57 protein-coding genes and 4 pseudogenes (1 of these 61 running past the window's edge) are annotated in these 57,525 nt (G+C 35.6%); 23 read left to right on the forward strand and 38 right to left on the reverse strand.

Going from position 1 to position 57,525, the window contains the following annotated elements; all coding sequences use genetic code 11:
• Positions 1-119 carry the beginning of an HK97 family phage prohead protease gene (locus AAGD50_RS03975; protein ID WP_264724170.1) on the reverse strand. It extends 421 nt beyond the left edge of the window, so the window shows 119 of its 540 coding nt (coding positions 1-119); its start codon is at positions 117-119; its stop codon lies off the left edge, out of view.
• Between the two features lie 108 nt (positions 120-227).
• Positions 228-356 (reverse strand): hypothetical protein, encoded by a 129-nt coding sequence (locus tag AAGD50_RS03980; RefSeq protein ID WP_264724169.1) that lies wholly within the window; start codon positions 354-356, stop codon positions 228-230.
• Between the two features lie 682 nt (positions 357-1,038).
• On the opposite strand from AAGD50_RS03980, the gene AAGD50_RS03990 reads away from it, so the two are divergent.
• Both AAGD50_RS03990 and tatC read left to right on the forward strand, forming a co-directional pair.
• Entirely contained in the window at positions 1,039-2,136 is a 1,098-nt protein-coding gene (locus AAGD50_RS03990) for a type I glyceraldehyde-3-phosphate dehydrogenase (RefSeq protein ID WP_264724168.1), read from the forward strand.
• The gene (gene tatC, locus AAGD50_RS03995; RefSeq protein ID WP_010962605.1) at positions 2,133-2,894 is read left to right on the forward strand and encodes a twin-arginine translocase subunit TatC; all 762 of its coding nucleotides are present in this window, start codon (positions 2,133-2,135) and stop codon (positions 2,892-2,894) included. Before AAGD50_RS03990 ends, tatC begins: the two co-directional genes overlap by 4 nt.
• A 53-nt stretch (positions 2,895-2,947) precedes the next feature.
• Here the strand turns inward: tatC and AAGD50_RS04000 are convergent, their stop codons facing one another.
• Positions 2,948-3,394: an arginine repressor gene (locus AAGD50_RS04000; RefSeq protein ID WP_264724167.1), complete on the reverse strand. Its 447-nt coding sequence runs from the start codon at positions 3,392-3,394 to the stop codon at positions 2,948-2,950.
• A gap of 125 nt (positions 3,395-3,519) precedes the next feature.
• Here AAGD50_RS04000 and AAGD50_RS04005 point away from each other — a divergent pair, with 125 nt between their 5' ends.
• Genes AAGD50_RS04005 through AAGD50_RS04015 form a run of 3 tightly spaced genes read left to right on the forward strand, consistent with a single transcriptional unit; the run spans position 3,520 to position 5,526 of the window.
• Positions 3,520-4,254 (forward strand): substrate-binding periplasmic protein, encoded by a 735-nt coding sequence (locus AAGD50_RS04005; RefSeq protein ID WP_155968424.1) that lies wholly within the window; start codon positions 3,520-3,522, stop codon positions 4,252-4,254.
• On the forward strand, positions 4,254-4,901 hold the full coding sequence (locus tag AAGD50_RS04010; protein WP_265041169.1) for an amino acid ABC transporter permease: 648 nt from the start codon (positions 4,254-4,256) through the stop codon (positions 4,899-4,901). Before AAGD50_RS04005 ends, AAGD50_RS04010 begins: the two co-directional genes overlap by 1 nt.
• Entirely contained in the window at positions 4,885-5,526 is a 642-nt protein-coding gene (locus AAGD50_RS04015; protein ID WP_264724166.1) for an amino acid ABC transporter ATP-binding protein, read from the forward strand. The genes AAGD50_RS04010 and AAGD50_RS04015 overlap by 17 nt, the downstream gene beginning before the upstream one ends.
• A 390-nt stretch (positions 5,527-5,916) precedes the next feature.
• Here AAGD50_RS04015 and AAGD50_RS04020 read toward each other — a convergent pair whose 3' ends face one another.
• Positions 5,917-7,116 carry a phage major capsid protein gene (locus tag AAGD50_RS04020; RefSeq protein WP_265024347.1) on the reverse strand — a complete coding sequence of 400 codons (1,200 nt, stop codon included), beginning with the start codon at positions 7,114-7,116 and terminating at the stop codon, positions 5,917-5,919.
• Positions 7,117-7,164: 48 nt separating this feature from the next.
• Here AAGD50_RS04020 and AAGD50_RS04025 point away from each other — a divergent pair, with 48 nt between their 5' ends.
• On the forward strand, positions 7,165-7,521 hold the full coding sequence (locus AAGD50_RS04025) for a hypothetical protein (protein ID WP_341810002.1): 357 nt from the start codon (positions 7,165-7,167) through the stop codon (positions 7,519-7,521).
• Positions 7,522-7,661: 140 nt separating this feature from the next.
• Here AAGD50_RS04025 and AAGD50_RS04030 read toward each other — a convergent pair whose 3' ends face one another.
• From AAGD50_RS04030 to AAGD50_RS04075, 10 genes and pseudogenes are all read right to left on the reverse strand, one after another.
• Positions 7,662-8,084 (reverse strand): hypothetical protein, encoded by a 423-nt coding sequence (locus AAGD50_RS04030; protein ID WP_264724163.1) that lies wholly within the window; start codon positions 8,082-8,084, stop codon positions 7,662-7,664.
• A pseudogene (locus tag AAGD50_RS04035) lies at positions 8,085-8,847 on the reverse strand (IS5 family transposase).
• Positions 8,837-9,298, reverse strand: a complete 462-nt coding sequence (locus AAGD50_RS04040; RefSeq protein WP_341810003.1) for a hypothetical protein — start codon at positions 9,296-9,298, stop codon at positions 8,837-8,839. Before AAGD50_RS04040 ends, AAGD50_RS04035 begins: the two are co-directional and overlap by 11 nt.
• A gap of 49 nt (positions 9,299-9,347) precedes the next feature.
• On the reverse strand, positions 9,348-10,022 hold the full coding sequence (gene pyrF / locus AAGD50_RS04045) for an orotidine-5'-phosphate decarboxylase (RefSeq protein ID WP_174515794.1): 675 nt from the start codon (positions 10,020-10,022) through the stop codon (positions 9,348-9,350).
• A 29-nt stretch (positions 10,023-10,051) separates the two neighbouring features.
• Positions 10,052-11,419 carry a hypothetical protein gene (locus AAGD50_RS04050; RefSeq protein WP_341810004.1) on the reverse strand — a complete coding sequence of 456 codons (1,368 nt, stop codon included), beginning with the start codon at positions 11,417-11,419 and terminating at the stop codon, positions 10,052-10,054.
• Between the two features lie 173 nt (positions 11,420-11,592).
• On the reverse strand, positions 11,593-12,711 hold the full coding sequence (locus AAGD50_RS04055) for a hypothetical protein (protein WP_264724160.1): 1,119 nt from the start codon (positions 12,709-12,711) through the stop codon (positions 11,593-11,595).
• Between the two features lie 171 nt (positions 12,712-12,882).
• On the reverse strand, positions 12,883-13,818 hold the full coding sequence (locus AAGD50_RS04060; RefSeq protein ID WP_264724159.1) for an AAA family ATPase: 936 nt from the start codon (positions 13,816-13,818) through the stop codon (positions 12,883-12,885).
• A pseudogene (locus tag AAGD50_RS04065) lies at positions 13,819-14,581 on the reverse strand (IS5 family transposase).
• The gene (locus AAGD50_RS04070; protein ID WP_341810005.1) at positions 14,571-15,368 is read right to left on the reverse strand and encodes a DUF677 domain-containing protein; all 798 of its coding nucleotides are present in this window, start codon (positions 15,366-15,368) and stop codon (positions 14,571-14,573) included. Before AAGD50_RS04070 ends, AAGD50_RS04065 begins: the two are co-directional and overlap by 11 nt.
• Before the next feature lie 122 nt (positions 15,369-15,490).
• The gene (locus tag AAGD50_RS04075) at positions 15,491-17,953 is read right to left on the reverse strand and encodes a valine--tRNA ligase (protein ID WP_264724156.1); all 2,463 of its coding nucleotides are present in this window, start codon (positions 17,951-17,953) and stop codon (positions 15,491-15,493) included.
• A gap of 259 nt (positions 17,954-18,212) precedes the next feature.
• Between AAGD50_RS04075 and AAGD50_RS04080 the strand changes: the two genes are divergently transcribed.
• Positions 18,213-19,436: a hypothetical protein gene (locus AAGD50_RS04080; protein WP_265041175.1), complete on the forward strand. Its 1,224-nt coding sequence runs from the start codon at positions 18,213-18,215 to the stop codon at positions 19,434-19,436.
• Positions 19,437-19,478: 42 nt separating this feature from the next.
• On the opposite strand, the gene AAGD50_RS04085 is transcribed toward AAGD50_RS04080, so the two are convergent.
• Entirely contained in the window at positions 19,479-19,994 is a 516-nt protein-coding gene (locus tag AAGD50_RS04085) for a gamma carbonic anhydrase family protein (protein WP_264724152.1), read from the reverse strand.
• 144 nt (positions 19,995-20,138) lie between these two features.
• Between AAGD50_RS04085 and secG the strand changes: the two genes are divergently transcribed.
• The 3 genes from secG to AAGD50_RS04100 are packed head-to-tail and all read left to right on the forward strand — an operon-like array spanning position 20,139 to position 22,515.
• Complete coding sequence (secG, locus tag AAGD50_RS04090; protein ID WP_007548880.1) at positions 20,139-20,459, forward strand: preprotein translocase subunit SecG; 321 nt, start codon at positions 20,139-20,141, stop codon at positions 20,457-20,459.
• Positions 20,459-22,063 carry a CTP synthase gene (locus AAGD50_RS04095; RefSeq protein ID WP_264724151.1) on the forward strand — a complete coding sequence of 535 codons (1,605 nt, stop codon included), beginning with the start codon at positions 20,459-20,461 and terminating at the stop codon, positions 22,061-22,063. Before secG ends, AAGD50_RS04095 begins: the two co-directional genes overlap by 1 nt.
• Positions 22,064-22,104: 41 nt before the next feature.
• Positions 22,105-22,515 (forward strand): nucleoside deaminase, encoded by a 411-nt coding sequence (locus AAGD50_RS04100; protein ID WP_264724247.1) that lies wholly within the window; start codon positions 22,105-22,107, stop codon positions 22,513-22,515.
• A gap of 106 nt (positions 22,516-22,621) precedes the next feature.
• Here the strand turns inward: AAGD50_RS04100 and AAGD50_RS06820 are convergent, their stop codons facing one another.
• Positions 22,622-22,789 carry a hypothetical protein gene (locus AAGD50_RS06820; RefSeq protein WP_410541663.1) on the reverse strand — a complete coding sequence of 56 codons (168 nt, stop codon included), beginning with the start codon at positions 22,787-22,789 and terminating at the stop codon, positions 22,622-22,624.
• 197 nt (positions 22,790-22,986) lie between these two features.
• A complete protein-coding gene (locus AAGD50_RS04105; RefSeq protein WP_406719862.1) occupies positions 22,987-24,192 on the reverse strand; it encodes an MFS transporter in 1,206 nt (401 codons plus the stop codon).
• A 148-nt stretch (positions 24,193-24,340) separates the two neighbouring features.
• Here AAGD50_RS04105 and AAGD50_RS04110 point away from each other — a divergent pair, with 148 nt between their 5' ends.
• From AAGD50_RS04110 to AAGD50_RS04120, 3 genes are all read left to right on the forward strand, one after another.
• Positions 24,341-24,736, forward strand: coding sequence for a hypothetical protein (locus AAGD50_RS04110; protein WP_341810006.1), 396 nt, complete (start codon positions 24,341-24,343; stop codon positions 24,734-24,736).
• A gap of 649 nt (positions 24,737-25,385) precedes the next feature.
• The gene (locus AAGD50_RS04115) at positions 25,386-26,483 is read left to right on the forward strand and encodes an ATP-binding protein (protein ID WP_264724149.1); all 1,098 of its coding nucleotides are present in this window, start codon (positions 25,386-25,388) and stop codon (positions 26,481-26,483) included.
• 240 nt (positions 26,484-26,723) lie between these two features.
• Entirely contained in the window at positions 26,724-27,722 is a 999-nt protein-coding gene (locus AAGD50_RS04120; RefSeq protein WP_012673123.1) for a pyruvate dehydrogenase complex E1 component subunit beta, read from the forward strand.
• Here AAGD50_RS04120 and AAGD50_RS04125 read toward each other — a convergent pair.
• From AAGD50_RS04125 to AAGD50_RS04145, 5 genes and pseudogenes are all read right to left on the reverse strand, one after another.
• Positions 27,698-28,072, reverse strand: a complete 375-nt coding sequence (locus AAGD50_RS04125) for a TrbC/VirB2 family protein (RefSeq protein WP_006279664.1) — start codon at positions 28,070-28,072, stop codon at positions 27,698-27,700. The genes AAGD50_RS04120 and AAGD50_RS04125 overlap by 25 nt on opposite strands.
• Positions 28,073-28,132: 60 nt before the next feature.
• Positions 28,133-28,345, reverse strand: a complete 213-nt coding sequence (locus AAGD50_RS04130; protein ID WP_167513691.1) for a hypothetical protein — start codon at positions 28,343-28,345, stop codon at positions 28,133-28,135.
• A gap of 581 nt (positions 28,346-28,926) precedes the next feature.
• A complete protein-coding gene (lepA, locus tag AAGD50_RS04135) occupies positions 28,927-30,723 on the reverse strand; it encodes a translation elongation factor 4 (protein WP_264724148.1) in 1,797 nt (598 codons plus the stop codon).
• A gap of 75 nt (positions 30,724-30,798) precedes the next feature.
• Positions 30,799-32,202, reverse strand: coding sequence for a malonyl-CoA decarboxylase (locus tag AAGD50_RS04140; RefSeq protein WP_264339419.1), 1,404 nt, complete (start codon positions 32,200-32,202; stop codon positions 30,799-30,801).
• A gap of 749 nt (positions 32,203-32,951) precedes the next feature.
• Positions 32,952-33,714 (reverse strand): annotated as a pseudogene (locus AAGD50_RS04145) (IS5 family transposase).
• A gap of 240 nt (positions 33,715-33,954) precedes the next feature.
• On the opposite strand from AAGD50_RS04145, the gene secA reads away from it, so the two are divergent.
• Positions 33,955-36,615 carry a preprotein translocase subunit SecA gene (gene secA, locus AAGD50_RS04150; RefSeq protein WP_155968456.1) on the forward strand — a complete coding sequence of 887 codons (2,661 nt, stop codon included), beginning with the start codon at positions 33,955-33,957 and terminating at the stop codon, positions 36,613-36,615.
• A 3-nt stretch (positions 36,616-36,618) separates the two neighbouring features.
• Here the strand turns inward: secA and AAGD50_RS04155 are convergent, their stop codons facing one another.
• A complete protein-coding gene (locus AAGD50_RS04155; protein ID WP_174516903.1) occupies positions 36,619-37,548 on the reverse strand; it encodes an ankyrin repeat domain-containing protein in 930 nt (309 codons plus the stop codon).
• A 336-nt stretch (positions 37,549-37,884) separates the two neighbouring features.
• Positions 37,885-38,526 carry a fructose-6-phosphate aldolase gene (gene fsa / locus AAGD50_RS04160; protein WP_007552982.1) on the reverse strand — a complete coding sequence of 214 codons (642 nt, stop codon included), beginning with the start codon at positions 38,524-38,526 and terminating at the stop codon, positions 37,885-37,887.
• A gap of 651 nt (positions 38,527-39,177) precedes the next feature.
• On the opposite strand from fsa, the gene AAGD50_RS04165 reads away from it, so the two are divergent.
• From AAGD50_RS04165 to AAGD50_RS04175, 4 genes are all read left to right on the forward strand, one after another.
• A complete protein-coding gene (locus AAGD50_RS04165) occupies positions 39,178-39,480 on the forward strand; it encodes a transposase (protein WP_151807816.1) in 303 nt (100 codons plus the stop codon).
• A 122-nt stretch (positions 39,481-39,602) separates the two neighbouring features.
• Positions 39,603-39,818, forward strand: a complete 216-nt coding sequence (locus AAGD50_RS06825; RefSeq protein ID WP_353286574.1) for an IS3 family transposase — start codon at positions 39,603-39,605, stop codon at positions 39,816-39,818.
• A gap of 76 nt (positions 39,819-39,894) precedes the next feature.
• The gene (locus AAGD50_RS04170; RefSeq protein ID WP_010082071.1) at positions 39,895-40,056 is read left to right on the forward strand and encodes a DDE-type integrase/transposase/recombinase; all 162 of its coding nucleotides are present in this window, start codon (positions 39,895-39,897) and stop codon (positions 40,054-40,056) included.
• Entirely contained in the window at positions 40,049-40,213 is a 165-nt protein-coding gene (locus AAGD50_RS04175; RefSeq protein WP_141456809.1) for an IS3 family transposase, read from the forward strand. Before AAGD50_RS04170 ends, AAGD50_RS04175 begins: the two co-directional genes overlap by 8 nt.
• A gap of 523 nt (positions 40,214-40,736) precedes the next feature.
• On the opposite strand, the gene folD is transcribed toward AAGD50_RS04175, so the two are convergent.
• From folD to AAGD50_RS04200, 5 genes are all read right to left on the reverse strand, one after another.
• Complete coding sequence (gene folD / locus AAGD50_RS04180) at positions 40,737-41,615, reverse strand: bifunctional methylenetetrahydrofolate dehydrogenase/methenyltetrahydrofolate cyclohydrolase FolD (protein ID WP_264723676.1); 879 nt, start codon at positions 41,613-41,615, stop codon at positions 40,737-40,739.
• On the reverse strand, positions 41,599-42,174 hold the full coding sequence (locus AAGD50_RS04185; RefSeq protein ID WP_006280027.1) for a UbiX family flavin prenyltransferase: 576 nt from the start codon (positions 42,172-42,174) through the stop codon (positions 41,599-41,601). The genes folD and AAGD50_RS04185 overlap by 17 nt, the downstream gene beginning before the upstream one ends.
• Positions 42,167-42,433, reverse strand: a complete 267-nt coding sequence (locus AAGD50_RS04190) for a DUF2312 domain-containing protein (protein WP_010082293.1) — start codon at positions 42,431-42,433, stop codon at positions 42,167-42,169. Before AAGD50_RS04190 ends, AAGD50_RS04185 begins: the two co-directional genes overlap by 8 nt.
• 13 nt (positions 42,434-42,446) lie before the next feature.
• Positions 42,447-43,730, reverse strand: coding sequence for an HlyC/CorC family transporter (locus tag AAGD50_RS04195; protein WP_007549013.1), 1,284 nt, complete (start codon positions 43,728-43,730; stop codon positions 42,447-42,449).
• Positions 43,731-43,818: 88 nt separating this feature from the next.
• Positions 43,819-44,997, reverse strand: coding sequence for an aspartate aminotransferase family protein (locus AAGD50_RS04200; RefSeq protein ID WP_155968466.1), 1,179 nt, complete (start codon positions 44,995-44,997; stop codon positions 43,819-43,821).
• Between the two features lie 275 nt (positions 44,998-45,272).
• Between AAGD50_RS04200 and AAGD50_RS04205 the strand changes: the two genes are divergently transcribed.
• Positions 45,273-46,445 (forward strand): NADH-quinone oxidoreductase subunit D, encoded by a 1,173-nt coding sequence (locus tag AAGD50_RS04205; protein WP_264339441.1) that lies wholly within the window; start codon positions 45,273-45,275, stop codon positions 46,443-46,445.
• A 27-nt stretch (positions 46,446-46,472) separates the two neighbouring features.
• On the opposite strand, the gene AAGD50_RS04210 is transcribed toward AAGD50_RS04205, so the two are convergent.
• Both AAGD50_RS04210 and AAGD50_RS04215 read right to left on the reverse strand, forming a co-directional pair.
• Positions 46,473-46,616: a hypothetical protein gene (locus AAGD50_RS04210; RefSeq protein ID WP_153296793.1), complete on the reverse strand. Its 144-nt coding sequence runs from the start codon at positions 46,614-46,616 to the stop codon at positions 46,473-46,475.
• Positions 46,617-47,205: 589 nt separating this feature from the next.
• Positions 47,206-47,400: pseudogene (locus AAGD50_RS04215) on the reverse strand (IS256 family transposase); the annotation flags it as partial.
• A 167-nt stretch (positions 47,401-47,567) separates the two neighbouring features.
• Between AAGD50_RS04215 and AAGD50_RS04220 the strand changes: the two are divergent.
• Positions 47,568-48,896: an IS4-like element ISWosp9 family transposase gene (locus AAGD50_RS04220; protein WP_155969615.1), complete on the forward strand. Its 1,329-nt coding sequence runs from the start codon at positions 47,568-47,570 to the stop codon at positions 48,894-48,896.
• Positions 48,897-48,932: 36 nt separating this feature from the next.
• On the opposite strand, the gene rmuC is transcribed toward AAGD50_RS04220, so the two are convergent.
• The 6 genes from rmuC to AAGD50_RS04245 form a co-directional block, all read right to left on the reverse strand.
• Positions 48,933-50,264, reverse strand: a complete 1,332-nt coding sequence (rmuC, locus tag AAGD50_RS04225; protein ID WP_151807714.1) for a DNA recombination protein RmuC — start codon at positions 50,262-50,264, stop codon at positions 48,933-48,935.
• A 256-nt stretch (positions 50,265-50,520) separates the two neighbouring features.
• On the reverse strand, positions 50,521-50,691 hold the full coding sequence (locus tag AAGD50_RS06830) for a DDE-type integrase/transposase/recombinase (protein WP_080717647.1): 171 nt from the start codon (positions 50,689-50,691) through the stop codon (positions 50,521-50,523).
• A 255-nt stretch (positions 50,692-50,946) separates the two neighbouring features.
• Complete coding sequence (locus AAGD50_RS04230) at positions 50,947-51,093, reverse strand: IS3 family transposase (protein ID WP_080717648.1); 147 nt, start codon at positions 51,091-51,093, stop codon at positions 50,947-50,949.
• A 59-nt stretch (positions 51,094-51,152) separates the two neighbouring features.
• A complete protein-coding gene (locus tag AAGD50_RS04235; protein WP_007548509.1) occupies positions 51,153-51,287 on the reverse strand; it encodes a hypothetical protein in 135 nt (44 codons plus the stop codon).
• Positions 51,284-51,418, reverse strand: a complete 135-nt coding sequence (locus AAGD50_RS04240) for an IS3 family transposase (protein WP_007548354.1) — start codon at positions 51,416-51,418, stop codon at positions 51,284-51,286. The genes AAGD50_RS04235 and AAGD50_RS04240 overlap by 4 nt, the downstream gene beginning before the upstream one ends.
• 209 nt (positions 51,419-51,627) lie before the next feature.
• Complete coding sequence (locus AAGD50_RS04245) at positions 51,628-52,557, reverse strand: AEC family transporter (protein ID WP_006279391.1); 930 nt, start codon at positions 52,555-52,557, stop codon at positions 51,628-51,630.
• Positions 52,558-53,021: 464 nt separating this feature from the next.
• Here AAGD50_RS04245 and AAGD50_RS04250 point away from each other — a divergent pair, with 464 nt between their 5' ends.
• Positions 53,022-54,185, forward strand: coding sequence for a multidrug effflux MFS transporter (locus tag AAGD50_RS04250; RefSeq protein WP_265024598.1), 1,164 nt, complete (start codon positions 53,022-53,024; stop codon positions 54,183-54,185).
• Positions 54,186-54,212: 27 nt separating this feature from the next.
• On the opposite strand, the gene prfA is transcribed toward AAGD50_RS04250, so the two are convergent.
• Complete coding sequence (prfA, locus tag AAGD50_RS04255; protein ID WP_007548640.1) at positions 54,213-55,292, reverse strand: peptide chain release factor 1; 1,080 nt, start codon at positions 55,290-55,292, stop codon at positions 54,213-54,215.
• Positions 55,293-55,390: 98 nt separating this feature from the next.
• Here prfA and yihA point away from each other — a divergent pair, with 98 nt between their 5' ends.
• A complete protein-coding gene (gene yihA / locus AAGD50_RS04260; RefSeq protein ID WP_151807719.1) occupies positions 55,391-55,984 on the forward strand; it encodes a ribosome biogenesis GTP-binding protein YihA/YsxC in 594 nt (197 codons plus the stop codon).
• 4 nt (positions 55,985-55,988) lie between these two features.
• Positions 55,989-56,900: an acetylglutamate kinase gene (gene argB, locus AAGD50_RS04265; RefSeq protein ID WP_319803555.1), complete on the forward strand. Its 912-nt coding sequence runs from the start codon at positions 55,989-55,991 to the stop codon at positions 56,898-56,900.
• Positions 56,901-57,525: the final 625 nt, after the last annotated feature.

Here is a 57,525-nt window from a genome sequence, read left to right on the forward strand (position 1 = left end):
GGCAATATCAGATCATTTTGTTTATCAACTATATTAAAAACGCTAGCATAACCAGAAAATACACCGTTTTCTCCTATGCTTTTTATTGACAATGGTGAATAGAGAAATTTCTTATTCATAAAGCCTCCTGTAGTATTGGGAATTTTGTTTCGCAATGCACTGCGATATAATTCTATTATATGCAGTGCTCTAAAAGGGGGAAGCACTTTTCTTAGTTACTAAAAACGCTAAATTGTAATATGGTACAATGTTACAACGATGTCATGAAAGTAGCTGAAACTGGTTCCTTTATGACGGCAGTACCTTCTCCTGTCATCCGAGTAGCCTCCTTTTTTTGTCATCCCAGTGCTTGACACTGGGATCCAGAAGACTTAATTTCAACCAAGTGGCTGCATAATAAAGGCTGGATTCCAGTGTCAAGCACTGGAATGACATCACAGGGGCATTGACCTCTCTTGGGCTCTTTTAGCTATAAACATTAAGAAATTTACCAAATGAAAAAAAAGGCAAAAGAAGCCCTGGGGTTATTATCTGCTTTAAAATATTGGCGTTTTTTATGTTTTAAACGCTTGACAAGCGAGATTCAGCCGCTTTTAATTGCAACTAACTTACGCTGCAAATGTTTAAGAAATTTACTAAGCAGAAAAAAAGACAAAGAATCCCCGAGTTAGCTAGTCTTTTACTATCTCTGTCGAGTATTGGCATTTTTTGATGTCTTGTAACGCTTTATAAGCGCGTTCAGCTTATTTAGATAAAAATCTAGATGTAGATGAAGTTTTGTAAAGACATACAGTATCTATATACTGCAAAAAATTGAACATAAGACGCCGATACATTAAGTAATCCTTACCTTTTAATCTGCAGATTGGCGAAAGCAAATACAATAGCTTCAGTTTCATGATAAGGGGGCTGGCGGAGTTTGTCAAGCAAGTTTTTAGCCCTGTCTCCTTGCTATAATGTTCATATCGATAGAAAAGCAAAAGAATAGAATGAAATATCAAGTGATATCCTCTATAATTAAATTTTTTGAATGAAGAGATGACGATTCGTGTAGGAATTAATGGTCTGGGTAGAATAGGCAGAGGCGTATTGCGTGCTATTTATGAAATAGAAAAGTATAGTGAGCAAATAGAAGTTGTAGCTGTAAATGGATCGCTCAGTGCAAAGCAGCATGCACATTTGATTAAATATGATTCTATTCATGGCAAATTCAGTGGTAATATTGATTTTAATGAGTCTCAAAATTGGATTTCTATAAATGGCAAAGAGTTTTCTTTATATAGAGAACGGAGCCCTGAAAATATTCCTTGGAATGTTGATGTAATACTTGAATGTACTGGTGCATTCAACAAACGTGAAGAAGCAATAAGGCACAATGCAGAGAAAGTGATTGTCTCTGCTCCAGTTTCGGATGCTGATGTCACTATAGTTTATGGTGTGAATAACGATATGCTCGAAAAAGAGCATAAAGTGATATCAGCAGGTTCTTGCACTACAAATTGCCTTGCTCCGATTGTGAAAGTCCTACATTCTGGTTTAGGCATAAAAAGCGGTTTTATGACTACTATACATGCCTACACGAATGATCAAAATGTTCTTGATGGTAATCATAAAGATTTGCGTAGAGCAAGGGCTTGCGGATTATCTATGGTGCCAACTACAACCGGGGCAGCAAAAACAATTGGTTCTGTCATTCCTGAATTAAAAGGAAAGCTAGATGGCACTGCCGTCAGAGTTCCGGTTAGCAATGTTTCTATGGTTGATTTTACATTTACGACTGATAAGAAAGCGACCGTTAAAGAAATCAATGAAATGTTTAAGGATGCAGCTCTCTCCTCTACGTCATTCCAGCGCGTGACGCTGGAATCTAATTTCTGGATCCCAGTGTCAGCTACTCGGATGACATCAGAGGGTACTAGGATGGCAGAGGGTTATCCAATGTCAAATGTACTTTCTATATGCGAGGAACCTTTAGTCTCAATAGATTTTGTGCATAACCCTTATAGTGCAATTGTGGATTTAACTGGTACATATGTTACAGGTGATATATGCAGGGTTGCAGCGTGGTATGACAATGAGTGGGCTTTTTCGCTGAGAATGTTAGACATAGCATTATTGAGCTATAGTAAAGTATGAACTGGAACTCAAGCAAATACGCCTCATTTTATGAGCACTTTGCGGAACTCAGAAAAAGAGTTATCTTTTGCTTTCTATTTTTTTGCGTTGCTTTTGGTTTTTGTTATTACTTTAAGGAAAATATATACCGTTTTTTACTCGCACCTTTAATAGAAGCAACAAAAGGTAGCGAAGGTTTTTCTTTAATTTACACAGACTTAACAGAGGCATTTTTTGTGTATCTCCAAGTTGCAATAATGAGCGCACTTTTGTTTTCTTTTCCTGTGTTTGCATGGCAATTTTATATGTTCTTAGCACCTGGGTTATATAAAAGTGAAAGGGCAGTGTTGTTGCCATACTTGATTGCAACACCGGTTTTATTTGTAACGGGAGCTACTGTAGTCTATTACTATATATTTCCTTTAGCCTGGAAGTTTTTCATCACTTTTGAACATAGTGGGAAATCTTTCGGTATACCAATAGAGTTTATGCCATCAGTTAGCGAATATTTAGACCTCGTTCTCCAATTTATGTTTGCTTTTGGCACTGCATTTCAAATTCCAGTAATACTCACATTAATGGTGAGAGTAGGGTTACTCACTACACAAAGTTTGTCAAATAAACGCAGAATCGCGATAGTGGTAATTTTTATTATCGCTGCAATCTTAACTCCACCTGATGTATTAAGCCAAGTAGGGCTTGCAATACCTATGCTGATTCTATATGAATTGTCCATTCTGATATGTAGGTATATTGAAAAAAAGAAGACAAAGATTTAAACAAAGGAATCCCTCTTATCTCCTTTATATCACATTTTTAACTTACAACATTCTTATTCAGGACTTAAATATGGAAATGTTTCATAAATTGATTGTAATACTTTGTTAAGTTCAGCCTTACTTTTGATGATCAATAATACTGTATCATCACCTGCTATAGTTCCTATAATTCCTATGTTGTTGCTACTATTTAGCACATACTTCTTATCTAAAAAGTAAGCTAGACTGCTAGCTTGTCCTGGTTGGGTATGTAGTACTATTAAACCAAAATCCGAAATTTGCATATTAAGTATCAATGGTAATTGATACTGGTTGATATCGATTACTTTATATACACCAGCAACTTTGGCAATTTTAAGTTTTTTTAATTTCCTTGATAAAGTAGCCTGAGGAATGCTGTGCCCTCTTTCTTTAAGCAAGGTCTGTAAATCGCTCTGCTCTAAAATTTCATGATTTTGAATAATATTTAAAATATGTTCACCTAGTGTGTTGTCATGCATTATGCATTTTCCTCATATTGAATATGTAATAAGTATATTTGAAATTATATTCATTATTTCTTGACTATTCAATTTTTAATGTCTATATTCATAAGATGAATAAAATATGAATATAAATTAGTAATATGAAAAAATATATTTTAAATGCTATTATAGTGATAAGTATTCTATTAACAGGATGCAAGGAAGATAAACACGATAATATCATTAGATTTGCAATTTCTGCAGATTATCCACCTTTTGAATATTATGAAAATGGTAAATTTACTGGCTTTGACATTGAGCTTGCTCAATTAGTAGCAAAAGAGTTAGGTAAAGAAGCAATGTTTAAAGATATGCAGTTTAGTGCTATATTTGCAGCATTACAAAGTAATTCTGTAGATGCTGCTATATCTACTATTGGTAGTACAGAAGAGCGTGAAAAAAATTTTGATTTTTCAAATAGTTATTATACAGGGGAATTTGGTATTCTATATCACAAAAATAAACCCATAGCCGGTATAAACAATTTAACTCACAAGAAGATAGCCGTTCAACTAGGAACTGTCATGGAAATTTGGCTAAAAGAGCATGTTCCTACAACAGCTCAAATTATTGCTATAGACAATAATAATCAAGCTGTAGAAGCATTGAAGTCTGGTCATGTTGATGGCGTCCTAATTGATGAATTCCAAGGTAAAGTATTTAGCAAAAAAAATCCTGGTCTATCATGGTCAGCCATCGCTAAGTCAGATAATGGTTATTCTATTGCTGTGAATAAAGGATCTGATTTAAAGGATAAAATAAACGAGGCGTTAAAAAGTTTAGAAAGTAAAGGTGTAATACAAAAGATAGCAGAAAAATGGCTAGGAGATAACTGATGCAAGAATTAATTTCTAATTTGTTGTTTGTTGGAACAGGCCTTGCCTTTACTTTAAAATTATTGATTGGAGGACTGCTTTTAGGTATGAGTCTAGGAGGGTTATTTTCAGTACTCAGATATAATAAGATCTGTATTCCATTAATTAATGGAATTATATCTGTAATACGTGGCACCCCCCTTATATTACAGTTAAGTGTTGTTTATTTTATGACTCCAACCATTGCAGGAATTAAATTAAACATATTTAGTGCTGGCATTATAGCATTTGGTCTAAATAGCTGTGCTTATATTGCTGAGATTTTACGAGCTGGTATTGAAACTATATCAAAAAACCAGTTTGAAGCAGCTAAAACTTTACAAATACCTAGTTTCTATATGTGGAGAGATATTATATTACCACAAGTTATTAAAAATATTCTTCCTGCAATGATAAATGAGATCATTGCACTCCTTAAAGAAACGGCATTAATCTCTACTATTGGTGGTGTTGATATTATGCGCTCTGCGCAAATGCTTGCAGCAGAACAATTTACTTATTTTATACCACTTTGTCTTGCTGGGGCTTATTATTACGCTCTTGTATTACTAATTGAATATATAGGCAAAAAGATTGAACAGAAAGGTATATATGATAAAAATGCATAATGTTTGTAAATTATTTAATAATGTTCCAGTACTTAATAATATTAACCTGATTATAGAACAATCTATAGTTGGTCTTGCTGGTCCTTCTGGTAGTGGTAAATCAACATTGTTACGTTGTATACAAAAACTCGAAGTTTTAGATTCTGGTAGCATTGAATGCAATGATAGTACTGGTTTTGTATTTCAGGATTTTCAACTTTTCCCACATATGACTGTCTGGGAAAATCTTACATATGCTCCCAAACTTAAAAACAAAACTCAGGATCAAAGTGATTCACTACTTGAGTCTTTGGGTATTGCTTCTAAAAAAAATGATTACCCTAGTAATCTATCCGGTGGGCAAAAACAGCGGGTTGCGCTTGCCAGAAGCTTAATGATGAATCCAAGGATTCTATTATGCGATGAGCCAACGTCTGGTTTAGATGTAGCAACAATAGTCGACGTTGTGGAACTACTACAATCAGTTAGAGATATGGGTATTACTATGATTATCGCTTCTCACAATTTGGATTTTTTAACAAAAATATCAAATCGGATTATTCTGTTAAAAAACGGAAAAATAATTGTAGATATCAATCCTAAAGAAATTGATGAACCAACAAACTATTTAAAAAATAATTATTAAAAGAGAATCACTCATATCATACTGAGAGCTATAACAGATCTTAGCATCGAAAATTACATAATATACATTATGGAAAACAAAATTACATAATGTAAGAAGCAATGCTAAAAATAAAATCACATAATATAGCAAACTATAGCTAACCCAAGAAAGGTTTTCCTACGTCATACCGCCGCGATATCTCAGCATAGATTCCGCTAACAAGTAGCGGAATGACGAATTTTTGTTTTTCAAACTGTCGGTAAATCTAAGTCAGTTTAGCTATATGTGTCAAGCACTGGGATGACACCCTCCTGATGGGCCAAAATCACAATGTTCGTACAGTTATGGAATGAATCGCGGTATGACGTGTTGCTTTGATCAGCTATAAAGATGATGCTGCGGAAGTTTTTAGTACTTGCTCGCAACTTTCAACAATTTAATAGCACTGGTGTTTACAACCTCTCCGCCGACACGCTTAGTGACAAAAAACCTCACATAAGGTTTATTCGTATAAGGGTCTCTTAATATTCTCATTCCTCTGTTATCTACAATCTTATAAGCTTGTTTGAAATCTGCCATCGCAATTACTGGTAGCTGATTGTTTGGCACTGGTGGCATATCGGCAGACTGGTATACTGGCACTCCCATTAAGGTATCTGGAGCTTCAAGCGACAAACTTGGTTGCCAAAGATATTGACCTGTTTGAGATTTTAGCAGCCTAATGTCCTTCAACGTACTCCTGTTCATCAAAAATGATGCATTTTTGGAATAATATTCATCCAGAGAGTAATACAACATCATTATTGAATCACTATCTAATTTTTCAGTTTTAACTTGCTCTATTTTATTATAACTGTTTCCATTTTCATAAGCTAAAATTCCTTTTGGTTGAAAAGTGCCCTCACCCTTAATGAAGGCTTCGCTTTCTTCCTTACTAAAAGTCTCGGCAATCTTTTCCACCAGCCAACTCTCAACATCGACAAACGCATCATCGAGTAACTTTTGTGATATTTGTGGTTGAGCATATAACTCGTAAGTTGTGACGGAAATCTTTTGGATTTTGGGCGTGTCCGTATCTTTTGCAAAATCATACTTAGACTTATTGCCACCATCCTCATCATCTACTGTTTCACTGCTCCAACCTGCACCGGCGCGGTCAAAATCTTCTATAATGTAATCCAATGTTTCAGTAGAGATTCTTTGACTGGAGCATATTTGTCGCATTGGGGACGAATCAGTTACGCGCTTGTTTATGCGTTTTACAATATGCGGAGTAACTAGATACCCCCCGATATCACTGTTATCTCCACTGAGGGTTTTGTGTGATAAACCGCTTTCCATTCCCTTGCGGATATAATCAGAAAAATATTTATCGCTTGTGCTAAAATCTGTATTTACTTCTGGACGTTGAGCTGCAGTTTCGATCAAGTCTAAACGCTCTTTGCAACTATCAATGGCATTATTTACCTTGCATAGCTGCTCAATTGTTGCAGAATCAGCACGCCCTTTGCTTTCAATTTCTTTTAGTTTGCGATCATTTATTAATTTAAATTGCTCCCATGATGAAGCGAGTTCATTGATACGGTGAGCGATATCGGTGAGTGACATAATAGCCTCCTTTGAAAATGAAATGAAAATGGAAATAAGGTAATAGGAATGGTACTCATAGATGTTTCCCTACATCTGTACGAACATTGCAGGTGGCAGATGCAAGTAGCTGCACTGGAGAATCCCAAAAAAAGGATGATGTCATCCCAGTGCTCCCTTTCTTGTCATCCCAGTCTGGGATCCAGATTGGGCACTAAGTTGGTAAACACGAAAGCGCTTTACAACGTTTTTGATGGAATTGTGCGAAAGCCAGTGTCAAGCACTGGAATGACATCATCTGTTGTCTTCAAAAATAAATGTTCGTACAGTTATGTGCCCAGGCACTGGCATGATATCATTTGTTTATCTGTTGAAAATGTAAACCGAAAAATAGCGTGGCACTTTGTGCCACGCTTAGTACTGTAAGCTTAATCCAGTAATTAAATTAAGCGAGGTAAAATAAAAGATAACAACACTATATAATGTTCGTTCTTTTATGTCAAGCACTTTTTTGAATTTTTTTGGTGATAATTTTTATCCAGTTATTTTATTATTGTAGTATAATTTCAATGCCAGATACTATCATTATGATCACTATCTAAATTTAAATCGTAATTATCATCAAATTTATATATCCCCTCCATCTCTTCTCTATGCAATTCATGTGAATCACCTAAAGCTTTTTGATTAGAAACGTCAACACAATACTGTAACAGTGCTCTTAATGCTCCAGCACTATCTTGATCTAAATTAAAATTGCTAAAATCAAATTTCTGCATATTCTCCACATGTCCTTCTCTACATAACCTACATATCTTAGCAAAAGCCCTTTCACTTTCTCGACTCCAAGCATTAAGAAAGTAAGGATCTACTACTTTGCTAAATTGTTTCTCTATCTCTTCAAGAGAGCTCTCTGGATTGAGTTCTAATATTACTTTGAAAATCCCACTGCCATGGAATCTATAAAATTTACTAGGCAGTGTCGACATTTATTTTAACCAAAGATAAATGCCAGCAATGTGAACAAAAGACAGAAAAGCTATGGCCAATTTGTCGTAGCGTGTAGCAACTCTGCGGAAGTGCTTGATTTTGTTGAACATCCTTTCGATTAAGTTTCTCTCTTTATACAATTCTTTGTCATATTCTCTTGGTGTTTTTCTGTTGGAACGCGGTGGGATTACTGGCTCAGCATTTACAGCTTCTGCAGCCTCAATCATATAATTTGCGTCATACCCTTTATCGGCAATAAGTGCCTCCATGTTCTTGCCTTCTATCAGGTCTAAAGCTTTTACGTAATCCGATCTTTGCCCTGCAGTAACAAAGAATCTCAGTGGGTTGCCCAAAGCATCACAAGCAGCGTGTAATTTGCTTGAAAATCCTCCTTTGCACCGTCCCAGCTCTTGTTCTTGTCTACCAGTTTCCACATTTTTTTCTTGCACCAGCAGCATGTTGATGTGCCCTGATTATTGTTGAGTCTATCATGAGCCACTCTGTGTCTCCATTAACAGCTAATGTGTTGAAAATCATCTGCCAAACACCAGATTTTGCCCACCTTATAAAACGTTTATGTACACTTGACCATTTTCCATACTCAGCCGGCAATGCTCTCCATGTTGCTCCTGTTCTACCTATCCACATTATTGCAGCTACGAATCTCCTGTTATCTTTTGCGCTTCTTCCTCTATCTCCTTCCTTACCTGGCAGACTGTTTTTTATTCTCTCCCATTGCTCATCTTTTAAATCATATAGCATTCTCTTTACCTATTAATAAAGAGTACTCTATATCACTATTTTTTTTATGTCGACAAGACCTAGATAAGCTATCTTTTACAAAATTAACTGCATCATCTATTGTAACACCAGAGCGAGATTCAAATATCATCTCAAATGCTCCATAACAACTATCAATACCAAAATTAATTATTTTTTCCATAAAATCAATTACCTCTTCTAAGGAAATTTGTGGCTTATTCCTCAAGATAACTTCTAAACTCTTGACAAAATTATGCCCATGCTGACCCATAGCATGGGTTTTCCCATTTATTGTATAATGATATAGCTTCTTATTTTCTATTATATGCTTATTGCACTGGTAGATATGTAGCTTATTCAATTTGCCAGAATATTCCTCTATTTCCTTATCTGGTAATTTTGAGCGGAATTCCTTGATTACTTCGCGTATTATTCTATTGATATTACTCATGCTTATTCCTAATTAATATGTTAGTATTTTTATAAATTAAGTTATTATATTAAAATTCTTTCATGGATTTCAATATTAGCTCCGCACTACTTGTAGTTTTCGTAATGGGTCTGCCAATGACGATATAATCAGCTCCTGAATTTATTGCTTCTTTTGGTGTTGCTGTTCTTTTTTGGTCGTCATGACCTGGATCTATACGAATTCCTGGAGTAATAATTTTAAAGTCTTCACCGCATTCTCGGCGCACTTCCTGAGCTTCCAATGCAGAACAGACTATTCCATAGAGTCCAATCTTTTTTGCAAGCTTTGCAAGCAAAATTACCTGTGATTTTACTTCTCTTGCTACTCCAAGCTCGTTTAAATCCTCATTGCTCATACTAGTTAGCACTGTCACTCCAATCAGCTTTATTTTTGTGCCTTGCACTACACTTAGCGCTTCTTCAAGCATTTTTGTCCCACCGCTGATGTGCAGAGTTAACATTTCAACGTTCAGAACTTTTATTACTTCAACTGTTTTAGCTACAGTGTTTGGAATGTCATGCAATTTCAGATCTAAAAAAATTGGTACATTGCATTTTGCAACTTCTTGCACTCCAGAAAGACCTTGAGCAGCAAAAAATTCTAATCCCAGCTTTACCATGCCAACTTTACCACGCAGAGTATTAACTAGAGAAATAGCCTTATTTAAATCTTGTGTATCCAGTGCACATATTATTGGGTTCATTATCTTGCATGATTTATTTTATAATAAGACTATAAGACTAATTGTTGTGTTTTGCAAATACCTTCAATCTGATTACGTTCATAAGATTCTGTCAATAGTGAATTTGGCAATTTGATCGGAGTGGATGAGCGACTTGCATATCCAAGATCCTCCAGTAAACAATCAAACGTTTCCTCTGATGGTGATTCACATCTAGAATCTTCACCTAGCGTGAATTGCATAATTTCCTTCAATATAAACTTTATTTTTTGAGTCTCCTGTAATATTATTTTTCTACTACGATCTCCGATCGCTTCATTATTGTTTACCAATTTTTCTACCTTGTCTACCACAGATTCTAACATTTCCGGTAAATAACCCTTTTTCTCTTCTGCATTTCTCAACAAATCTTCTTCAAGTTGTTCTATTTGACTGTCTCGCTCTAAAAGTAAATTTTTTAAACCTTTTACCTCATTGTTACAATCTTTTCTTATTCCGTCTAACTCAAAAGACTGATTTTCAATTAAACCATTTGCTTCATCTAACTCGTCAAATTTCTTTTCCAATTTTTTAGATAAATTTTCCTTTTCTTTATTGATTTTTCTGATTTCACATTTTAGGTCATCTAATTTTGTATGCAACTTTTTTTCTTCCTCATATAATATATCTCTTTCTTTATAAAGTGTGTCTTCTTTCTTACGTAATATATCTCTTTCTTTATAAAATTTGTCTTCTTTCTCGTATAACTCCCTTATTTCTTTACGTAATTTTTCTACTTCCTCATTCAATTTTTTATTTTCTAATTCTTTGCATTGATTATTGTCTATTTTCCCTTTCAATTCTGTTATACGTTCTTCTTTTTCTTGTAACTGTTCACGTAAACACGAGATTTTAAGATGTAATTCTTCTTCTCGTGCAACAAGCTTATCTATTTCCTCTTTTGTTTTGTCCAATTCATTGTCTATTTCAAACGTACGATTCTTTGCTGTTTCTAATTTTTTCTCTAAAGATTTTTTTTCTTCAAGAAGAGATTCTCTCTCAACTTCTGACTCATTTACTTTCTGATTCAATTTTTTTGCTCTCTTGTCTAAATTTTGCTTTTCTCGAGTTAATTCATGTAATTGATTCTTCACTTCTTTGTTTGCAGCTTCTTCAGCTTCCTTTCCTAGAGTTATTTTATTTTCCAACTCTTGCTCTTTTTGAGCGAATTTATTTCTCTCAATCTCTATTTTCTTATTATTACGAATTATTTTATATAAAAGTGCAAGCACCAAAACAGATAATGTAGCTAAAGCAAGAATTAGAGGAAGAGGCACATTAGAAGTTACAATAAGCGCTAAAGATGTAAGTAACGTAAGAGTAGCTAAGGAACTAGCTACAAAATAAAATGCATTAGCCTCACTAAGCAAATTGCTCATTACTCCCCTCCCACCACGGACAAAACTCCAGCAGTCTTGTATATATTTATTAAAATTCTCTTATCTGTGGAGGAATTATAGTGCTGCACCTACAACAAACTTTCCTTTTTCAGTCTACTAGCTAAAAATGGCTAAGGTTTTATGTATCCAGTGTACAACTGTACTCAAAATGTCTAGTGGCTATTGATCGGGGTAGAACATCCACTGGTATATCCAGGATCTTCCACAAATGAAGGAACAGACGTTTCGCCTGGCAAATATTGTGCAGCTTCTTCTACTAACACAGACTTTGTTGCTTGAATCACTTGTAATATTACTTTTTTATCATCATCTCTGATCACTTCATTTTCCCTTACTAATTTTTCTACCTCATCTGTTACATATTCTATCATCCGTTGCAAAAAAAGCACTTCTTCTTTTTTCTTTTCCAATAAAGCTTTTTGAAGTTGTTCTATTTGAGAGGATTGCTTCAAAAGTGAACTGTTTAATTCTTTCACCTTATTATCGCGATCATCATTCACTGTTGTTAATGTGTTATCAGATTCTTTCTCTTCTTTTTGTAAAGATAATGACTCCTTTTCCAGCTCCTTAATTTTAGATAAGTACTCTTTCTCCTTTGTACACAATTTATCAACTTTACTTTCAAGATCAGTGCGCTTTTGACGTTCATCACTAACTTTACCTTCTAATTCTTTCTTTTCCTTTTCCGACTGGCATAACTTCTCCTCTAATTCTTCTATGTCGCTTTCTGAGCTCTCATGTTGTTCTTCCGATTCTAAAGTTTTTAATTGTTTTACTTCTTCTACTTCTACTTTTTTTCTTAACATAGTTAATTGAGTACGCAGAGAAGAAGCTTCCCTACTTTTATGTTCTAATTCCAAGTTTAATTCATCTTCATATTCCAATCTTAAGCGTAACTCATCTTCATATTCTGACTTTAAACATAACTTATTCTTTTCACTTTCTAATTTGCATTGACACAATTCCTCCATTAAAGAATCCACTCTTTCATTCAATCTTGTATTTTCATCACGTAACTCTTGGTGTTCAAGAGAAAGCATCTCCTCCTTATGTTCTAACTGACCTTTTACTTTTGCTTCCAATTCTACATTATTACTAATTATTTTACATGAAAGTGCAAGCACCAAAATAGATAATGTAGCTAAAGCAAGAATTAGAGGAAGAGGCACATTAGAAGTTACAATAAGCGCTAAAGATGTAAGTAACGTAAGAGTAGCTAAGGAACTAGCTACAAAATAAAATGCATTAGCCTCACTAAGCAAATTGCTCATTACTCCCCTCCCCCCCACGTTCAGCAGTCTTGTATATATTTATTAAAATTCTCTTATCTGTGGAGGAATTATAGTGCTGCACCTACAACAAATTTCCCATCTTCAGTCTGCTAGCTAAAAAATGACTTAGACCTTGTGTATCGAGTGTACCATTGTACTTATAATGTCTAGTTAGCTATTGATCAGGGTAGAACATATACTGGTATATCCAGAATCACATAAAGCGTCATTCAGCTTATGTGATGGTCTGGATGTGTATTGCTGTGATTCTCCTATAGAATTTTCAATTTTCCTGTTAGTCTGCTTATTCGACACCTTTTTAATATTATGAGTCCTCTTAAAACTTCGACAAATAGCCGCAGTCTTAGTCTTGTCACGTACTTTACTTGCACAACCTTCTATTTCCTTTAATAAACTAATCAGATTTGCTGGTGAAAAATCCTCACTAGTATTGTTTAAAATTGTATGAGCGATACTTTGCAAATTTTTCTTCTGACAATACTCGTTGATTATTTTTTTACGCGTATCTGTACCTAATGTAGGAATCTCAATGTGATTGCATAAACGACCTCCCCTAACAAGTGCCTTATCTAAAATACCTATATGATTAGTTGCAGCAATCACCGTCACACCTTTTACATGGTCAGAGCCATCAATTTTAGTTAAGAAATGTTTTAAATATCGTATATTATCATCAGAACTATACGCTTTGCCAAAGCCTTCAATTTCATCTATAAAAACTATACAAGGAGCGTTTTCTTCTGCTTTTTTAAAAAGATCATTTATATTTTTTATATTAAACAAACTAGAACCAGAAACACTTATAAATGCAGATGTATCTTTAGTTTCACTCGCAATTGCCTTAGCAATCATAGTCTTACCAGTTCCTGGTAGACCATGCAAAATGTATCCTTCTCCTTTTTTTAGAGCCGCATCTGATTCTTTTTGTGATTCATAAATCTCTTTCAGCTTTTGTTTCTTATCATTTGGAAGTATAACATCATCAAATGTTGTCTTATATCTTTTTTTACCTTTTTCATAAAACTTCATCTGCAGCTCTTCTTTTACTTCAACTTCCTTTATGAGACTACTAGGCAGTGTCGACATTTATTTTAACCAAAGATAAATGCCAGCAATGTGAACAAAAGACAGAAAAGCTATGGCCAATTTGTCGTAGCGTGTAGCAACTCTGCGGAAGTGCTTGATTTTGTTGAACATCCTTTCGATTAAGTTTCTCTCTTTATACAATTCTTTGTCATATTCTCTTGGTGTTTTTCTGTTGGAACGCGGTGGGATTACTGGCTCAGCATTTACAGCTTCTGCAGCCTCAATCATATAATTTGCGTCATACCCTTTATCGGCAATAAGTGCCTCCATGTTCTTGCCTTCTATCAGGTCTAAAGCTTTTACGTAATCCGATCTTTGCCCTGCAGTAACAAAGAATCTCAGTGGGTTGCCCAAAGCATCACAAGCAGCGTGTAATTTGCTTGAAAATCCTCCTTTGCACCGTCCCAGCTCTTGTTCTTGTCTACCAGTTTCCACATTTTTTTCTTGCACCAGCAGCATGTTGATGTGCCCTGATTATTGTTGAGTCTATCATGAGCCACTCTGTGTCTCCATTAACAGCTAATGTGTTGAAAATCATCTGCCAAACACCAGATTTTGCCCACCTTATAAAACGTTTATGTACACTTGACCATTTTCCATACTCAGCCGGCAATGCTCTCCATGTTGCTCCTGTTCTACCTATCCACATTATTGCAGCTACGAATCTCCTGTTATCTTTTGCGCTTCTTCCTCTATCTCCTTCCTTACCTGGCAGACTGTTTTTTATTCTCTCCCATTGCTCATCTTTTAAATCATATAGCATTCTCTTTACCTATTAATAAAGAGTACTCTATATCACTATTTTTTTTATGTCGACAAGACCTAAGCCTTTCTTCCACTGCATCTTCTATTAACTTTTTCACTTCATCTTTTGTTGCAGCATTACCAATCTTTACCTCTAGCTCTTCCACTGCATCTTCTATTAACTTTTTCACTTCATCTTTTGCAGCACCATTAAGCCCTGCCTTTAGCTCTTCTTTTGTTGCAGCACTAGCAAACTCTCCTCTTAGCTGTTCAACTTCATCTTTTGTTGTAGCATTAGCAAACTCTCCTCTTAGCTGTTTAACTTCATCTTTTGTTGCAGTACCATTAAGCCCTGCCTTTAGCTCTTCTTTTGTTGCAGCGCTTGTCCCTAGCTCTTTCACTTCATTGTTAAGCTTATTTAGCTCCTCTTTTGTTGCAACACTAGCAATCTTTACCTTTAGCTCTTCCACTTCATCTTTTGTTGCAGCACCATTAGCTTGCCTTGAAATTTCATCTAATTTTGTTTCGAGATCACTAACTTTCTTATTTAGCCCTTTGATTTGAGGTTCTAAGCTTTGTATTGTATTTTCTTGCTCTGCAGCTAATTCAGTTTTTTCATTAAGCTCCGCTCCTTGAGCAGCTAATTTTTTATTTCGACTAATCATCTTGCATGAAAGTGCGAGTATCAAAGTAGATAGTATAGATAAACTCAAGGCAACAGGAAGAGCTACATTAAAGGCTGCAATTGGAGATAAGAATGCAACATAAGGAGCAACAGCAAGTGTCCCAGACGCAAGCAATACCAAAGTAGCAAAGCACCAGCTATAAGATATGTTGCATTGGTTTTACTATACAAATCCCTCATTATTCCCTCATACTAATAATGATTACAATAGCATGGATATTAAAGGAAGTAAAGCTATAAAAATCAGTATAAGTCTATATTCACTATGTATTTTCCGTCTTCAGTTTCAAGCTCAGACTGCATCCACTCTATCGTTTCCGCATTGCAAACTGCCTGCAAATCATCCTGTGCAGATTGATTCAATTTATCCTCTCGTAGATCTGCTTTTATCATCAACTTTTTTATCAGATGCTTAACTGATACATTATTATCTGCCTTTATCTTTCTGATAATGTTTAATATCTGAATAACATTATCTCCCATTTCCTCTGAATATTTATCGTAGATAAGTTCTTCTTTGCTCGGCCAATTGCTTTTATTGTGTACAGAATTATAACTATACAATTGGTGGTATATCTCTTCTGTAATGTAAGGCAAGAAAGGTGCAAATAACCGCAAAATAATATTCAGTACATACGCCAAGCTTTGTTTTGCACTTAAACTGCTTCCGTACGCGCGTTTTTTTACTAATTCCAAGTAGTTATCACAAAAATCCTTCCAAAAAAATTCTTCTACTGCGCCCAAAGCTTCGCAGTATTCAAACTGTAATAGGTTATTCGTTGCTTTACCTATTACTTTGTACAGCTCAGACAGTATCCATTTATCCATCGTCTCACTGATGGAATTTATGCTTACTGTTTGATGCTTTTCCATGAACATGGAAACAAACTTGCTAGCGTTCCAAAGTTTTGTAACGAGGCGCTTGCCAATTTTGAATATATTTTCAGAGTAGACTGTATCAACTCCAAGCCTTGAGTTCGCTGCCCAATAGCGCACTACATCAGCTCCATAAGTTTCAAGTATTACATGAGGAGTAATGATGTTACCCTTTGATTTACTCATCTTTTTCTTATCATCTGCTAAACACCAACCGCTGATCATAATGTTTTTCCAAGGTAAAGAATTTGCATGATAATGTGCCTTTAAAATAGTATAAAAAGCCCAAGTTCTTATTATCTCATGGCTCTGGCTGCGCAGATCTGCAGGAAATATCGTATCATAGCGATGATTTGGTAAACTAAACTCACTGTTTACTGCCAGTGCACTCAGTTGAGGAGTAATTGAACTTGTGGCCCAGGTATCCATTACATCTTGATCTGGGATAACCTCTTCTTTGCTATACCCTTTTGGCAAATCTTTGAGTGGATCTATAGGTAGGTCCTTTATCTCAGCTAGAATAATTTTACCTTCTTCTCCCTTACGTTTAGAATACCACGCTGGAAATGGCACACCAAAATAACGTTGCCTTGAGATGCACCAGTCCCAATTTAGCCCTTCTATCCACACTTCCATACGTTTACGCATAGTAGCTGGATGCCAATTGCATTCTTTTACTTTATCTAATACTTGAGCTTTTTGCTCTAAGGTCTTGATAAACCATTGATAAGTAGGTAATATCTCAAGTGGTGCACCAGATCTTTCTGCACACTTAACAGAATGAGAAATGCTAGTGCTTTCTATCAAAAGTCCTTTTTTAGTTAGGATTTCGATCATCCTCTTTCTTGCTGCTGTAACTTTCAATCCATTTATTTCATCGTAGATTCCAGTGTCAGCTACTTTCATGACGCCGGGGTGTGGTGGAATGACATCATCTAGGTCCATCCTCCCATCCTGATCGATGATAATTTTCATCGGCAGATTATGCTTTTGCTGCCAATATATATCGAGCTCATCACCAAACGTACAGCACATAACAAGCCCAGTGCCTTTATCTATTTTGACCTTATCGTCAGCAATGATTAGTACTTTTTCCTTTGTAATTGGCACTACCGCTGTTTTTCCAATCAGGTGGGTGTAGCGCGCATCCTCTGGATGGCAAAAAACTGCAACACATGCGGGAAGTAACTCAGGTCGCGTAGTTGCAATATTGATTTGCTCATTTTCTTGAGTAGAGAAAACTATCGTGTTTAAGGATGACTCAAAAACTTTATCTTCTATTTCTGCTTGCGCAATTGCGGTTTTATCAACCGGGTCCCAAAGGATAGGCTGCATTTTTCTATATGCATATCCCTTATTATATAGATCAATAAACGACATCTGTGAAAGCGTCACAGTTTCCTTGCTGATCGTGTGATATTCCAAATCCCAGTCATAACTAATGCCGACCGATTTAAATAGTTCCTTGAATTCTTGCTTTGATTTTTCAATAACCTCATGGCACATCTCTATAAATTTTTCCCTGCCAACTTCTTTTGCGCGGGTTTTATAGGTTTGCTCAACCAATCTTTCAGTGGGAAGCCCATTATCATCAAACCCAATTGGGTAAAACACATCTTTTCCCAGCATGCGCTGAAACCTTGCAATAAAGTCCGTGTGGCAATAGCTAAATATATGGCCAATATGCAATTTACCCGATATTGTCGGTGGAGGTGTGTCTATAGTGAAAGTGTTATCCTTTTCACCATTCCACCTGTAAACTTTACTGCCTTCCCATAATATGTTGCATTTGTCTTCAACTTCTTTAAAGCCGTATTTTTCTTTTAACATAAATATTTCTCAATTTTAAACCTTAAGCTAGCAACGTTATACCGCCGCGGTATCTCTAGATCCCGCTAACAAGCAGCGGAATGACGATGGTCGGTAAACCTAAATTACTTTAGCTATAGCACAATTAAGTAAATACGTCAATTTTACGCCAAAATTTTTTGTTTACGAACATAAATTTTCTATGCTATGATAAAAATATTACTTGACCTTAGGTTCTAAGGGTATTATGTAATGTTAATTATATATATTGAGGTTTAATATGTTTATGGAGATTAATGGTACAATAAAGGTTATCAATAATGAAATAATGCTTATTATAGCGCAAGATGATTTTAAAAAATTTCAAGAGTATGAAAACATTTCAAGTTCTAAAAAGTTTTATGCGGGTTTTTCACTAGGTAATAAGCAATTATATATTACCGGTTTGTTTGAAAAAGAAAAAAAAAATCAAGGAGATAATATTGTAATCATGCCTATATCTTCAGCTAACAAACAAGGTAACGGAAAAGCTTTTACTACTGCAACAGAAATAAAAACCCTGTTGGGCCTTGATAATACAAAAAAAGAAGTTGAGGTACAGATGCTTCAACATCCCCAAAAACAATTAGAAGAATTGAAACCTAAAATACAAGAATTAGAAGCTGCAAAGAAGAAAGCTGAGGAGGAATTGAGAACTAAAACACAAGAATTACAAGATCAATTGGACACAGCTCAGCAGGAAAAACAAGACTTAGAAGCTGAAGTGGAAAAACTAAAGGCAATAGATTCTACAGCGTTACAGCAGCAGTTAGAAGAGAAAAATGCTAAAATAACAGAATTGGAAGCATTAGATGCTGTGGTGTTACAGCAAAAGTTAACAGAGAAAGAGAATGAAATGACAGCATTAAAAGCTCAACAAAATACACAAGAAGTTGCGAACTTACAGCAACAGTTACAAGCTAAAGACGATGAAATAAAAGATTTACAAGAACAGCTAAACAACCAACCAAATGCTACTCTGTTACAAGCTAAAGACGATGAAATAAAAGATTTACAAGAACAGCTAAACAACCAACCAAGTGCTGCTCAGTTACAAGCTAAAGATGAGGAAATAACACAATTAAAAGCTCAAGTTCAGCAGTTGCAAGCTAAAAATGCTGAAGTTGTGGAGTTAAATAAACAATTAGAAGAGAGTAAAAGTCTTGTTGATAAATTACAGAAGGAAAAACAAACATTAGAAGATAAAAGCAAAACAACTGAGCAACCAAAACAAGGCAATGGAGCGAAGTACACCGCTACTGTTGGTGTTGGTCTTGCTGCTGGACTGATAGCATTTACTGCACTTGAACATACAGTTAGGTTAGAGATGTTAGTAATAATTGGTATAGCAGTAACATCTGCACTCGTAGCTGGTGGTATTACATATGCAGCATTACCTAGTACTCAAGTAGATGGGGCGAAAGCACAAGGAGTAAATGGGAATAAAAATAAAGGGAGGCAATAAGGGTTGAGCCATACGCGTCAAGTAAAACACTTGACGCAAACTTCAGTTTTTATATTCCTTCATTAGCATAATATAATTTTGTGCTGATTGTGTAATATGTTTAATTTCTTCATTCGACATCTTTTTGAAGAACTTTGCTGGCCTACCAGCCCATATTTCTCCACTTTTTATCACTTTTCCGTGTGTTACCAGTGAGCCAGCAGCTACCATAGCTTCAGGCTCCACAACTGCATGGTCCATCACGGTAGAGCCCATACCAATAAACGCCTTATCATGCACCGTGCATGCGTGCAACACACAAAAATGTCCCACTGTTACCATGCTGCCAATAATTGTGTCACCACCTGGGTTTCTATCCACATGAATTACCGTTCCATCTTGAATATTTGTTCCATCACCTATTTTTATTGATCCAACGTCCCCTCTGACCACACAATTAAACCAGATGCTTGCATCTCTTCCTATTTCAACCTTACCTATGATATGCGAACCACCCGCGATGAAAGCACTTTCGTCTATTTTTGGTTCATAATCTTTGTATTTTAAAATGTGATACATATTAAGCCCAAAGTCTTATGCATATGTTAATCAAAATAAGGTAGGCAGTAAATACATACTTAGATTTCAAACTACTTGGGTGACAGATGTTCTTGACTTACGTGCTTTGTACTGCTAAGATTTTTATTTTCAGCCCTATCTATAATGTCAGTAGCGGTATTAAGTATATTTCAAATAATATTGGTTGTTGTGTTAGTAATTTTAGTGCTCTTGCAGCCGCCTGGAAGTAGTTCGTTAAGTGGTTTTAGTAATACACAACAGGGGGTCAATTCGATGATTCCGGTGAAATCTTCTGAAAACCCGCTCAGCAGAATAACGGCTATTGTTGCTGGATTGTTTATTATAAACACATTGCTATTGTCAGGATTATGTTCAAAAGACGTACATAAAAAATCGATCGCAGAAAAAATTATATTAGAAAAAAAGCAAGAAAGTGAATCTACTTCTGTTCCATTTGAAAATTAATGAAGGAAGCTAAATTTATCTTTGTCACAGGTGGAGTTGTGTCATCGCTTGGTAAAGGCTTAGTTGCTTCAAGCGTTGGTGCGCTTCTTCAAGCTCACGGTTTTAAGATCCGTATCAGAAAACTTGACCCGTATCTCAACATTGATCCTGGAACAATGAACCCAACTCAGCACGGAGAGGTATTTGTTACCGAAGATGGTGCTGAAACTGATTTGGATCTTGGGCATTATGAGCGTTTTACTGGAATTAAAGCAACAAAAGATGACAATATAACAACTGGTAAGATATATCATGAGTTATTGAAGAAAGAGAGGCGTGGTGATTATCTGGGCAAAACTGTGCAAGTCATTCCTCATGTAACAGATTTGATCAAATCGTTCATTTTTAATGGTACGGAAGGTTTAGATTTTGTAATATGTGAAATAGGTGGAACTGTAGGTGACATTGAAAGCCAACCATTTTTGGAGGCTATACGCCAAGTTAACTACACATTAGGAAAACAAAGAGTTATCCTTATTCACTTAACTTTAATACCATATCTTACCGCAGCGCAAGAATTAAAGACAAAGCCAACGCAGCATTCAGTTCGAGAGTTAAATTCCGCGGGGTTACAACCAGATATTATATTATGCCGCAGTGAGAAAGAAATTTTCGATAATCAAAGAGAGAAAATAGCTAAGCTTTGCAATGTTTCTTTATCCAATGTGATACCTGCCCCTGATGTGAGTCATATATATGAGTTACCGGTGTTGTATAGCCAATGTGGGCTTGATACGCAAATTTTGGAGCACTTTCATTTAAGTAAGCCAAAACCAAGCTTGACTGAATGGGATCAAATAGTGCATTCCATAAGGCACCCAACACAGGAAGTTACTGTATCTATAGTGGGAAAATACACCGAATTCCCTGATGCATACAAATCACTGGTTGAAGCATTAAATCATGGTGCGATTAGTAATAAAGTCAAAGTAAAGATAAATTGGGTTAACTCAAGAGAGAAGGAAGAAAAACCTATAAATGAAAAACTTATAGGAGAGAAATTACAGAATTCTCATGCAATCCTTGTTCCAGGGGGGTTTGGTGATGACGGAGTAGAGGGTAAAATATTAGCAATAAATTATGCCCGTACAAATAATATCCCATTTTTCGGAATTTGCCTTGGTATGCAGCTTGCAATTATTGAATTTGCTCGTAATGTTGTTAAGCTTGAAGATGTACACTCTGAAGAATTTCGTAACTGTAAACATCCAATCGTTAAGTTAGCTGGCGATCAAGATGACGATCTTGGTGGAACCATGAGACTTGGAGCATACAAATGTAATATAAATGCAAACTCTAAAATGATGGATGCATATAGTAACACTACTATTTCAGAAAGACACAGGCATAGATACATAATCAATTCAGATTATAAAGATGATTTGGAAAAAAATGGGCTGCTATGCAGTGGCATATCAGAAGATGGAACGTGCATAGAGGCAGTGGAGTTAGAGAGTCATCCGTGGTTTATCGGTGTGCAGTTTCATCCAGAATTTCAATCAAAGCCGTTTTCTCCTCATCCTCTTTTTGTATCATTTATTGAAGCAGCAGTTAATAAAATTTAAAAGAAGAAGATTAGCAAAGGAAAGTGTTCAAGTATCAATATATGGAGCTTGCCATAGAGCAAGCCAAACTTGCTCAGAAAAATGGTGAGGTGCCAATAGGTGCTGTAATGGTTAGTGGAGACAATATCATTTCTTCTGCACACAATATATCCAGCGATCCAACTGCACATGCAGAGATGTTAGCGATCAGACAAGCATTTTCAACTCCCACGCTTTGTGATGCTGATATGTACGTAACATTAGAACCATGTCCGATGTGTGCTCAAGCTATTTCCTTTGCCAGAATTAAACGATTGTACTTTGGAGCTTATAATCCAAAAGGTGGAGGAATTGAAAATGGTGCTAAGATATTTCAATTTTGCAGCCATATACCTGAAGTTTATGGTGGGATATTAGAAACAGAATGCTCTTTTTTGTTAAAGGATTTTTTTGAGAAACTAAGGAACATTTGATAAATCGTCATGCTACTTGTTTTCCGATACAAAATCGTCATCCCGCTACTTGTTAGCGGGATCTATGCTAGGAGATACCGTGACGGTATGGCGGTTAAGTAATTCGTCATTCCAGCGCGTGACGCACAACTATACAAACATTGTCCACCAGCAGGGTGTCATCCGAGTAGCTGACACTGCCCTCCTTTGTCATCCCAGTGCCCTGACTACTTGGATCCAGAAGACTTAATTTTAACCAAGTGGCTGCATAATAAAGGCTGGATTCCAGTGTCAAGCACTGGAATGACATTACAGGGACACTGGGATGACATCATCCTTTTCTCTGGATTCCAGACTGGAATGACAGCAGTCCTACGTCATACCGTCACGGTATCTCTAGATCCCGCTAACAAGCAGCGGGATGACGGTTGTCAGGGTGTCAGCTACTTAGATGAAACCCTTTCCCGGTCTATCAAATCACATAGGAGAAAACTAAGACCAATCAAATTTCTTATCTTGCGGTTTTATTTGCAATATTGCTACCACACTGATCAACAAGCAGAAGACTATATAAAGCCCAGCAGCAAGGTTTGTTTGAGGAAATGTTACAGTCAACCAAATACAAACCATAGGAGTAAATCCTCCATGTAACGCATAAGAGATATTGCGTGATAAGCTCACACCACTAAATCTAACATTGGTAGGAAAGAGTTCAGATGCAACTATTCCTATGGGAACTATACCCCTTTCTATTATAGAGAGAACCATTACGCTCAACGCAATCACAAGATAATTTTTATAGTAATATGCAATAGATAACGCAGGACAACACAGTGCCATTGTAATTGCTATAAATAAGATTGCAGTGCGCTCTTTTCCAACTTTATCAGCCAACATTCCAAACGCTATTGAAGATATCGGCATTAATACACTGGTTATAATCAATACAATTTCGTTGATATATGTTGTTACATAAACATCCACTGATGCTATTTCCTTTGCGAGAGTTCGAAGAAATATGGTAAATCCAACAGCAACATTAACAGGTGCAGATATTAAAATAGCAAGTATAAGAGCTCTCTTGTGGCGTTTTATAAGCTCTATTATTGGCAAATCAGGTAAATTTCTTTGTTTTCGATTTTTTTCATATGCTGGAGTTTCTCCCAATGTGTATATGCTATACGCGCTAATTAATCCTAAAATAGCTGAGAAAATAAATGGCAATCTCCAACCCCAGGTACAAAAATCAGTAGTTTTTTTGCAGATAATCACTATCACCGCAGAAAGCAAGACGCCAATGGAGCGACCAAAACCCATCATTCCAAAATACATCCCTAAGTTCTCTTTCCTACTGGATAAATGCTCTATAAGATAAACAGAACTTCCTTGTTCACCACCAAGTGCAATTCCTTGTGTTATATGGATTGCAAGAAGCAATATAGTAGAAATTATACCTACTTGATTGTGACTTGGAATAAATGCAATGAGACTTGATGGTATCGATATTAGCAAGATAGTAATTATTAATGCTATCCTCCTTCCATACCTGTCACCAACGTGACCAAATATGAATGCACCAAGTGGCCTTACAATTGCACCTAGCCCTACAATTCCAAATAATTGCAGTATGTTACTGTAGACATCTTTTGCAAAACAAAACTCTCTGCTGATTATGTTAATCAAATCAATAAAAAGCATGTAGTCATACCATATTGCGATTCTGCAGAGTATGGTTGATATCAACACCCTTGTTTGCACTAAATTCAATTCGTAAATGTTTGCTTATTCTATTCTGGCTGCTTTTTGGGATTTTACAACCTAAACATATGGAGTTGACTTTTTTATTATGGTGTGTGATAATTGCAGTGTTATTAAGTTTAGTGGTAAAGTTATAATGAATATAGCTTATTTAGCAGCACTTATAGCAGCAGCTATAATAAAAATAGCAGCAGTAATACTTTGTGCTATAATGTGTATAAGCATTTTCTTTATATTATTTAAGGGAATTAAAGAACATTTAGATTCAAAAGGATTTCTATCTCTTCTGAAAACAGTAGGTGTAATTTCTATAATACTATCAATTATATCTCTCCCACTTATTATATTAAGCCTTACTACTCCGTCACCTCTGGTAGTAGGTATAGTAGGTGGTATCGTTGGTGCTATTTCCATAATACCATTAATAGTAGCTTACATTTTGCTTGTGGCTATATCGAATATCTTTATTACCAAGTCTTTATAAATTTGAGCTAATGTTACTGTCTTCATTTCTTCTTGGTTGTAATATTGCTGAAAGTTATCTATTTCCATAGGTATAACATATAATCTGATTTTATAAGATATTCTACCGGGATTAAAATATCGTAAATCTTAGGCGTTATAAACAAAATTTACAGGAAAAATAAGATGATACTACTCAAAAAGGCAAACAAGACGGTATCTTTCTGGCATAAGTTAGCATTCAGCTTTACCTTTCCTTGCAAGACATTTTAGAGCTATTATGTCTTACTTCTTGAAGATACAAGTTAGCGTTTTTAACCCGAATTCTGGATTGGAGATTAAAAAAAACAAGAATATCAATAGCTTATTGTTTTAGCATTTACGATAAAGCAGTAAGCATTTTAAGACTAGTTACTAATTTAGTAAAATTCAAGACTTTCAATAATTTACCTAAAATCTAATCCAGAATTCGGGTTAATAATAAAATCTTGTTTTTTGAAAATGAATTTGGTAAACTTTAAAGATGTATGTGACAATATGGTGATATATTGTTTTTAGTATTTAATAAATTAAAGTACGTACTTGATAATTTTTCTGAACGCTCTAATCAAGCTAAAATAGGTAAGCTAGATAAAATTATTCTTAGTTTAAAATTGGTATAAGGTATTAAGATGAAAAAAATTGAAATTTCAGAATTACTAAAAAGAATTTCAATCTGTTTACTATGCGTGGCAACTATTGTCTCTATCGCTTTTTTGTTTGCCTATATGCATACAATGTTGCTTAGTAAAGGGTATGAGTTAGCTGCACATTATGTTAGTGAAGCTATGCCTTGTGTGTTACTTGTCGTTCTCCTTTTTATTGTTTGGTTTGTATATGATCAAGTATTCAGCAAACTAAAGGAAGTAGAGCTGCCTATATCGATAGAATTAGCTAATTCAGATGATAAAAGAATAACATTTGCTGATGCTATAATTGATGACTCCTTAAAACAACGGTTGCAGATGATTTGCTGTGACCAAATGACAGAAGAAATGCGCAAGCTGTTTGGAAATAAAAGTATTAATTCACTAAGAGGTTACATATTATATGGCCCTCCTGGAAATGGTAAAACACTTATCGCTCGTGCAATTGCAGGTGAATCAAATATGAATTTCATAAGCATCTCAGGTCCTGAACTTATTGGAGTATATATTGGTCATGGTGCACATGCTGTACGCGAGCTTTTTAAAATAGCAAAAAAATATTCTCCTTGTATAGTCTTTATAGATGAAATAGATGCAGTTGCTCAAAAAAGAAGTACCGCTAATAACTCAGCTTACCATTGTCGAGAGAGTTTAACACAGTTGTTAACTGAAATAGATGGATTTAAGAGCAGAAAAGATATAATAGTAATTGGTGCAACTAACCTTATCGGTGGTATAGATCCAGCACTTATTAGACCTGGACGTTTAGGTCAGAAGGTTTATGTCCCTAATCCAAACATAGAGGTGAGACAAAAGATATTGGCACTTTATATGCGAGGTACAAAAACTGATGAAAAGCTAAGCCTCCAAGACATTGCAGACAAGACTGAAGGCTATTCTGGGGCTGAGTTAGAGCAATTAGTGAATGAAGCAAAAATTAGCGCTGGTGCGCAAAGACGGCTTATAGTGAGTGAGGAAGATTTCAGTTACGCGCTTCACAGGTTAAGTCCAGAACAAGAAAGAGATAGAATAAGGTTAGTTTCAAACGTGGAGACACAGACAGAAGTATCTTATTCTATTTAGAGTATAAAACTATCATAAATTTTTCTGTTATTTCCAAATAAATTGCTATTAATTTAACAACATACATTACTAAAAGCTTAAATAATCCAGCCATTTCCAGCAACAAAAAACAGCAAGCGTGAGAAGATTTTTTTTTGGAATGAGTTGGTCATGATGTTTGTAAAACTTAATTTGTACACTTTACTTACCCCCAGTAATTCTGATATAGTTACTTTAGTTAAAGTCTATAAAAGTTTATAAATGGCAACCTTAAGTGTAAGAGAAGCTTTATGCACAGCAATTAGAGAAGAAATGCAAAACGACTCTGATGTGCTTATCATGGGTGAAGAAGTTGCAGAGTATGATGGTGCTTATAAAGTAACGAAAGGATTACTGAAAGAGTTTGGAGAAAACAGAGTAGTTGATACGCCTATTACCGAACATGGATTTGCTGGCCTTGCTGTTGGAGCGGCATTTGCTGGATTAAAGCCAATAGTCGAGTTTATGACTTTTAATTTTTCTATGCAAGCTATTGACCAAATTGTGAATTCCGCAGCAAAAACAAATTATATGTCAGGCGGACAACTTGGATGCCCTATAGTATTTCGTGGACCAAATGGCGCTGCAGCAAGAGTTGCTGCACAACATTCTCAATGCTTTGCAGCTTGGTATTCGCATATACCGGGGTTAAAAGTAATAGCACCCTATTTTGCCTCAGATTGCAGAGGTCTGCTTAAAGCTGCAATTCGTGACCCTAATCCGGTAATATTTCTAGAAAACGAAATAGCTTATGGACATGAGCATGAAGTTTCTGACTCTGAGCTATCAAACAAAGATTATCTACTTGAGATAGGCAAAGCTGCTGTTATACGGGAAGGAAAGGATGTAACTATCACTGCTTTTTCATTAAAATTAATGGATGCCTTAAATGCAGCAGATTTACTTTCGAGTGAAGGTATAGAAGCTGAAGTTATTGACCTCAGAACCTTAAGACCACTTGACACTCAAACTGTTATTAACTCTATTCAGAAGACTAATAGGTTAGTTAGTGTAGAAGAAGGATGGCCATTTGCAGGAATAGGAGCAGAGCTGTCAGCCGTTGTTATGGAACAAGGATTTGACTACCTTGATGCTCCAGTTGTACGTGTAACTGGCAAGGACATCCCCTTACCTTACGCTGCAAATCTAGAAAAAAAAGCATTACCGCAAGTGGAAGATATAGTTGAAGCCGTGCATCAGGTCTGTTTTAGAAAAAAATAGTTCTTTTTTGTGTCTCCTGTTCCGCATTGGTCCATCAAAGAAGTATTTCCAGTGCCGCCTATACCACCCATTACTTTTATGACGATAGTTTTAGCACCGAAAAATACAGCACAAAATATACCGAGTGCAAAAAGAGCTGGCCATGGCATTCTACCAAATATCGCAAGCAAAGCTGCACCTATTATCACTACGGTCATAAGCGGTCCGCCTATTCCCCAAACGTAGCCAATAATGTTACATATTACTTGAGCAGTTGTATCAGTATTAGTGTCAGCGGCAGCACTCCCAACATGAGAAAAAGAAATAAATAATACTATAAAAAGAATATTAAAAACTTTCCTAGGGTTCATCTCTATACCTTAAATTTAGATATTGCAATTATACCTAAAATACTATAATTTTTAGTAAAACTAGCATAAAGATTGAATAACAAACGGTGCCACAAAAGTAGTTGACACACAACTGCACAAATATTGTAATATAGACATAGTAAACGATATTATTCCAGTGCTTGACGCTGGAATCCAGACTTTAATTGTTATATTTATAAATAAGTCTGGAACGTTCATCTCAAATGCAGTATTTTTGTTGAAATAGCTCAACTGGATCCCAGTGTCAAGCACTGGGATGACAGCAGTCCTACGTCATACCGCCGCGGTATCTCAGCCGCTAACAAGTAGCGGGATGACGGTTGTCGTTTAGCCATAAACATTAAGAAATTTACCAAATGAAAAAAAAGGCAAAAGAAGCCCCGTGGTTGGCTAATTACTTACATTATACTTTCAAGTATGGCGTTTTTTTATTCTAAATGCTTAATAACCGCGATTCAGTTGCTTTTAAACCGCAACTAATCTAAATTAGAAACATTAAGAAATTTACTAAACAGAAAAAAAGGCAAAAGAAACCCTAGGGTAGCTAGTTATTCACTATCCATTTTTTAAGTTGGCGTTTTTTTATGTTTTAAACGCTTTATAAGCGCGTTTCAGCTTATGTAGGTAGAAGTTTTATAAAGACATAAGGTGCACATAGTGCAAAAAATTAAACATGAGACGCCAGATACGTGAGTTTTTTTGTCATTTAATCTGTACAGAGAAGATAAATAAATAGCTTCATTTTCATGATAAGGGGGCTGGCGGAGTTTGTCAAGTAAGTTTTTTCGTTTCTAACGGTTGTTGCCAAAAACTATACAAGAAGTCTTTTAAGATCAATCACTTATCTTCAAGGCTTGAATAAAAGCATTCTGTGGAATATTTACGTTCCCTATAGAATGTAACCTTTTTTTACCTTTCTTTTGCTTTTCAAGTAGTTTCATTCTTCGCGTTACATCTCCACCATAGAGTTTAGCTGTTACATCTTTTCTGTATGGGTTAATCGTTTCTCTGGCAATAATTTTTCCGCCCACTGCCGCTTGAATCGCGATTTTATATTGCTGACGTGGTATTAGATCCTTCAAGCGTGCGCATATTTCACGCCCTCTTTTTTCTGCCCTACTTTTGTGAACGATACAAGCCAGTGCATCTACGGGCTCTCCATTAATTAAAAAGCTTAATTTATCTATTTGGCTTACCAGATAGCTGGAAATTTCCCAATCCAAACTTGCATATCCTTTGGAAATTGATTTTAATCGATCATAAAAGTCAAAAACAACTTCAGACAGTGGTAATTTATATCTTAACAATGCTGTTGTTGTGTTACCAATGTAAGATAAATCCTCCTGTTCTCCCCTCCTTTCTTCACATAGAGATAGAATCTCTCCCAAGTATTGGTCAGGGACCATTATGGTTGCGGTAATCCATGGTTCTTCCACAATTTCAATTTTCGTTGGATCTGGCATATCACTTGGGTTATGAATATTCAAAACTTCACCACTTCGTGTTGTAACCCTATATATAACACTCGGTGCAGTTGCTGTTAGGTCTAAATCAAATTCTCTCTCGAGCCTTTCTTGAATAACTTCAAGATGCAACATTCCCAAAAAACCACAACGAAATCCATAGCCTAGTGCATTTGAAGTTTCAGCTTCGAAGGTAAAACTTGCATCATTTAAATGTAACTTTTCTAGAGCTTCTCTTAGATATTTAAAATCATCCGTTTTATGAGGAAAAATGCTACAAAATACCACAGGATGAACTTCTTTAAATCCAGGAAGTGCTTCACTACAAGGTCTCTTTTCCTCAGTGATAGTGTCTCCTACCTTGCAGTCTGCTACTTCCTTCATTGAAGCAGTTATAAAACCAACTTCACCCGCTGAAAGTTCACCCGTCATCACTTTTTTAGGGGTGAAAATACCGATATTATCTATCTGGTATGTAGCATTATTAGACATCATAACAATTCTCATGCCTTTTTTTAGCACTCCATTTTTAACTCGCACTAAAATTACTACTCCTAAGTAAGTGTCATACCAACTATCAACCAAAATTGCTTGCAATGGAGCATTTACATCACCTTGAGGAGCTGGAAGTTTTGCTACTATTGCTTCCAGTACATCTTTTATTCCAAGTCCAGTTTTTGCTGATATTAAAACTGACTCACTTGCATCAATACCGATTATTTCCTCAACCTGGAGTTTTACCTTTTCTGGATCTGCAGCAGGAAGATCAACTTTATTGAGCACAACTATTATTTCATGGTTGTTGTCAATAGCTTTATATACATTTGCAAGGGTTTGTGCTTCAACGCCCTGGCTACTATCTACCACTAAAAGTGAACCTTCACATGCGGCTAAGCTTCGGCTTACCTCGTAAGAAAAGTCAACGTGACCTGGGGTGTCCATGAGATTTAGGCAATATTGATTACCGTCGTTTGCCGTATAATTGAGTTTTACCGTCTGTGCCTTAATTGTAATCCCACGTTCGCGTTCTATATCCATTGAATCGAGTATTTGATTGATCATTTCTCTTGCTTCAAGGCCGTTACATTCCTCTATTAAACGGTCAGCAAGCGTTGACTTACCGTGGTCTATATGCGCTATTATTGCAAAATTTCTTATGTTGTTCATTTATGGCTATTTTACTTAAGTAGAACCATTTTACATTTTAAGTGTTGTGAGGGCAATCCTTTATTAAGAGACTATTTACTCCTTCAACATAGACGACACTTTTTTCGAGCAGGAAATCACTTTATTAACCATATAGTTTTCATGATTATTATCTATTTTAGGCAACTCATATAGATAATTTACCATCATCCCGGCTGACTGACTAATACCCTTTTCAGAAGTATCCGCCATCCAGTTTAATTGTTTTATTGATGCGCCATTGCTTAAATGAAAATGCGCCACCGGGTCATAAGTATTTCCATTACTATTATTCACTTTTAGTAAATAATATGCACATAGTTTAAGCATGTATTGTTTAGTTTCATTTGTACATTCAACATTAGTTTTTAATTGCTCTGCACTTTCTAAAATTTCTGCACTAGATTGTTTTATATTTAGTTTGCCCAATAAAGTGACATCTTGGTTTAGATTGTTTTTTAGCCATTTCGTAAAGCCAGGTATTGGAGAAAGAGTTGCATATGTTTTTATACTTTTAAACTCCTGTGATAGCTTTTCTACAACCCTTTTGATCAAAAAATTACCAAGGCTGATTCCAGATAACCCTGCTTGAGTATTTGATATTGAATAGAATATAGCAGTGCTTGCATTACTCGGATCATTTGAAGGTACTGACTCATCTAAAAGGTGTTGAATGCTATCTGCAATCTTATCCACCAATGCAACCTCTACAAAAATTAGAGGTTCGTTTGGTATCTTGTAATGAAAAAAAGCAAAACAGAGACGATCAGAATCTAGTCTGTTTTTTAGGTCGCCCCAAGAGGAAATTTTATGCACAGCCTCATATTTTATAAGTTTTTCTAACAATGATGCAGGTGAATCCCAGGTGATTTGACGAAGATCAAGTAGATCAACATCAACCCAAGTATAGAGTATATTTTTTAATTCGTTCTCTAGTGGATTCAAGCTTCTATGTTGGTTTTTTAGCTTAAGCACATCAGAACGCATATCAACAATAAACTTAAGGCCTTCTGGTAAAGAAATAAATTGCTTTAATATTTTAGAACGCGGTGATTCAAGAATTTTTATTAAATCCTGTTCAAATTTATAGTTTAACTCGGGATCTTGGTTTTTCTTATACTCTCTAATTTTCTCATCTATTTCCGCTTTATTCGGATTAAATTTTTCTGCCAGGGTTTGTAGAAATTTTATTTTACCTTTCTCTGATAAGCTCAAGTACAGGTTACCAAGAGATACAGCGTTCTTACGTGCTGAAACCTCCCCTCCCTTTGGGTTTAAGCACTCATTCATCTTCAAGACTAAACTATCGATATCGCGACTGTTGCTTAAATCAGGACTGATGTTACCAATCCACGATCTTACAGCATCTGCCACTCCACCTAGTATTTTAAAAAAGCTTCTTACCGCTTTTTTGTCTTCAACTTTCACTATATCAGTTTTTACCAATGATTCTTTTGTCATAGATTCCCTTTATTATACATGGCTAATGCAAGTCAGGGTCATACCGCTGCGATATCTCTAGATCCCGCTAACAAGCAGCGGGATGACGAATTTGTCGTTTGTCAAATCGTCGGTAAACCCAAGTTATTTTAGCTACATATAGCTTAAGTTAAAGGAAAATTTTAGCTACATAGCAGGCACTATTACTAGATTATTAATAATTCAGTAATACAATAGACTTCTTGCACTACCTCCCAAGCCACAACTGTCATTCAGTAGAAACAAAAACTTTCTTGACAAACTCCGCCAGCCCACTTATCATGAAACTGAAGCTATTGTATTTGCTTTCGCCAATCTGCAGATTAAAAGGTAAGGATTACTTAATGTATCGGCGTCTTATGTTCAATTTTTTGCAGTATATAGATACTGTATGTCTTTACAAAACTTCATCTACATCTAGATTTTTATCTAAATAAGCTGAACGCGCTTATAAAGCGTTACAAGACATCAAAAAATGCCAATACTCGACAGAGATAGTAAAAGACTAGCTAACTCGGGGATTCTTTGTCTTTTTTTCTGCTTAGTAAATTTCTTAAACATTTGCAGCGTAGGTTAGTTGCAATTAAAAGCGGCTGAATCTCGCTTGTCAAGCGTTTAAAACATAAAAAACGCCAATATTTTAAAGCGGATAATAACCTCAGGGCTTCTTTTGCCTTTTTTTTCATTTAGTAAATTTCTTAATGTTTATAGCTAAACGGCAGTGTCGACATTTATTTTAACCAAAGATAAATGCCAGCAATGTGAACAAAAGACAGAAAAGCTATGGCCAATTTGTCGTAGCGTGTAGCAACTCTGCGGAAGTGCTTGATTTTGTTGAACATCCTTTCGATTAAGTTTCTCTCTTTATACAATTCTTTGTCATATTCTCTTGGTGTTTTTCTGTTGGAACGCGGTGGGATTACTGGCTCAGCATTTACAGCTTCTGCAGCCTCAATCATATAATTTGCGTCATACCCTTTATCGGCAATAAGTGCCTCCATGTTCTTGCCTTCTATCAGGTCTAAAGCTTTTACGTAATCCGATCTTTGCCCTGCAGTAACAAAGAATCTCAGTGGGTTGCCCAAAGCATCACAAGCAGCGTGTAATTTGCTTGAAAATCCTCCTTTGCACCGTCCCAGCTCTTGTTCTTGTCTACCAGTTTCCACATTTTTTTCTTGCACCAGCAGCATGTTGATGTGCCCTGATTATTGTTGAGTCTATCATGAGCCACTCTGTGTCTCCATTAACAGCTAATGTGTTGAAAATCATCTGCCAAACACCAGATTTTGCCCACCTTATAAAACGTTTATGTACACTTGACCATTTTCCATACTCAGCCGGCAATGCTCTCCATGTTGCTCCTGTTCTACCTATCCACATTATTGCAGCTACGAATCTCCTGTTATCTTTTGCGCTTCTTCCTCTATCTCCTTCCTTACCTGGCAGACTGTTTTTTATTCTCTCCCATTGCTCATCTTTTAAATCATATAGCATTCTCTTTACCTATTAATAAAGAGTACTCTATATCACTATTTTTTTTATGTCGACAAGACCTAAGATAATGCAACAGATTCTTTAATATTTCAATAACAGTGCCTGCAAGAACAGGGTTGGAAGTGTTCCTTTGTTTATTACCTTAGTATATGAATAAGGATTCCCCGAATCTAATATGTAATTGCTGTAGGCTGCATTTAGTAATATAATCTCATATTAAATAAGACGTTACTTAAGTTTATGCTAGATTCTCCGCTAATTTTGACAGCCATTCTTATATTTTTCATTTTTACGTTGTCATTCTTTTTTATAAGAAAGATATTTGGTTCCACAAACAAGAAGATAATAAAATCCTTTAGGAAAATTGTTCAGCAAATAAATGCATTAGAAACAGAAATGCAGAGTTTATCTGATGAGGAGCTTGCTGGTAAAACTGAAGAATTCAAACAAGAATTGAAAAATGGGAAAACGTTAAATGATCTTCTCGTACCTGCATTTGCAGTTGTGCGTGAAGCCTCTCGAAGGTTTCTTAACATGAGGCACTTTGATGTTCAACTGATTGGTGGAATGGTGCTCCACAATGGTATGATATCAGAAATGAAAACAGGAGAGGGAAAGACACTCGTTGCAACTTTAGCAGCATATCTAAATTCCTTAGAAGGGAAAGGCGTACACGTCGTAACTGTTAATGACTACCTTGCAAAACGAGACACAGAGTGGATGAGCAAATTATATAATTCTCTTGGGGTTTCTGTTGCGTTTATTACGAATAACTTGACAGACGAAGAGAGGAAAGAGGCTTACAGTGCAGATATCGTGTATTCCACAAATAACGAGCTTGCCTTTGATTACCTGCGAGACAATATGAAATTTTCTCAAGAAGACATGGTTCAGAGAGGCTTTCACTACGGAATAGTTGATGAAGTGGACTCAATACTCATTGATGAAGCTCGCACTCCGCTTATTATTTCTGGCCCGGTTGAGGAAAACAATCAGATATATAAGCATATCAATAAAATAGTAACCAAATTAGTTGACTCTGATTATGAAGTAGATGAAAAAGGTAGAACGGTATTCTTGACTGAAGATGGTATTTCACGAGTGGAGGAACTACTAAGATCATACAATCTCATTCCTGAAAATTCCTCGCTCTATGATACTGACAGCATGATAATGACTCATTATATGGACCAAGCATTACGTGCACATAAGCTGTTCACTGCTGATAAAGATTATATAGTGAAAGATGGAAAGGTAGTGATTATTGATGAATTTACTGGGCGTATGATGGAGGGCAGGAGATATTCCGATGGTCTTCATCAGGCACTTGAAGCGAAGGAGAATCTTGAAATTCAGCATGAAAACCAAACTTTAGCATCGGTCACATTTCAGAATTACTTTCGTATGTACAATAAACTTTCCGGAATGACTGGAACAGCAGCAACAGAGGCAGAAGAGTTTCGTGATATATACAGATTAAATGTAGTAAAAATTCCAACCAATGTATCTGTAAAAAGAGTTGATATTGATGATGAAATTTACGGTACAGAAAAGGAAAAATTTAATGCTGTATTGAAGTTTATAGAAGAATGCCACAAACGCCTTCAACCGGTCCTTGTTGGCACGGTGAGCATCGAAAACTCTGAGAAGCTTTCTGCGCTTTTGCAAAGCCATTCTCTTAAGCATTCAGTATTGAATGCTCGTTATCATGAACAAGAGGCGTACATAATAGCGCAAGCTGGGGTGCCAGGTAGTGTCACTATAGCAACTAACATGGCAGGACGTGGAACTGATATTCAGCTTGGTGGAAATGCTGAAATGATCGCAAAGGTGGAGCTAAAGAAGATAAAAAATGCTGATGAAAGAGAAAAAAAATATCAAGAAATAGTTGAAAGAGTAAAAAAAGATAAGGAAATTGCTATAAAAGCTGGTGGTTTATGTGTGGTTGGAACCGAAAGACATGAAAGCAGGAGAATAGATGATCAATTACGTGGCCGTTCTGGCCGTCAGGGTGATCCTGGACTTTCTAAGTTCTTTTTATCGCTCGAAGATGACCTAATGAGAATATTTGGTTCTGATAGAATGAGAAGCTTTTTACAAAAAGTAGGGTTAAAGAATAACGAAGCTATTCATCATCCATGGATCAATAAGGCACTTGAGAAAGCGCAAAAGAAAGTTGAAGCTAGAAACTATGACGTGCGGAAATCTCTACTTAAGTTTGATGACGTAATCAATAACCAACGTAAAGTTATTTTTAAGCAGAGAAACAATATCTTAGGCAACGAAATTAATGATTTACTTGAAGTATATAGCGAAGTAAATGAGAGCGTAATAGAAGGTATAGTCCAAAGTGGCTATTATGAGGATTATATTGAAGATATAGTCAAAGAATTCCATACAAGGTATGGAATAACGCTTGATAAAGAAGATTTAGCAAAGTTTTTAAACAAACAAGAAGCTTTGGATTATATAAATGATAAGATACAAGAATTTTTTACTGAGAAAGAAAAATATTTCAACAGTCAGCACACTACAGATTTGTGGAATACGATCGTGAAGCAAATGATGATAATGACACTTGATCATTTATGGAGGGAACACCTTTCAGTTCTAGAGAGCCTAAGACAAAGCATAAGCCTACGTGCCATGGGGCAGAAAGATCCACTGAATGAATTTAAACGCGAAGCTTTCTTGATGTTTGAGTCAATGCTTGAAAAATGGAAGGAACTCACCATTCACCGCCTAGCGCACTTTAAGTTGGCAGATAACCAAGAGATAGGCAATAGGTTACATTCTGCTAGAAATAGCAGACTTCCCAAAGTCTCAAGAAACGACAAGTGCCCTTGTAATTCTGGAAAGAAGTACAAACACTGCCACGGCGCGGTTACTGTGGTGAATTAATAATTATGGTTGTACAGTTTGTTTATTTCCATCAACATTACTGCAGCTAACCTCACTTAGCTTACTGTTTAATGAATGCTCTGATGACTTATATGCAACCCCATAGGAAATTCCACCAACGATCAGTGCAGATGCCACAGTAATTACAACTATTGCTAGTGCAGGTAATGCAGTAGCATAAATGAGTGCTAATGGAGCAACAATGGCAGCTAATATACCTACAGTAATTCCTGCTGTTATAGCTTTAGGTCTATGAATAAATGATGGATCTGCACCATAATTTAGCAGAAGTTTCGCTACTTTTGGATGTTGATAATTTAGTCTTGGATGTTCACCATGAGTGTAATAAACAGCATAATATAAAGGAGTTCTTCCGTCTTTATCTTGTGCATTAACGTCTGCTCCCTCTTCTAGCAAAACTTCTACTACTTGTGTGTATCCATTCTCAGCAGCATAATGTAAAGGACTTCTTCCATATCTGTCCACTACATTAACATCTGCCTCTTTTTTTATAAGATGTTTTACTACTTCTATATGACCACTATAAGCAGCATAATGCAAAGGAGTCCCTTTATCTTCATTTTGTGCATTAACGTCTGCTCCTTCTTCTAGCAAAACTTCTACTACTTGTGCATGCCCATGCTGAGCAGAATAATGTAAGGAGGTTTTTTCCCATTCATCTTGTACATTAACATTAGCTCCGTTTTTTGTTAAGTATCTTACTACTTTTTCATAGCCATTTTCAGCTGCTATAAGTAATAAATTGCACTTGAGCACTATAAACGTGTAATTTATATCAAATTCGTTTTTTTTCCACTCATCATATATAAGTTGATTTTCCTGCTGCAGCTTATCTTTAATTCTATCAATTAAATTTTCCTTACTCAGATCTGGACTACTGTTGACTTCTTGTAGTATTAACCTTAATGTCATTTCCTTCTCCAAGATATAAAATTTTATTATGGCATATGGAGTGGATTATGTCAATGAAAAACTAAGAAACTGGTTCTTCTTTTTTTCTATAGCTTTAGGTTTACCTACAATTTGAAAAACAACAAATTCGTCATTCCGCTACTCGTTAGCGCCTCGGCGGTATGATGTAGGGAAACCTTTCTTGGGTTAGCTATAAAGTTAAAATTCGACCAGGGCAGCCGCAATAAGGTAGCAAACGCCATCATGTCTTTAGGAGAGTTTGCTAATGAAGGCTCTTAAGTTGACGCCATTGCCTGAACGGATACGCCAATTTTTATGTTCATTTGTAACCGTTTATTATTTTACACCCCAGTCTTTTTCAAATATTGCTAGTCCTTGGTCAGTAAGTGGGTGATTAATTAATTGTCTAAGTACTTTTGCTGGCACAGTAATTGAATCAGCACCAAGCCTTGCAGCTTCTATTACATGCGCTGGGCTTCTCACTGATGCAACAAGAACTTTAGTATCAAAACCGTAATTAGAATATATAGTACATATATCTTCTATTAGCGATAAGCCATCATAGCTTATATCATCAAGGCGACCAACAAAGGGGGAAATAAAACAAGCACCGACCTTAGCAGCAAGCAGTGCTTGTCCAGGAGAAAAACATAATGTGATGTTAACAGGTATTTTATGCTCTGTCCATAACTTTTTACAAGAAATTAATCCTTCATGTGTAAGAGGTAATTTGATCACAACATTATCAGCAATTTTTGCTAAATTCAGACCTTCTGTGATCATCTCTTCATGGCTATCTGCAACAACTTCAACACTAACAGGCCCTTTTATAATAGAGCATATTTCACGCACTAAATCCTCGTATTTATCTTTACGCCCGGACTTTGCTATTAAAGAAGGATTAGTTGTTATGCCGTCAATGAACTCCTTTAGTCCTTTAATTTCATTTAAATCAACGCTATCAAGAAAAATTTCCATATTAATCTCCTATAAAAAAAATACCCTTGCAAAATCTTGTCATCCTACCGCTTGACTTACAACCGTATGAACTTCCTGCGTTGTAAACATCAAACAGCCGATAACACAACTGTACAAATATTGAGACATAAGAGTAATTTGTACCAAGAAAAAAGATGTCATCCCAGTGCCCAGACCCCTTAGACAATGTACCATCTTTTGATTTTGTCCATTCTGGGCGGGGTTTTCAAGTTCTTTGATCTTAAATACTACATCTACTTTATCAAGATCAATGTTGACTTCTTTTACTAATGTTCTAATAAGACTACGTTTGGCTTGCCAATCTAGGTCCGATTTAACACTAGAATAAAAGCCCTTTATGCTATTTGTAATAAGATTCATTTTCTGCCGTATTCCCTTTTACCTTTTTCTTCTCTCCTTCAATCTCTTTTAAACGTTACTTCATTTTTTTTATTGCCTGCTTAAAGTCTTCCTTACTTATAGTTAGTGCATACTTTGTTGCCGTAAAAACTTCTGGTACCCAAACAATTGTAATAAGTATACACAATCTTTGTCAACTATTTTCGGCACTGGTATATTGACCTTACCCAGAAAAAGTGGAGAGAAAGAAAGGAGTTTTTTCGGGTAAAATAAAATTTTGGAGGATTAGAAATGGTAAGAGAATATACGGCAGAATTCAAATTGGAAGCTGTTAAGCTGGCAAATGAACAAAGAAAGGTAGGTCAACCAGTTGCAAAAGTAGCAAGAGATCTAGGAATAAGGGATAGTGTATTAGGAAAATGGATGAAGAAATATAACGAAAAAAAGTCAGCGGCAAATGCATTTCCAGGTAGAGGTAACATGGCTCCTTACGACAAAGAGAGGTTTGATTTACAAAGCAAGAGTAACAAGGGAAAGAGACATTTAAAAAAAAGCCCTGGCCAGTCAAAAAGAGTAAAATATTTTTTTATATAGTAACTGCTATAAAGTACAGGAATTATGTAGGATTTTCTGCTAGTGGCTACTATAAGTGGACCACAAGAAAAATAAGCAGTAGAGAATCAGCAAATAAAGAGCTGCTCGCAGCTATTCAAAAAATATATCAAGTTTCTAAATGTAGATATGGAGCTCCTAAAATTCATGCTGAATTGAAGGCTTTGGGTAAAAGTTGCAACTTAAAAACAGTGCAAAGTATTATGCAGAAAAATGGTATTCAGGCTATATTGAGAAGAAAATTTAAAATTAAGAAACAACAAACGGACAGTAGCTCCCAATATATTAGACCAAAACTTTATTGTCGATCAACCAAATAAAGTATGGGATTACTTATATAAAAACCAAAGAAGGATGGCTATATTTGGCAGCAATAATTCTCACGTATGGTAGTTAATGAGTAGTGCAATAAATAAACAATTGGTTATGAACTCTTTATTAATGGCCATTAATAGGCGTAAACCTGTTAAAAATCTACTGCTGCACAGTGACCAAGGTTCACAATATACTGCGCAAGGGTATCAATATCTCTTAGCTGTAAAGAATATAGATGAGTAATAAAGGCTGTTGTTACGACAATTCTGTTGTGGAAAGCTTCTTCAGTTCTCTAAAAAGGGAGTTACCAATAGACACCTCTCGGCACTCTAAACAGCATATCAAAACTGCTATATTTGAATATATAGAAATTTTTTATAACAAACAACGTCACTATTAACTATTGCATTCCAGAACAATTTGATGCATCATTCTCTTTGTGAAAAACATTCCAAACTTTCTCTCCACTTTTTCTGGGTAAGGTCAGATACTATAAACTATAAAAAAATTTCTCCGATAGTTCATATAGCAAGTAAATTCACAAAATGAAGACTATTATTTTTATTACAGGTGTATCTACGGTTGGAAAATCAAGTTTGGCTCATATATTAGGTTCAAAGATTTTTATGCCTAGAAACTTTGCAATTCCACTAACTATAGCTAACCCAAGAAAGGTTTCCCTACGTCATATCGCCGCGGTATCTCAGCATAGATTCCGCTAACGAGTAGCGGAATGACGAATTTGTTGTTTTTCAAATTGTAGGTAAACCTAAGCCACTTTAGCTATACTTGTAGAGAAAAAAGAATAGATGATGATCCTAAATATTTAATAAATTTGACTACTGAGGAATTTCAAAAATCTCAATTTTTTATTAATTGTGATATGGTACATTCTATCTTCATATAGCTTTCCTCTTCATACCTCAACTAATGAAATCAGAAGCATCAACTCCCTTTTGCAAGCAAGCAGCAATAACAGTGTTCATCATTAGAAATGCAATGGTCATTGGGCCAACGCCCCCGGGTACTGGGGTCATAGCTTTGGCTTTCCCTTTTATTCCTTCAAAGTCAACATCACCTACAAGCTTTCCTACGTTAACGCTATTTATGCCAACATCGATCACTATTGCACCTTTCTTTATCCAGTCTGCTTGAACAAAATTTTGCTTTCCGACTGCTGCAACTACTATATCCGCTTTAGAGCAATATTCAGCTAAATCCTTGCTTTGTGAATGCAAGATGGTGACAGTGCAGTTTTCTTGCAATAGCAGGTAAAACATTGGCTTGCCCACGATATTTGACCTACCAATTACCACTGCGTTTTTACCGGAAAGGTTCTCTTCAATTGACTTAATTAAATGCAAAGAACCTTTAGGAGTGCAAGGTATAAGGCAGTTTTTTTCACCTTTAACTAATTTGCCAACGTTTTCATCATGAAAGCCATCTACATCTTTTTCAACACTTACTGTGTTAATTACTCTGCTTGCACTAATATGATTTGGTAAAGGCAATTGCACTAAAATGCCATGCACAGATGGATCTTCATTTAATTCATTGATTTTTTCAATTAATTCATCTTCTGAAATATTATCAGGCAAAACAATGGTCTCAGAACTTATGCCTATTGATTCTGCTTTTTTCTGTTTGTTGCGAACATAAACCTGACTTGCTGGATTGCTGCCCACGAGAATTACTTTCAGGCAAGGAAAAATGTTATACTCTCTCTTTAAAATATCAATTTTTTGTGATAGCCTCTCACATAGGTCGTTTGCTATTTTTTTACCATCAATAATAATTGTCACTTCCTTGCCACTCCTTAAAGTCGGGTAATTTGATATCAAATAAATCCAATACTTTGCCAACAGAATGATTAATAATATCATCCAACGATTTCGGTTTAATATAAAAAGCAGGCACTGGTGGAGCAATAATTGCTCCCATCTCCGTTAATTTTAACATATTTTGTAAATGCCCAAGATGCAGTGGTGACTCTCGCACCATAAGAACTAACTTTCTTCTTTCTTTTAGCGTTACATCTGCAGCCCTTGTCAATAGATTGGAAGTAACACCTGATGCGATTTCAGACATTGTCTTCATAGAGCATGGTGCTACAATCATCCCTGAGGTTTTAAATGAGCCGCTTGCTATTTTTTCTCCAATCTTTTCTTCAGAATAGTAAAAATCTGCAAGTGATGTAATATCTTCAAGTTTTTCTTTAATCTCGTGAGCTAAAGTTATTTTCCCAGCACGACTTATCACTAAATGAGTTTCATAATCGACGTCTTTCAACGCTTCTAAAATACGCACACCGTAAATAGAACCAGATGCTCCACTTATTCCAATTACAATTCTGCTATTCACTTAACTCTTCTTCGTAGCTCATTCCCAATGCACGTTTATAGGTATCAAGCAATATTTCTTGTTCCTCTCTGTCATCATCATCCATCTTCCTCAGCCTAATAATTTGTTTCATCACTTTTATATCCCAACCTTCATCTGCGGCTTTTGCATATACATCACGAATGTGATCTTGCACATCCCTCTTTTCTTGTTCAAGTTTTTCGATTCTCTCTATGTAACCCTTCAACTCTTCAGCCGTTATTTTTACTGTATCTTCCATGAAACTCCACTAATTAATTGCTGCCACTAATATTACCAGTTTTTACTTGCACTTCAACAACAGTAATAATATTTTTATCTTTTTTTAAAATCTTAAAGCGAAAACCATACATGGAAAACTCCTCGCCTTCGTCAGGAATGCGCTCTATTTCATTCACAATCATACCTGCTAGAGTTGTAGCTTCTTCATCAGGGAGATTCCAGTATAACTGCCTGTTAATGTCCCTAATAGTAGATTTTCCTTCTATGTGATACATATTATCAGATATTTTCTTTATAAAATTCTCCGTAATCAAATCATGTTCATCCGAAATTTCTCCAACTATTTCTTCCAGTATATCCTCAAGAGTTACAATTCCCTGCAGTGCTCCATACTCATCAATAACAAATGCAAGGTGTTTCCTGTTCTTACGGAAGTTGTGAAGTTGCACGCTGAGCGGTGTACTTTCTGGTATGAACCAAGGCCTTGACATAACTTGGGTAATGTCAACTTCTTCCGCTTTATTATTCTTTTCACGCAAAGCATTTATTAGAGCTTTCACGTGAATTACACCTACAATGTTATCTGGTTCCTTCTGCCATAAAGGTACTCTACTGTGACTGCTGGTTAAAATCTCTCTTATTAACTCTTCTTTATTCCGATCTATATCAAGAGAAAATAGGTTTCTTCTATGGGTCATAATTTGTGATATCTCTGTCTCAGCCAAATCAAGTATGCTGCTTAGCATATCTAAATCCTGTTGCAACATAGTTCCTTCACTGCGGTGAAGAGTAATCATATTACGCATTGCATCCGCTGCAGATATCACTTCCTTATCTTTATGCAGCCCACATAATTTTAGGATGAGGTTAACAATAAATTGAATACCTAGTGTCAATGGAGAAAAAATCTTTACAAAAAACAATACAAAATAAGCAGAAAATGATGCAAATTTTTCAGGATTTTGAATAGCATAAGTTTTTGGTAGAACTTCGCAGAACAATAAAATACAAAATGTCATTATAATTGTTGATAGGAGAATGCCCTCATTTCCAAAAAGATTGATAAATATTGCTGTAAATAAAGCAGAGCAAGTAATATTAATAATTGTATTGCCGAGCAATACCGTTCCTATTGTCAATTCTTTCCTATTTAATAAGCGATCTATTACCCTGGCTTTTTTGTTACCGTCTAGCTTTAGCTTATTAACTCGAGAACGGCTAATTGAGGTTAAGCCTATTTCTGCTCCTGAGAACAAAAACGATAAAACTAACAAAACAAAAATTGCTGATGATACTAAGACCAATAACCAATCCATTAAAGTACGATGTTATTGTGATAAAAAATAAAATTAATTTTACATGTTATGAGAGGCATTTGCAAGCCTGAATTTATATTGCCGAATTTTATATACCTTTAATCTTAAAAAACAAATCATAAAGCATATTACACGCTGCGTTCACATGCTCATCCTCAATGATAAGTGGTGGGGTTACCCTTACTACTTTGTTGTTTAAAACCCTAGTTATTATTAAACCTTTATCAAGAGATCGACTAATAATTTTATCAGCTACAAGAGTTGCTAGTTCTATTCCCATTAGTAACCCTTCTCCACGAACTTCTAAAATCATCTCAGGAAATTCTTTAGCTAAAAGCAACAGCTTTTCTTTTAAATATTTACTAATTCTTTTAACATGATCAAAAAAGTCTTCTTTTAGCATTATATCGAGCACTGCATTACCAACAGTCATGGCAAGTGGATTGCCACCATAGGTTGATCCATGAGTTCCTGGAGTAATTGCTTCTGCTATATAATCTTTCACTAAACATGCAGCTACAGGAAAACCGTTACCCATAGCCTTCGCACAGGTTAGCATATCAGGTTCAATGCCGACATTTTGATAATGAAATAAAGAACCGATGCGTCCATATCCGCACTGCACTTCATCAAAGCACAAAATTATTCCTTGAGCTTTTGTTATTTCCCTTACTTTTTGAAGATATTCTACGTCTAGTGGATATACTCCACCTTCGCTTTGTATGGGCTCTAAAAATACAGCAGCTATTTCATTGTTGATTTTTTCTTCTAATGCTTTAATGTCATTTCTTGGCACTTTATCAAAACCAGAAAGGAGCGGAGCAAAACCTTCGCGTGATTTTTCATTGCCTCCAGCAGAAATTGCAGCAATACTGCGGCCATGAAAGCCTCCTTCAATTGTAATAATACGATTACGTTTTGCTTGCCCTTTTGAATAAAAGTAACGACGAATAAACTTAATTGCAGCTTCTGTTGCTTCAAGCCCACTTGAGCAGAAAAAAACTTTATCTGCAAAAGTCAGGGTTGTTAAACGCTCGGCAAGCCTTTCTTGCTCGGGAATAGTGAAAATGTTAGAGCAGTGCCATAATGAGCTCGATTGCTCTTTCAGCTTATCTGTAATGTATGGATGACAATGCCCTAAAGAAGTTGTAGAAATACCTGCAGCAAAATCTAAATATTTTTTACCATCTTTATCAAAAAGATATGCCCCTTCTCCCCTGACTATAGGAGTGTCAAGTCTATTATACGCATTAACAACATGATCCATTTTATAAGTATTGTGGTATTATCTATACTATACCTGAAATGAATCCATTAACACAAAGCTTTTCCTTTAACCTCTTATGCTACTTCAACTAAAAATTTGGCTAATGCAAACCTTTTTTGTCATTCTATAGCTAAAGTGACTTGGTTTTACCAACACTTATTAGCCATTGTAAAAGTTTTTGTTTCTATTGAATGATAGTTGTAGCCTATGCAAGAAGTTTATTGACTTTGAGCGCACTTTAGCCTATACAATTTTAATATCTTAAACTACTGGACATGCCCGATCTAAAGACAATGATGTTAAATTTTGGACCTCAGCACCCAGCTGCACATGGAGTGTTGCGTCTTGTTTTAGAGATGGATGGTGAAGTGATCGAGAGGGCAGATCCCCATATTGGGCTTTTGCACCGCGGTACTGAAAAATTAATAGAACATAAAACGTATCTTCAAGCTTTGCCTTATTTTGATCGCCTTGATTACGTATCACCAATGTCACAAGAGCATGCATATTCACTTTGTGTGGAGAAATTGTTGCAATGTGAAGTGCCAATTAGGGCAAAGTATTTACGTGTCTTGTTTTGTGAACTGACGAGAATACTAAATCATTTACTGAACGTTTCTTCTCAAGCACTTGATGTTGGAGCAATGACCCCTCTTTTATGGCTCTTTGAAGAAAGAGAAAAAATACTGGAATTTTACGAAAGAGCTTCAGGTGCAAGGTTTCACGCAGCTTACATCAGGCCAGGTGGAATTGCAGCAGATGTTCCAGAAGATTTGATTGAGGATATTGCAAAGTTTATAGAGCAATTTCCAAAATATATAGACGATGTTGATGAACTTTTAACAGAAAATAGGATATGGAAGCAACGCACTGTAGGAATTAGTGAAATATCAATTAAACAGGCACTTGATTGGGGCTTTAGTGGCCCAATGTTGCGCGCTGCTGGGCTTGCTTGGGATTTGCGAAAAAGCCAGCCATATGAGATATATGATCAACTAGATTTTGATATACCGATCGGCCAAAATGGCGACTGTTATGACCGTTATCTAGTTAGAATGGCAGAGATTAGGCAATCTATCAGTTTGGTGAAGCAGTGCATAGAGAAAATGCCTGAAGGGCAAATAAAAACTGAAGATAGAAAAATTTCTCCACCGTCAAGAGTAGAGATGAAAAAATCTATGGAAGCTCTGATTCACCATTTTAAGCTCTATTCAGAAGGATATCACGTACCAGAAGGTGAGGCTTACGCAGTTGTTGAGGCACCAAAAGGTGAGTTTGGAGTGTATATAGTTTCAGATGGTACCAATAGACCTTATAGGTGCCGAATAAGAGCACCTGGCTTTGCGCATTTACAAGCCTTAGACTTTATGGCAAAAGGACACATGCTTGCTGACGTTGCAGCAATTATTGGCTCACTCGATATAGTTTTTGGTGAGATTGATAGGTAATCATTGGTACCCGTTCAGGCAATGGCGTCATGCAAGTAGCTGACACATAACTGTACGAACATTTGTTTGCAAAGGCAGTATGTTAAGTGTTATAGCCGATTTTGCCTCAAACACAAAGGCAGTGCCTTGACTACTTGGATCCAGAAAAATTGATTGTGTACTATATAACATTTTTGATCAAAAGCGTAACCGTTCACTGTTAGACTGCATTCTGTGATTTTTAGCAAAACATGATCTTTCATTTGAGCTTCCTTCAATTTAAAATAAATACAGAAAATTGCTGCCTATAGCTAAACTGACTTAGATTTACCAACAATCGTCATCCCGCTACTTGTTAGCGGCTAAGAGATACCGCGGCGGCATAGCTATCTTCAAAAATATGGTTGAATAATTGTGTGTATAATTATTAATATTTTTAAACACTTTGGCTATGGCTTTATCTAAGTTTCTCGACCCTAAGCTGGATTTAACCTTCAAAAAAATATGTAGGGTCAAGAACTGGTGCGCCTACTTTAGGGTTTGGTGGCTGATCCATTGTTTTCACAATAGGCCTCAATCCAAATTCCCATGTTAACGTTTCCAGCTCCCGCCTCGTCAAACGCAGCATCCGCACTACGCTTTCCTAGCAGATTCTTTACCAAAGTTTATAACATATTGTGCTGGTGATGCTTTCGGTTTGTAATACCTTATTCTGTAGTCTGAATATAGACCCAGCGTTTTGTATATCCATTCGCTACTCCACTTCTTCCAACCAAACCCTCTCTTCACTTTCAGCTAATAAGTGATTTTCTATTTCACCTTCCAAACTTGCCTCCAGCAGCTTTTTTATAAATGGTGTAAATGCTCCATCCCTTCCTGTTAATGGTCTGCCTTCCCTTATTGATGACAGTATATTTGCTTCCAGTTCTTTGTAATCTACCAAACCGGTAGTTCTGTTTACTACTTTCTGACTCATTGTCAAACCTCCATTTTTTTTATATCAATTTATTACTTTTTTTTTGGTTTGACACACTTTTTTGAACCATACGCGTCAAGTTAAGGAAAAGTGTAAGTAAAGTTGATAGAGTGAAGGAAAATAATAAGGTATAAATTCTCTTGGATATATGAATGAGAGAACTTACAATGGACAGAATAGCTTGCTTATCAAAAGACCTCAATGAATTCTTTAATGAAAAAGCAGACGAAATATCAATTGCAGTAGGTTTTATAAAAAGAAAGAGAAAACTTAATGGCTCATCATTCATAAAAGCTATGGTTTTTGGTAACATAGGAGTTGATGATTGCAGCATAGAAACAATGTGCCAATTGCTAAATGAAGACTCGATAGAAATTACAAAACAGGGTTTAGATTTTAGGTTTAGTGAAGAAGCAGTTGAGTTCATGAAAAAAATGTATAACGAAGCTTTGTGTTTATTTAAAAAAAGTCTACAGATTGATTGCAAAATTTTACAGCAATTTGGAAGCGTTAAATTATTGGATAGCAGCTACATTAGCCTGCCCAGTAGCATGGAAGATATGTACAAAGGATATGGCAGTAGCTATAGAGATTGTGAGAATAATACCAAATCAGGAATAAAGCTACAGTTAGTCTTTGATTACCTGAATCAAGCGCTAGATAAGTTAAATTTTATGGAAGGAATAAGGTCGGATCAAGGTTATAGGGATTATCTGAACGGTTTATCAGCCAATGATTTGCTAATATTTGACTTGGGCTACTTTGTGCCTAGTTCTTTTAAACAGATTGATGAAGCAGGTGCATATTTTGTTAGTCGTTATAAGTCTGATACCAATATATATGATATAGAAACAAATCAAAAAATAGAGCTATTGGAGTATTTAGAAGGTCAATTATCTTCAGAAAAAGAAGTATTATTAGGAAAGGAAGTAAAAATTAAGGTAAGAATTATATGTCAAAAGCTAACTGAAGAACAGTCTATGGCTAGAAGAAGAAAGGCTAATAAATTAGCAAAGTCACATGGATATACATCTTCTCAAAAGAATCAAAAGTTATTAGATTGGTCAATATTTATAACTAATGTTCCAGAGAGTAAAATTAATGCTGAACAAATATTGACGGTTTATAGAGTAAGATGGCAAATCGAATTACTATTTAAACTATATAAAAGTCATATCAATCTTGATAAACTAAAAGGAAAGACAAATCCATTTAGAGTATTGTGCGAGCTATACGCAAAATTATGTGCTATTCTCGTATTTCACGAAATGGTTGGCTGTGTAAAACTAAAAAAGAACACGGAGCTCAGTTTAACAAAGGCATTTATTGAATTGAAAAGGCGGGTTAGAGAGCTCTTTTTGATATTAAACAATATTGTCAATAATTTAAAAATTTTTCTAAAAAAGCTTACTATAATCTGGTCAAAGTTTTCTTTGAAAGACAGATATAGGAAGACCAGGGTATCTACTTTAAGCTCTCTACATTCCTTAACTTGACGCGTATGGTTTATTTAACACTCCCTGTTAAGATGCCTAATCCACTTTCAGCTCCTCAGTATGTAAACTGCGTGGTAAAGACTCTAATTCCTTTGCAGCACTTAAACTTTTATTTTTTGCATGTATACCAAGCTTATTGAATTCTCGAGCAGCAGGAAACACCCTTGCTTCAAGAGAGCCAGCAGTTTTATTATAATGATCAACAGCACTTTTTAAGCTCCTGCGCAAATTATCAAAGTTTTCACCCATTGTGCAAATGCGCTCATATAAAATATGACCTAGTTCACTGATTTTCTTTGCGTTTTCAGCTATCATCTCTTGCTTCCATCCATACGCTATTGCTCTCAGCAACGCAATTAGAGTGATCGGTGTTGCAATGATCACTTTTTTTTCCACTCCAATCTCTATCAAAGCAGGCTCATATTCCAGTGCTGCGCTAAAAACCCCCTCCCCTGTTAAGAAAAGCACCACAAGTTCTGGCGTATTTTCAAATTGATTCCAATACTCTTTTTTACCCAAATCATTTATGTGTTTTTTTATTGCCAGGGAATGGTTCTTTAATTTCTCCTTTTGTATTTGCAAATCATTTTGTGATATAGCATCCATGTAAGAATCAAGCGGCACTTTAGCATCTATTATTATTTGCTTTCCAGATGGCATTTTGATTATTAAATCAGGACGCAATAAATTATCCTCGTTTTTATCAATCACTGACGGCTGAGTAAAAAAATCGCAATACTCAATCATTCCTGCCATTTCTACCACTCTTTTGAGTTGCATTTCACCCCATTTGCCCCTAATGTGAGGTTTCCTCAGGGCATTAGCAAGGTTGGAAGTTTGGTTCATCAGCGCTCCAATTTGCTCCTTTAAACCTTCATAGGCCCCTACCCTCTCCTTTTCTAGCTCACGTATTTCATTATCGAATTTTTCTAATTTTTCTTTTATTGGAGTTACAACTTCGTTGATCGTTGCTTGTCTTTTTTTGAAATCGCTTTCCGTTTCTTTTAATTTACTATCGATTACTTCCTTTGCTAAGTTCAGAAAATTATTGTTATTTGTTTGCAAAGCATCAAGAGAGAGCGCTTTAAAAGTGTTTGTTAATCTCTCCTCTGCTTTTGTTAGTAATTCTATTTCCTTTTTCTTTTCCTCACGTTCTTTTTGCAGAGTTACTTCAAGTTCTGCTTTTTTGACCCTTAAATCAACTATTTCTTCATTCTTCGTAAGCAAAGTTTGCTTTGTTTCTTGAAGTTCTTGCTCTAATTTACATAAATTACCCTCAAGGTTTGCTTTCTTTTCGCTCAGTTTTTTTACGATAATGTAGAAAAATAGTAATAGAGAGACAACCAGAGCTATAGAATTGAAAAGCATCAGAATAAAAAAGCTGTATTTACAATTCTATATGATTTTTGTGTGTATAAGAAAGAAAAAAGGAGCACCTAAAGAGGTGACCTTACCCAGAAAAAGTAGAGAGAAAGTTAAGACGTTTTTATCATGAGAATAAATTGTGCAGGAATGCAATAGTTAATAGTAGAATGTCTACGTTATTTGTTATAAAAGATTTCTATGTATTCAAATATGGCAGTTCTGGTTTGTTGAGCGAGAAGTATCAATAAGCAGCTCCCTTTTAAGTGAACTTTTCTGCAACAGAGTTATCGTAACAACAGCCCTTATGGCTCATGCTGGAAATGATGTTTTTTGTATTCAATAGAAATTGGTAATTTTGAGAGGTATACTGTGACCCTTGATCGCTATGTAACAGCAGATTTTTATCGGGTTTGCGTTTATCAACGGCCATCAATAAAGAATCTATAACTAATTATCATGTTACTCATTAACCACCATGCGTGAATATAGGTCAATTATTGCCGCCAACAACCTTCTTTAGTTTTTATGTAGGTAATCCCAAACTTTATTTGGCTGATCAGTAGTAAAATTTTGATCCAATGTGTTCGGAGCCACAACTCGGTTGCTTATTTGCTGTTTTTTATTTTTGAACCTTCGTCTAAGCTTGGCTTTAATGCCATTTTCTTGCATAACACTTTGTACTGTTTTAATTTTTGCCTAAAGCTTTTAATTCAGCGTGAATTTTAGGGGCTCCATATCTGCATTTAGAAGCTTGATGTATTTTTTGAATATCTGCTAGAAGCCCTTCTTTTGCTAATTCTTTACTGCTTTTTTCCTTAGCAACCCATACCACCAGTACAAAACCCTACATAGTTCCTGTGTTTTATAGCAATTTCTATATAAAAGAATACTTTACTCTTTTTCTTTGCCCAGGGCTTTTTTTAAGATGTCTCTTTCTCTTATTAGCTCTTTTTTTAGATCAAATCTTTCTTTGTCATAAGGAGCCTTTGCCTGGAAATGCGTATGCTCCAGACATTTTTCCATCATATTTTCTTACTTAACATACTGCCATCTATACCTAGATCTTTTGCTATTTTTGTACTTGCTTGACCTGTTTCTTTAACCAGCTTAACAGCTTCTAATTTGAATTCTGCTGTATATTCTCTTCTATTTGTCATATTTTGAAAAAACGTTTTATTTTACTCCAAAAACGTCTTAACTTTCTCTCTACTTTTTCTGGGTAAGGTCAATTTACCGCCGCGGCGCTAACTAGTAGCGGGATGACGGGTTACCAAATTGTAGAAGTTGCTTTAGCTATAAATTCAAGTTTTATCAATGTCTTGTGTTGTTACCCAAATAATGGTTGTGCAAGCGCTTAATTTTTTGATCAAAAAGGAACAAGTTTAGTAAAAAATAATGATATTATTAGTGGAACATAAAACAGTCCCACTGCAGTACTGATTAGAAGCAACAGAGTAGCTTTATCTGGTTGATAATTCAAAATATTAGCAAGTATTATACTGGACCCAGAAACTGGAATAATAGCCAGCAACATCAGTGCTTTATATATGCTCTCATCGTATATACCTATAACATGCTTGTCTAAAAGGACAATTCCTAAAACAAACAGTGGCCAGAATACGTACTTTGCTGTAATAGTGATCAAAGCAAGCTTCCAATCTATTTTAAAGCTTGCAATATTCGCAATGCTCACTCCAAGTAGCACCATTCCTAATGTGACAAATGTACTTCTAATGTTCATCATAACATCTGTTAAAAAAGTAGGTATTTGTATATCGTATATACTTAAAAAGAAGCCCAGAACCATCGCATAAAGCGAAGGAAGTTTGAACAACTTTAATATGCATTCTTTTGCGGTATAAATACCATTTGCAGCTATGTAAAATCCTAAGCTGTTTTCAAATAGCGCCATTCCTATATAACAAACAACATATACAGATACTGAATCTTCATCAAATAAAGCCATGGCAATCGGCAGGCCAAAATAACCCATACTTGTGCTGCCCGAGCTAAATGCTAATATGTTTCTTGTGTTATCCTTAAATAAAAAAGAAGAAAGATAATACACTGATAAGGACATAGTGCTACCTATAAACCATATCAAAATCGGCAGAGAAATTACTTTTAAGTTAACTTCTGTATGAGAGACTCCATATAAAATCACTATTGGATTAGCTATATAAAAAAGTATTTGAGATATAGTGTTTCTATCAATTTTAAGATATTTTCCTGCTAAGTAACCAATAAATATTGTAATATAAATAGGTAATATTTTGAGAAAAAGAGTAAGGAACATACTAGCCTATTGTAATATTTTTGATTGATAAAGTGACATTAGATCTTAAGGTGTTGTAAAAGTAAACAAAATTTATTTTCCAATTTATCCAGCTCATAGTTAATTACATTAGTGCCAAAATTCGTTTTTATATAGGACTTAAGAATGACATTTTTATGATAAAATTATGTTAAGTTTCTATAAAGCTTCTTGCATATTTTTAAATAATGACATATTTACTAAAAATTAAACTGCTTGTAGTAATTTAGACGAACTGTTGAAAAAGTAAGAGGAAATAAGTAAAGTTAGGGCAGAGAGGTAAGAGCTTTAACATAGTTGTCATATTTTTCTTTAATTAACCCTAGTGTCCAATTTATCCACCATTCCTTCACATGAGGTGTTTCTAACCATTTTAATAACAGTAAAAAATGTTTTCTTTCAACGCTTTAAATGTGATATTTTTATTCATTAATTAAAAATCTCAAATGTTACTACCATTTCTGTTAATCCTGTCTCTAATTGCTAAGTTCATTGAAATTGACATTTCCGTACCTAGTTTTCCTGATATGGTGCACTATTTTAACGTACCGGAAGGCATAATTCAATTAACTATTGCTTATAATTTCCTAGGCTTTTGCATAGGAGGGTTGTTTTTTGGTCCATTGTCTGAATGCTATGGCAGAAGGAGAATTATGATCATAGGTAACACTTTGTTATTAATCGGCGCTGTTGGTTGTGTTTTTGCACCGTCGATTTTTTGGCTTTTAATCTCTCGCTTTGTTCAGGGCATTGGTGTTAGCACATCTGTAGTTGTGTTTGCAATCGTTGCAGACAGCTACAAAGGCGACGAAGCGGTGAAATTTATTGGAATCATGAATTCTGTTCTTACAGTTGTCATGGCAATTGCGCCAGTGTTAGGCAGTTTCATCAATGAAATTGTAGGATGGCGTGGTAATTATGCAACTGTTGCAATACTTTGTTTAATCTCTTGGGTTTTGCTGCTTTTAGCGTTACCAGAAACAAAAAAGGACCGCGATATTTTCAGTTTGAAAAAAATGATGAAAGATTACAGAAAACTACTATCTAGTCCGAGGTTTGTTACGTTGTCTTTGATGTCAAGCCTCTTTTCTGCTGCGTATATGTCATTCATTACTTGTGGACCTTTTCTGTATATGAAGACTTTTGGTTTATCTAGCACTATTTATGCACTACATCAAGGTGCAATAGTTGGGTGCTTCTCACTCATCAGTCTATTTGCTGGCAAAATCTTGCAGAAACTTGGAGCAATAAAGTGTGTAATTTCTGGTACGAGCGTGGGTGCTATTGGGTCTCTATTGCTTGTAATATTCAGTATAATTGTACCCCACTCTTTCTACTTAGTAACACTGTCTATGATTATTTTTTCTATCGGTTGTGCAATTTTCCAGCCAGTGATTTTTAATGCATCAATAAATGTTTTCCCTGAAATTAAAGGCACAGCTTCTTCTGCAGTCTCGTTCATTAGAGCTTTTATCATGGCTATTTTTATCGGCTTAACAAGCTACATTTACAATGGTCAAACAATTAGTGTAGCTGTTCTTGTTTTATCCGCGATAGTACTAGAACTTGTTTTTACTGTCTATCTATTGCGTTTAAAAGATCCTATGTAATTAATAAAGATATTCCATTGTAGGCTGCTAACTTTCCCCTGCCAATCTTTCTGCTTCATTACGTGAGATTAATGCCTCAATAAATTCATCTAGTTCGCCTTCTTTTATAATCTGCTCTAGCCGATGTGAAGTTAGATTAATTCTGTGGTCTGTTATTCTTGATTGTGGGAAATTATATGTTCTTATGCGCTCGGAACGATCACCAGAGCCAATCTGACTTTTCCTCATTGTTGACCTTTCCATTTCTTTTTTTTGTCTTTCAATTTCGTATAGCCTTGCCCTCAATACTTTGAGCGCTTTAGCTTTATTTTTGTGCTGCGATTTTTCATCTTGCTGTATCACAACTATCCCTGTTGGCAAGTGGGTGACCCTTACTGCGCTGTCAGTTGTATTCACTGATTGCCCTCCAGGACCACTGGATCTATAAACATCTATTCGTAAGTCTTTTTCTTCTATTTTAAAGTCAACTTCTTCTACTTCAGGTAATATCGCAACAGTAGCGGCAGAGGTATGCAACCTTCCTGAGGATTCAGTTTCTGGCACTCTCTGTACTCTGTGCACCCCTGATTCAAATTTCAACCTTGCAAAAACTTCTGTTCCATTAATGAGTGCAGAAGCTTCCTTATAGCCACCTATACCTGTATTAGAAATGCTTATTGGCTCGAACTTCCAATTTCTTCTTTCTGCATATTTTTGATACATACGAAATAACATTGCTGCAAATAATGCTGCTTCTTCTCCGCCTGTACCTGCTCTAATTTCTAATATTGCATTTCTTGAGTCATCTTCATCTTTGGGCAATAATGCTAACTTTAATTTTGCTTTTATTTTTGGTAATAATACCTTGTGCTTTTCGAAGAATTCTTCTTTTGCTAACTCTTTTATATCACCTTCGCTGTTTTCATCTTTCATTATTTCTTCTAAGTCTGAAATTTCCTCTTTCAGCGTGTTATATTCGTCAATTATCTTGATTATTGGCCTGAGCTCAGAGTATTCCTTTGAAAGGGTAATGAATTCTTTTTGACTTAAATTGGTAGGATTTTCCAAATTTCTCTCTATATCATTAAATTTTTTCTTTAAGTCTTGTAAATTATTTTCCATATCCATATAGCACAGATCTAGCTAAGTAATATATACTGAAATAAAAAATTTCTTATATCAAGCAATAACACTATAATATACCTACTACCTTCTAGTTGAATATAATGGCAAAACAGATAACATCAAACTGCAATTTCATATTTGGAGCTTCGGACATAAAATCATTACCAAATGAGTCGGCTCCAGAGATTGCGTTTGCTGGTAGATCAAATGTAGGAAAATCCAGTCTGATTAACTTACTGATAAACAGCAAAAAAGCTGCCAGAGTTTCCTCTAAACCTGGATGCACTAGACAAATAAATTTTTACTCTATGTACAATGATAAGTTCAGGCTTGTTGACCTACCAGGGTATGGTTATTCTCATGCAGGTAAGGAGGAAATTATACAATATTTAAACTTAATTGAGTATTATCTAATTCAAAGAAGAAATCTAAGAAGAGTGTTTGTGTTGATAGATAGCAAGGTAGGATTAAAAGAAATAGACAAAGACTTCATTTATTGGTTAATATATAATAACATTAACTTTAACGTTGTGCTAACAAAAATAGATAAAGTAAGTCAAAAAAGCTTAGGTGCTGTTATAGAAGATATTCAAAGATGGATTAATAATGAGAATGTGTCAATTCATCAAATGAGCATCCGTGTTAAGCATAAAATAACCAAGGTAAGAGATGAGTTTTTCAAGTTTACAAGATAAAAAAATGAAGAGTAGTGAATTCTTAAAGGGTGAGGTATCATTTGAACAAAAAGCAGAAATATTATTTGAAGTGCTATCTAATATACCTAGCTTTGTAGGCGAGACTTTTGTCATTAAATGCGGTGGTACAATAATCTTAGATGAAACACTATTTAACACTTTTGTGCATAATGTTGTCTTGTTGAAGCAGCTTGGTATAAATCCGGTAATAATTCATGACGGAGAATATGAAATTAACTCGGTGTTAAAAGTGCTGGGTATGGACAGTAAATTTGTGAATGGTATCAGACTTACAGACAGAGACACTATGAAAATCATTGAAATGGCACTGTGTGGCTCAGTTAATAAAAAAATTGTTCAGCATATAAATTCTGCTGGTGGTTCAGCTATTGGATTATGTGGAAAAGATGGTAACTTAATTAAAGCCGAAAAAATAACCGCTACGCTTAGAGAAGATAGATCAAATAATATCGAAAAGATATTAGACATGGGGTTCATCGGTAGACCCACTGAAATCAATCCTGATATATTATTTTTTATTGAAGAATCAGATTTTATACCAGTTATTGCACCAATTGGTCATGGAAAAGATGGGGAAACATATCATATTGATGCCGATAGCACTGCAAGCGCAATCGCAATCGCAGTTTCTGCATCTAAAATGATAATCTTGAGTGACACAGATGAAGAAATAGATAAAATTGGTGGCAGGAAGATATCTGTTAAAAATTTGAATGCATCGATTGATTGTGGGAAAATTAAAGGGGAAAAATTTATTGAAAGGCTTATGGCATACGTTAAAATGGCGGAGGAATATGCTGGAGTTGTTCACATAGTTGATGGTAGAATACCTAACATTATGCTTGATTTATTTACTGAGAGTAATTCAAGCATATCGATTGTGAGTGATTTATAGCTATACTGCTTGCAACTACACGAATACCAAGAGGGTGTCATTCAAGTAGCTGACACTGGAATGACAGCAATCTACGTCATACCGCGATTCATTCGCGGTATCTCAGATCCCGCTAACAAGCAGCGGGATGACGGTTGTCGTTTAGCCATAAATACTAAGAAATTTACCAAACAAAAAAAAGGCAAAAGAAGCCCCGTGGTTATTATCCGCTTTAAAATATTGGCGTTTTTTATGTTTTAAACGCTTGACAAGCAAGATTTAGCTGCTTTTAATTGCAACTAACCTATGCTGCAAATGTTTAAGAAATTTACCAAGCAGAAAAAAAGACAAAGAATCCCCGAGTTAGCTAGTCTTTTACTATCTCTGTCGAGTATTGGCATTTTTTGATGTCTTGTAACGCTTTATAAGCGCGTTCAGCTTATTTAGATAAAAATCTAGATGTAGATGAAGTTTTGTAAAGACATACAGTATCTATATACTGCAAAAAATTGAACATAAGACGCCGATACATTAAGTAATCCTTACCTTTTAATCTGCAGATTGGCGAAAGCAAATACAATAGCTTCAGTTTCATGATAAGGGGGCTGGCGGAGTTTGTCAAGGAATTTTTATGGCTGCGCTGGAA

This window comes from Wolbachia endosymbiont (group A) of Apotomis capreana (genome assembly GCF_964027025.1).
GTDB lineage: Bacteria > Pseudomonadota > Alphaproteobacteria > Rickettsiales > Anaplasmataceae > Wolbachia > Wolbachia pipientis.

Excerpts from the sequence above, each read along its gene's own strand:
- AAGD50_RS03990 (WP_264724168.1), top strand. The coding sequence starts at position 1,039 with ATGACGATTCGTGTAGGAATTAATGGTCTGGGTAGAATAGGCAGAGGC.
- tatC (WP_010962605.1), top strand. The coding sequence starts at position 2,133 with ATGAACTGGAACTCAAGCAAATACGCCTCATTTTATGAGCACTTTGCG.
- AAGD50_RS04000 (WP_264724167.1), bottom strand. The coding sequence starts at position 3,394 with ATGCATGACAACACACTAGGTGAACATATTTTAAATATTATTCAAAAT.
- AAGD50_RS04005 (WP_155968424.1), top strand. The coding sequence starts at position 3,520 with ATGAAAAAATATATTTTAAATGCTATTATAGTGATAAGTATTCTATTA.
- AAGD50_RS04010 (WP_265041169.1), top strand. The coding sequence starts at position 4,254 with ATGCAAGAATTAATTTCTAATTTGTTGTTTGTTGGAACAGGCCTTGCC.
- AAGD50_RS04015 (WP_264724166.1), top strand. The coding sequence starts at position 4,885 with ATGATAAAAATGCATAATGTTTGTAAATTATTTAATAATGTTCCAGTA.
- AAGD50_RS04020 (WP_265024347.1), bottom strand. The coding sequence starts at position 7,116 with ATGTCACTCACCGATATCGCTCACCGTATCAATGAACTCGCTTCATCA.
- AAGD50_RS04025 (WP_341810002.1), top strand. The coding sequence starts at position 7,165 with ATGGTACTCATAGATGTTTCCCTACATCTGTACGAACATTGCAGGTGG.
- AAGD50_RS04030 (WP_264724163.1), bottom strand. The coding sequence starts at position 8,084 with ATGTCGACACTGCCTAGTAAATTTTATAGATTCCATGGCAGTGGGATT.
- AAGD50_RS04040 (WP_341810003.1), bottom strand. The coding sequence starts at position 9,298 with ATGAGTAATATCAATAGAATAATACGCGAAGTAATCAAGGAATTCCGC.
- pyrF (WP_174515794.1), bottom strand. The coding sequence starts at position 10,022 with ATGAACCCAATAATATGTGCACTGGATACACAAGATTTAAATAAGGCT.
- AAGD50_RS04050 (WP_341810004.1), bottom strand. The coding sequence starts at position 11,419 with ATGAGCAATTTGCTTAGTGAGGCTAATGCATTTTATTTTGTAGCTAGT.
- AAGD50_RS04055 (WP_264724160.1), bottom strand. The coding sequence starts at position 12,711 with ATGAGCAATTTGCTTAGTGAGGCTAATGCATTTTATTTTGTAGCTAGT.
- AAGD50_RS04060 (WP_264724159.1), bottom strand. The coding sequence starts at position 13,818 with ATGTCGACACTGCCTAGTAGTCTCATAAAGGAAGTTGAAGTAAAAGAA.
- AAGD50_RS04075 (WP_264724156.1), bottom strand. The coding sequence starts at position 17,953 with ATGTTAAAAGAAAAATACGGCTTTAAAGAAGTTGAAGACAAATGCAAC.
- AAGD50_RS04080 (WP_265041175.1), top strand. The coding sequence starts at position 18,213 with ATGTTTATGGAGATTAATGGTACAATAAAGGTTATCAATAATGAAATA.
- AAGD50_RS04085 (WP_264724152.1), bottom strand. The coding sequence starts at position 19,994 with ATGTATCACATTTTAAAATACAAAGATTATGAACCAAAAATAGACGAA.
- secG (WP_007548880.1), top strand. The coding sequence starts at position 20,139 with ATGTCAGTAGCGGTATTAAGTATATTTCAAATAATATTGGTTGTTGTG.
- AAGD50_RS04095 (WP_264724151.1), top strand. The coding sequence starts at position 20,459 with ATGAAGGAAGCTAAATTTATCTTTGTCACAGGTGGAGTTGTGTCATCG.
- AAGD50_RS04100 (WP_264724247.1), top strand. The coding sequence starts at position 22,105 with ATGGAGCTTGCCATAGAGCAAGCCAAACTTGCTCAGAAAAATGGTGAG.
- AAGD50_RS04105 (WP_406719862.1), bottom strand. The coding sequence starts at position 24,192 with ATGCTTTTTATTGATTTGATTAACATAATCAGCAGAGAGTTTTGTTTT.
- AAGD50_RS04110 (WP_341810006.1), top strand. The coding sequence starts at position 24,341 with ATGGTGTGTGATAATTGCAGTGTTATTAAGTTTAGTGGTAAAGTTATA.
- AAGD50_RS04115 (WP_264724149.1), top strand. The coding sequence starts at position 25,386 with ATGAAAAAAATTGAAATTTCAGAATTACTAAAAAGAATTTCAATCTGT.
- AAGD50_RS04120 (WP_012673123.1), top strand. The coding sequence starts at position 26,724 with ATGGCAACCTTAAGTGTAAGAGAAGCTTTATGCACAGCAATTAGAGAA.
- AAGD50_RS04125 (WP_006279664.1), bottom strand. The coding sequence starts at position 28,072 with ATGAACCCTAGGAAAGTTTTTAATATTCTTTTTATAGTATTATTTATT.
- lepA (WP_264724148.1), bottom strand. The coding sequence starts at position 30,723 with ATGAACAACATAAGAAATTTTGCAATAATAGCGCATATAGACCACGGT.
- AAGD50_RS04140 (WP_264339419.1), bottom strand. The coding sequence starts at position 32,202 with ATGACAAAAGAATCATTGGTAAAAACTGATATAGTGAAAGTTGAAGAC.
- secA (WP_155968456.1), top strand. The coding sequence starts at position 33,955 with ATGCTAGATTCTCCGCTAATTTTGACAGCCATTCTTATATTTTTCATT.
- AAGD50_RS04155 (WP_174516903.1), bottom strand. The coding sequence starts at position 37,548 with ATGACATTAAGGTTAATACTACAAGAAGTCAACAGTAGTCCAGATCTG.
- fsa (WP_007552982.1), bottom strand. The coding sequence starts at position 38,526 with ATGGAAATTTTTCTTGATAGCGTTGATTTAAATGAAATTAAAGGACTA.
- AAGD50_RS04165 (WP_151807816.1), top strand. The coding sequence starts at position 39,178 with ATGGTAAGAGAATATACGGCAGAATTCAAATTGGAAGCTGTTAAGCTG.
- AAGD50_RS04170 (WP_010082071.1), top strand. The coding sequence starts at position 39,895 with ATGAGTAGTGCAATAAATAAACAATTGGTTATGAACTCTTTATTAATG.
- AAGD50_RS04175 (WP_141456809.1), top strand. The coding sequence starts at position 40,049 with ATGAGTAATAAAGGCTGTTGTTACGACAATTCTGTTGTGGAAAGCTTC.
- AAGD50_RS04190 (WP_010082293.1), bottom strand. The coding sequence starts at position 42,433 with ATGGAAGATACAGTAAAAATAACGGCTGAAGAGTTGAAGGGTTACATA.
- AAGD50_RS04195 (WP_007549013.1), bottom strand. The coding sequence starts at position 43,730 with ATGGATTGGTTATTGGTCTTAGTATCATCAGCAATTTTTGTTTTGTTA.
- AAGD50_RS04200 (WP_155968466.1), bottom strand. The coding sequence starts at position 44,997 with ATGGATCATGTTGTTAATGCGTATAATAGACTTGACACTCCTATAGTC.
- AAGD50_RS04205 (WP_264339441.1), top strand. The coding sequence starts at position 45,273 with ATGCCCGATCTAAAGACAATGATGTTAAATTTTGGACCTCAGCACCCA.
- AAGD50_RS04210 (WP_153296793.1), bottom strand. The coding sequence starts at position 46,616 with ATGTTATATAGTACACAATCAATTTTTCTGGATCCAAGTAGTCAAGGC.
- AAGD50_RS04220 (WP_155969615.1), top strand. The coding sequence starts at position 47,568 with ATGGACAGAATAGCTTGCTTATCAAAAGACCTCAATGAATTCTTTAAT.
- rmuC (WP_151807714.1), bottom strand. The coding sequence starts at position 50,264 with ATGCTTTTCAATTCTATAGCTCTGGTTGTCTCTCTATTACTATTTTTC.
- AAGD50_RS06830 (WP_080717647.1), bottom strand. The coding sequence starts at position 50,691 with ATGGCCGTTGATAAACGCAAACCCGATAAAAATCTGCTGTTACATAGC.
- AAGD50_RS04235 (WP_007548509.1), bottom strand. The coding sequence starts at position 51,287 with ATGATGGAAAAATGTCTGGAGCATACGCATTTCCAGGCAAAGGCTCCT.
- AAGD50_RS04240 (WP_007548354.1), bottom strand. The coding sequence starts at position 51,418 with ATGACAAATAGAAGAGAATATACAGCAGAATTCAAATTAGAAGCTGTT.
- AAGD50_RS04245 (WP_006279391.1), bottom strand. The coding sequence starts at position 52,557 with ATGTTCCTTACTCTTTTTCTCAAAATATTACCTATTTATATTACAATA.
- AAGD50_RS04250 (WP_265024598.1), top strand. The coding sequence starts at position 53,022 with ATGTTACTACCATTTCTGTTAATCCTGTCTCTAATTGCTAAGTTCATT.
- prfA (WP_007548640.1), bottom strand. The coding sequence starts at position 55,292 with ATGGATATGGAAAATAATTTACAAGACTTAAAGAAAAAATTTAATGAT.
- yihA (WP_151807719.1), top strand. The coding sequence starts at position 55,391 with ATGGCAAAACAGATAACATCAAACTGCAATTTCATATTTGGAGCTTCG.
- argB (WP_319803555.1), top strand. The coding sequence starts at position 55,989 with ATGAAGAGTAGTGAATTCTTAAAGGGTGAGGTATCATTTGAACAAAAA.